The sequence below is a fragment of the Marinobacter algicola DG893 genome, assembly GCF_000170835.1.
Taxonomy (GTDB): domain Bacteria; phylum Pseudomonadota; class Gammaproteobacteria; order Pseudomonadales; family Oleiphilaceae; genus Marinobacter; species Marinobacter algicola.
The window spans coordinates 1-56789 of sequence record NZ_ABCP01000012.1; the positions used below are offsets into that span (position 1 = coordinate 1).

Genomic DNA, 56789 nt, shown 5'->3' on the forward strand with positions numbered 1-56789 from the left:
ACTGTTCAGCTGCCTTGGGGATAGCCGATAATTGGGGAGGTGTATTCACAGCGTGTTTCGGGAGAACCTGCCAGCCTGTTTAGCGGCCAGGCCAGGCTAGACTGGAAGGACAAAAAAAGGGGCCGGTACGTGACGGAACCGGCCCCTGGAAAGGTTTCAATGCAGGTCAGAAATCAATGCAGGGTTCCCGGTAAAGCCGGGGGCAGGCGTTGCCGTCTTCTCGGAACAGATGGCACTTGATGGCCTTGATACCCAGGGTGACTTTCGAGCCTTCCTGGACCGGGTCGCTGCCGTCAGTGCGCATGGTGATGACGCCATCCACGCCGTTCACGTCCATATGCACCAGAGTCTGGTAGCCCAGCCGCTCCACCACGGTCACTTCGCCGTCCAGGTACATATCCGCTTCGTCGTCGTTGCTCAGGTGCTCCGGGCGAATACCTACGGTAACGGATTCACCAGCGGCCAGCTCATGGCCGTTGATGGGCAGTTCGAGAGAGTGTTTGCCGGGCATGGTAACGGTCACGAACTGACTGCTGGCAGTCTCCACGGTGCAGTCGATGAAGTTCATCTTCGGGGAACCGATAAAGCCTGCCACGAACCTTGTTGCGGGGTAGTGGTAGAGTTCCATGGGCTTGCCGACCTGGGCGATGGCACCGTTGTCCAGGGCGACGATCTTGTCCGCCATGGTCATGGCTTCCACCTGGTCGTGGGTGACGTAAACCATGGTCGCGTCCAGGCGCTTGTGCAGCCGGGAGATCTCGATGCGCATCTGCACTCGCAGGGAAGCGTCGAGGTTGGATAGGGGCTCGTCGAACAGGAATACTGTGGGTTCCCGAACGATAGTGCGGCCAATCGCAACCCGCTGGCGCTGACCACCGGACAGATCCTTGGGTTTGCGTTCCAGCAGGTTGTTCAGTTGCAGCAGTTTGGCGGCGTCGTTAACGCGCCGGTCAATCTCGGCCTTGTCAGTCTTGGCGAGTTTGAGCCCGAATGCCATGTTCTCCGCCACATTCATGTGGGGGTATAGCGCATAGGACTGGAACACCATACCCACTTCCCGTTCCTTGGGGGGCAGGTTGTTGACCTTATCGTTACCGATATACAGGTCGCCGGAGGTGATGTCCTCCAGCCCGGCGATCATTCTCAGCAGGGTGGATTTGCCGCACCCGGAGGGACCGACAAACACCACGAATTCACCGTCGTCGATATCCAGGTTCACATTGCGGGTGACCTGGGTTTCGTCATAACTCTTGCAGATGTTTCTTAATGTGACGCTGGCCATAACGTATGTCTTCTTGTTTGTTCAGTGAAAGCGAATTCAGAGTGTTGCAATCTCCACACCCCAGGGCTGCAGTTCCAGCTCCCGGTCATTCCAGGAACCGCCGACGAAATCAGGCGTACCGCTGACTGACTGGCCCGCAGCCGGGGCTGCGATCCAAACCGGGTTATCTGTCAGGTTCAGGGCCACCAGAAGGGTGGTGCCTTCATAAGTCCGGGTGTAAACCAGAGTGTTTTCCGGGCTATCCAGAAAGTCGATGTCGCCCTTGAGCAGCACCGGTTGCTGAGCACGCCAGCCCAGGAATGTTCGATATGCCTGCAGGATCGAATTGTCCTGACCGTGCTGCACGGCGACCGCTGCGTTGTAGTGTTCATCATAAACCGGCAGCCACGGACGTGCATCGGAGAAGCCGCCGTTGTCCTCTTTGTTGTGCCATACCATTGGGGTGCGGCAACCGTCCCGGCCCTTGTATTCGGGCCAGAAGTTGATGCCGTAGGGGTCCACCAGGTCCTTGTACTCCAGCTCCGCCTCGGTCAGGCCGAGTTCCTCGCCCTGGTAGATGCACACGCTACCGCGAAGGGTGAGCAGCATCGCCATATAGGTTTTCAACTGCTGGGGCGAGCGCGCCTGCCAACGGGTGGCAACCCGTGAAACATCGTGGTTGCCGATGGCCCAGCAGGGCCAGCCGTCGGTCAGTTTTTTCTCGATGGAGTCGACGGTTTTGTGGAAGAAGTCGGCCCCATGCTGTTCCGTCAGCAGGTCAAAGGAATAGGCCATGTGCAGCTTGTCGCCGCCACTGGTGTATTCCGCCATGGTTTGCAGGGAGTTGTCGTCGCCGATTTCCCCAACGGTAGTCGTGCCGGGGTACTGATCAAGCAGGGCACGCAGGCGCTGCAGGAAGGCCAGATTTTCCGGGCGGGTCTTGTCGTATTTGTGGAACTGGTAAGCGTAAGGGTTTTCCTTGCGCACACCGATGGAGCCTTCGGCAACGGCGTTGCTGGGCGGGTTGTCTCGCAGTTCCGGATCGTGGAAGCAGAAGTTGATGGCGTCCAGGCGGAAGCCGTCAACGCCCCGGTCCAGCCAGAACTTTACATCTGACAAAACCTGTTCAACCACGTCCGGACAGTGGAAATTCAGGTCCGGTTGGCTGGTCAGGAAGTTGTGCAGGTAGTATTGCTTGCGGCGGCTGTCCCAGGCCCAGGCGGAGCCGCCAAAAACAGACAGCCAGTTGTTGGGTGGTGTGCCGTCGGCTTGCGGGTCTGCCCACACGTACCAGTCGGCTTTTGGGTTGTCACGGCTGGCGCGGCTTTCAGCAAACCAGCGATGCTGATCGGAAGAATGGCTCAACACCTGGTCGATCATGATCTTCAGGTCGCGTTTGTGGGCCTCGGCTATGAGTTCGTCGAAATCCTCGATGGTGCCGAATATCGGGTCCACGCCGCGATAGTCAGACACGTCGTAGCCAAAATCCTTCATCGGCGAGGTAAAGAAGGGCGACAGCCAGATGGCATCCACGTTCAGGCTGGCGATGTAATCGAGTTTCGCGGTTACCCCAGGCAGGTCACCAATGCCATCGCCATTGGAATCGTAGAAGCTGCGTGGATAAACTTGATAAATGACGGCGCCACGCCACCAGTCCGGGTTCTTCATCATCTTGCCTCGCTTAACACCCTGGCGGTGAAAGATTGTTATTGTGAGAGCGGAAAGCATCCGCTGGAATAGCTTTCATGCATAGTGCGACGATGGTCCCGGCCGTTCATCCTCCTGACGCACTTTTTGTTGGCGTAGCCGGGGGGATGAGGGGGGCGTAGAGGGGATGAGTCGTCATATTCTTCAGAGACTTCAAAGACAACGATCAAAACATGGATATCAAAACGAGGGCGGGCAGTGAGCAACGGACGGTTGAGTATGCGGGTGGTTGAACGGATGCTGGCGTGGGGTTTGGCTACGCTGGTGACCGTGGCCATGCCAGCCCGGGCCGAATGGGTGCGTGTGAGCGGCACGGCAATGACCACCGCCATCGAGATGGAGTTCTGGTCCGAGGATCCGGCCGTGGCCAGCGAGGCAGGAGATGCGGTGTTGGCTTTGTTTGATCGTATCGACCATCAGATGAGCCGTTACCGGGAAGATTCCGAACTGTCCCGGGTTAATCGCGAGGCGGCTGACGGTCCGGTGGAAGTGAGCGACAGTCTTTTTACGGTGCTCCAGCAGGCAAAGCGTATTTCAGAATTAAGTAACGGCGCCTTCGACATCAGTTTCGGGTCGATCGGCTACCTGTACGATTTTCGCGCCAGACAACAGCCCTCCGATGAAGAACTGGCGGAGGGATTGGCAAAGGTGGATTACAAGTCCGTGGTGCTGGACCCCAGCGCCAACACCGTCCGGTTCCTCGATGAAGGCATCAGGCTGGATCTGGGGGGCATTGCCAAGGGGTATGCGGTTGATCGCGGTATCGACATCCTTAAGTCCTTCGGCATTCGCCAGGCACGACTGAGCGCCGGCGGTGACCTGAGGCTGCTGGGTGACAAGCGCGGCAAGCCCTGGATAGTCGGTATCCGGGATCCCCGATCTGAATCACGCAACGCCATGGTTTTGCCACTGACCAACGTGGCTGTGTCGACGTCAGGCGATTACGAACGCTTCTTTTTTGACGCTAACCACGAGCGTGTCCATCACATCCTGTCGCCAGCGACCGGCAAACCGGCCAAAGGCGTTCAGAGCGTGACCATCCTCGGTGACGACAGCATCACAACCGACGGACTGTCCACGGCGGTCTTCGTGCTTGGGGCGGCCAAGGGCCTGGAGATGATAAATGAATTGGAGGGCATTGACGCCATCATCATTGATGAGCGGCGTCAGGTGCATTATTCGGACGGGCTGATGGCGCCTGAATCTGGCTCATGACACTAAGAGTATGTCGTGTCTGTTGTCAACTGATCGGCTCAATTCCGACCAGCCTGTTGCGACTGGCAGGGTTACCAAGACCATGACCAGCCATGACATTTTCAAACTCTCCTTCTTGGCCGTTCAGTGCCATGTAGTTCAATACGATTGTCTGAACTAGCTGGTTGACGTTATTGGCAGCGGGGCTTGAGGACGTTTCAACTGATCCATCTGACCGCATAAAACCTATCTGCTGATTGCGGGCAACTGGTCTACCAGTCGGATTGTAAACTAGGTAAAAAGAGGCAGCGGTTTGTTGGTTGTCACCTGTCCACTCGCCTTTGCCTCGGCCACCTTGGCTATCATCTATGCGTCCGTTACTTGATACGGAACCATCGCTGAAGACGTAGAGCATGAGCGGAGTCTCGGTACGGTGCGCATACTCAAGGCAGGCGCCCATACAGCGGCCAGCAAGATAATCTCTGGCCTCGCCGGTCGCACGTTCGCCCGTGTGGTAGTCGTAGCCCCCCAGCGTGATAGTACCCGCTCCGGCGTACTGATTCTGAACCAGTTTCATAACAGAGGCTGTCTTCCGAAACTCGCGACCCAGGCGATCATTGGCGAAAAATTCCGCGGTACTAAAGATGCCGCTATCTCCGACGATTTTTGTGTCCAGGGACGGGTCGACTGCTGCAGGATTGCCGTACTCCTCGATTAAGTGTGCGCTCTTGATATACCCGCAATCCACTTGGCTTTTGACCGCTGCATCATTAGCCAGCCCCGTGTTTACAGCGTTCAGGTTGAGTTTGTCCAGACTAATGTTGCGGATGGACTCAAGCACTGAAACGGCATCTGACTGGCTGAGGATCGACGTGAGATCGCCAACGTCCACAAGGCCTGTCGCATCGGATGGGCGATCAACTTTGGTGGGACGTGCTTTCGGGTTAATAAGGTTCATCGGTGCCATCGAGTTGCCGCCACTTTCGGAACTCTGTGAGCCCACCAGGGACAGCAGCTCACCGTCAGCACCCGCTTTCAGAATGCCGTACATTGGGTTGTGCGGATTGTTCCCGGTATCGTTCTCAGAGCGTGCAGCAATAATAGCGCCATTGATAAGCGCTCGGGCGCCGATCGAAGTGCTGTCCTGCATTCCGCGCAGAAAGCCGCTGTCTGAGTGAAAGGCCAGGCCGAATTCCTGATTGACGAACTGGGGCTGATTGGGAAGCATATCACCGGGCAAGCCCAGCTTGTTGTAACCGGCAGTACTAAGAAAATCGAGTTGCCCGCCCTGCTTGCCCATCAGTACATTCGATCCGGCGATGTTGGCTCCACCTGCCAGGTCAAAACAGATGAAAGGCACCTTGCCGCCACCGACCGTTCTGATACCGCATTCCGGTTTCCGGTTTTCCAGCTCTTCTGACAGTGCGTAGGCCGCCTGGGGAGTAAGCAGGTTAAACAGTGACGCTCCAGATAGGGTGGCAGCCCCGGCCATAAAACCTTGGGCAATAAACTCCCGCCGGGTTTTCGGCCTGGCGTGGTCTGGGTGAAGCAGGGGCTCTTCAAGCGACAGAGCACTTTTCCGCTGGTTTTTGATAAGCATGGTCAACGTCCTCTACTGAATCAGTGTCACGGCGCTGCCGAGAACAGCCGCACAGCTTGCTTTCACAATGGTTTCGGTTCGTCCTTCCTCGCAGTCGCCCGAGCAGCTGGACAGCTTTGTCATCAGAGTACCCAGTTCGTCTTCGATAGCGACATTGCTCGGCTGGGTATCGAGGTCCTCACCGACAAATCGGGAGAGGAGCGGGCCGGTCACCTGTGCCTGACCCGCGGCATCGAACGCAGTGGAGGCGTTTTCGAAAAAGTCGAACCCAGGGAAGAAGGCACTACGACGATCCTGATCGGAGACCAGAACGTCACAATATTGGATGGCCATCTGGGTGACTGCCATCTGCTGGGAGGACAAGAACCCCTGGATATTTTCAACCGTGGGCAACTGCTGTTTGACCTTGGTAAAGGTGCTCACCACGCCGGGCTCAGTCACTGGAATACTTGTTACCTTCGACATCGAGGCATTGATCTCGTCGAAGGTTTTTAGTCCGATGATAGAAAATTCCGTGCTACCTGTTGCCGGTGGCAGTGTTGGAATAGGGCCATCCTCCCTCGGGTCTCCGTAAACTCCGATTTCTTCAAAGGTCAGGAAGAACTGATCGTTTTCCGGGCCTTCCTCCAGCGCGAGAACGGTGCCCAGTCTCGACAGTGGCTGGCCGGAACCTGCTACGTAATCACTGGCATTCAGTGTGAGATCCAGGTTGGCGAACGACTGGCCTACCACCACTTCACGGCCGTTGATGCCAATTCTCATGCCCTTCAAGGGTATGCCCGATGGCGACTGGGTCTCGTCGAGACTGATGAAGAACGGGTTCGAGAACAGATAGCCGTAGTTGTCGAACTGGCTGACCTCAAAGACGATAAAACTTTCCGGCATATCTACCAGATGGGAGACGCTGAACAGCAGGAAAAACTTCTGGCCAACGCCCACGTCGTAGTTAGCGGCAACCTGCTCTGCGGTGAGGGCGCGGTTGTGGATGGCAAGCATCCTGATGGCGCCTTCCCAGGGAGATTCTCCATCCGTCTCATTGCCTAGCACCAGGGCGAAGCTATCGTCCCAATCCGTCAGCAGGCCGGCGGAATCCGGGTCGACATCACCGGAGGGCTCGCCATTCACAAAGATCTCGCGACCACCGTCCGGTGTAAAGTTCACCACCACGTGCTGCAGGGTCGCCTGCAACAGCATGGGATTGGCTTCGGTCAGCATTGGATCGTTCTGGTCGGTGGTGGTGCTCCGATGCAGGAACTCGTAGCTCTGCATGTCCTGGCCCAACGTGAAGTTCCGCGCTGTCGAGGAGCCGGAGTAGGTCACGATGCGGGAGTCTTCCTGGGTGATGTTGCCGGGCACAACCCACGCTTCGATGGCGTATTCGCCAGCGGCGGTCAGCAGGGTGTGCAGTTTGCGGCTGTCAGCGGTGGAGCTTGAGCCTTGCCAGCGCGGATCATGTCGCCTTCTTCAGTTTCAAAGGCCGGGCCGATATCAATACCCCAGCCGCCAACCCAGCCAACGTTGCCGCTGAGCGTCAGGTCCAGAGGTGGGGAAATACCGCTGGTATCAAAGGCCGTTGGGCCTTCGCCTGCTTTGAATTCGTAGAGTGCGATGACGTTGTCTTCGTAGCGGCCGCCGGCATTGGCCAGCAGACCGTCGTTGGCGAGGTTCAGTGCCTTGCTGGTCACCAGGTTGGAGGGGATTGGTTCCGGGTCCCCAAGGCGATCAATGAAGGCCTGGATTGCGGCCAGCATCTCTGTAGCAGAGTCGAGGCAGTCAGCATCCCAGCAGTTATGGCGGTCGTCTCTCAGCCGCTCTACGAGTCTTGAAGAAGCTTCATCGGTAAGTATCCATTCATCGGTGACCGGGTCTTTCCCATCGTTCAGATCAATGCGGCTTTTGGACTGATCGTACGCAATGTCGACGTCGGAGCTCGCGATGTACGGTGTCTGGCCGTTGCTGGTGTGGCAGTCGCTGCAGTATTGGGTCAATACTGGGTAAATGGTGTTTGCAAAGTCGTCGGCGTCCGACGGAAAGGTAAGTGTGTTGTTCACGTCCTGGATGTTTGGAGCGCGAAGTTCAACCGTTTTAACCGATCCTTCAGAGCCACCCGCCCAGTTGGATATATAGACCGTCAGCAGGTCGGTACAAGCGGTAACGGACGTAGTCCAACAGTTGTGGCCACCCGCGACCTTGGTGACCATCTCGGACTGGGATGGGTCTGACAGGTTAACGATGGTGTTGGCCTGGGCGTAGGCAATGTTGATGTCGCCTTCATGCACAAACTGTGGTGACTGGCCGCCGGCGTTGTGGCAGGCGCCGCACTTGTTCTGGCCTGAGAGCTCATCCCAGACGCTGCGCTTGAAATTCAGCACATCGTCCGTGGCGGGTGCCGGGCCACTATAGCTAACGGTATTGGAGCCGCCGCCGGTGTTCGGAAGGGCTTCGGTGGATTCGCCACTGTTACAGCCCGCAAGAAAGAGCAGGGCGGCAAAAACGGAGAACAGCGCAGCTGGGGCTCGGGTTCCTTGTCTGATTATGGTTTTCATAGTGTCCTACTCTCCCCGGCAATACGCGGCAGATTCCGCAAAGGCGGTTTTGAGGTCGTACCCGCTGCGGAAACTCGTAACGATTTCGCTGATCTTTGAGCGATCGCTATCGTTGGAAGGCTCTCGCAGGCAGACATTGCGGAATACTTTTTTCACCTGGCACTGGGCAAAGGCGTCGGAATTGGCAAACTCCCGCCCCAGGCTCTTGGCGCCATTGCCGGAGCCGGGTAGGGAACCATCCCAGCCCAGGCGCCGATTGGTGCCGGACCGCCAGTAGTTGTCCCAGCCATCGTCCGGCGTCACGTACCCCTGCTCAAACGTGGTTGAATTGATGTGGTACTTGGCAACAACACGGGTGCCCGTCTCCGAGTCCACGTCGCTGACAGAGTTGTAGATCAGCCTGCCCAGTTCGCCGTCAGGGTCGGTGTCCGCGTTGTACTGGTAGTCGTAGTAGGCAAAGGCCTGGGTCATAGGGTCCATGCCGGTGTGGCAGCCAACGCAGTTGCTGAGGAATACCCGGCTGTCGCCACCCGGGCTCCGCGACACATCCTGTCGGATGCGGTCCGGTGGCAGGGATACGTCTGCGACCTGCTCCAGGTCATTGCACATGTGGTTGAGCAGGGTGAAGCGGAACATAGCGCGGTTGGTGCCGGCGCTGAAGAAAGCCCTCGCGGCGGCCCGGGAAGTGATCACGCCGGCCGTGGCGCCTGTGGGCAGCTCGGAATTCAAGCTGGACTGCGTGGTTTGTTCCAGCACGTTGTCGTCACTGAGGGAATATCCGGAGCGCTCAAGGTCCTCATAGTTGTCGTTATTCGATGTTGAATACGCCGAGATACCGCTCAGACTCGAATTACCCACGTAAAGTATGTCGTCATATAAGACGCGTCTAAAATCATGATTATCCCGCACAATACCGATGACCGTTGCCGTGTAATCATTCAACGGCACGAACGGGGACATCGCCTCATTTGTCCATGGTGCAACGAAATTTTTGAGGGTAACATCGTAAAACGCTGGATCTTCCATGGCCGTATAGGCGGCGGAAACGGCGCCTGACGCGCCATTGTTGGTTATATTTGCCGCCATTTGGTCAAGCACTTCCGGCGAGGGAGGAACACCGGCGATGCGTTCATGGATGCGTTTTGCCTGGTCCCGCGGGCCAGCGCTTGCGATGGTAGCGTGCGTACCGACCAAAGCCAGCAGGACAGTGAGATAAAATGTCCTCTTTATAAGTTGCCGGGTCGTACATAAGACTGTCATGATCGATTCCCTCGATTTCGTTAGCATTCGCACATTAGTACCATTTTACAATTGTTCAAAGTCTAGGCGAGCTATTAACGGCGGTTTTGAGTGCTGCTCCACGTTATTACATAGCGTTACGTAAAAGGCTTGGAGCGCAGGCCCCGTCTCGACTTAGCGTATGTAAATGGATTTTCAGGCCAAACAGGGTTTGTTGGTGGTGACTAAACATTACGAAAATAAAATGTTCTCTTGCGTCAGTGGGTTACGTTGCTATTTCGCTGCCCTGGGCCGTGTATTCGCGCTTCTTCCTGTCGCGCTGGCCGCAGGGTGTCTCCAGAGCGGCGACAGTCAGTCCAGTGACCCTGTGGTTGTTGAAAATCCCGTTGTCTTTGTAAAACGCCCCTTGCTTTTCGATGAGGACAATGGCGCGCTCCTTGGTGACAACCTTGCAGAGCCGGCAGAATTTCGTCCCGGCGCTCGCCTGTTCCTGAAGGATCGCGCGTCTCCCGACGCTCCCTCGCGGGATATCACTTCATCCGCTTTCCCGGGGTCGCTTGGCTATGACGTCAAGGATCTCACCGTCTCCTACGATGGCACTCGCGCGCTCTTTGCCATGAGGGCGCCGGAGATTGAGGACGTGGATGAAGACGAACAGCCAACCTGGAACATCTGGGAATACGACGTAACCTCCGGCACTCTCCGGCGTGTTATCGAATCGGAAGTCACTGCTGAGGCGGGCCAGGACATCGCACCGGCCTACCTGCCTGATGGCCGCATTGTCTTTTCCTCCACCCGGCAAAGGATTTCCCGCGCAATCCTTCTGGATGAAGGGAAACCGCAATATCCCGCGCTTGACGAAGAGCGTGAGGTTCCCGCTTTTGTCCTGCACGTGATGGATGACGACGGGGAAAACATCGAGCAGATCACGTTCAACCAGAGTCACGATCTGGACCCATTGGTAACGGATGAAGGCACCATTGTGTTCAGCAGGTGGGACAACGCCGGCCAGACCCAGGGCAACGGGTTCAACCTCTACAAGGTCAACCCGGACGGCACCGGGCTCAGTTATCTTTATGGCCGCCACTCTCATGGCTCTGTCAGCGATGACGTCAACATTGAGTATCTGCGCCCGCAAGCGACGGATTCCGGGCAATTGCTGGCGCAGCTTCGGCCCACCGAAACCGACAATTTCGGAGCGGTTCCGGTTGAGATTGATGTCGGAAGTTATGTCGAGGCGGGTATACGCGTTGACGGCAATTCAGGCTCGGCGCAAACGCCTCTGGTCAGCGGATTGTCCCTGGGCAACGAGATCTCGTTGCGCGGAAACTACAGCTCCGTCTCGCCGTTTTTGGATGGCACCCGTCGCTACCTCGTTAGCTGGAGTCCATGCCGGCTGAGACTTGCCATTGGCAACGGCGACATCCTCAACTGCACGCAAGAGCGGATTGCCTCAGGTGCCTATCGGGCCGCCGCCCCGGTTTACGGGCTGTGGTTGCTGGATATGGCATCTGGTACCCAGCGACCCATTCAGCCACCTGAGGAAGGCCAGCAGTTTGATGAGGCGGTGTTGATGACGGAACGATCGCTGCCGACCTTCATTCCGGAGTCGCAGTTCACTGGGGATGCGGCGACTCTGGCAGAGGATGGTCTTGGCATACTGCAGATCCAGAGTGTCTACGACATTGATGGTGTTGATGTTTCTCCGGCGGGCATTCGACAGACAGCCGATCCGGCAATCGTTCCTCCGGACAACCTTCCCAGGCGCTTCCTCCGACTCGAAAAGCCGGTCTCGATTCCCGATGAAGAGGTCAGGGACTTCGACAACACGGCGTTCGGTCGCAGCCAAGCCCAGTCCATGCGTGAAATTCTTGGTTATGTACCGGTTGAACCGGACGGTTCGGTACGGGTGGCCGTGCCCGCCAACGTCGCATTTGCCATCAGCGTGGTGGACGATGAAGGACGACGGATTGGACCCCGCCACCAGAACTGGTTGAACGTCAGGCCCGGAGAAACCCTGGCGTGCAACGGTTGCCATAATCCGGGAAGTACGGTGCCCCATGGGCGCCCGGATGCAGGGCCGGCTCCGGTGTACGCGGGTGCGCCGACCACTGGCATTGAATTCCCGAATACCGATCCCGCACTCTTCGCAGACATGGGTGAAACCATGGCGGAAACCTGGGCCCGGATTAACGAGACCCGTCGCCTCGGGCCAGACGCTGTCTATGTCGACCAATGGACCGATCCCGGTGATGCCAGTCTCACACCGGGCACAGCCTTCTCGCTGAGTTATGCGGACCTTGAAACGCCCGCGCCGGTTACCCCCGAATGCTTTAATGACTGGCGTGGCGCCTGTCGAACCGTCATTAACTACGAGCAGCATATCCATCCGCTGTGGGGGCTTGAAAGAATCGTTGATGACGGCAACGGCAACGTCGAGGACTACACCTGTACCGGATGCCACTCGGATACTGATGCAGCCGATGCGACACAATTGCCGATTGCACAACTGGATCTGAGTGACGGCGCCTCCCCGGATGAGCCCGATCATTTCAAGTCCTACCGGGAGTTGCTGTTTAACGACAATGAGCAGGAGTTGGTTGGTGATCAGCTCGTTGATGTGCAGGTTGAGTCCGGGGAATTCCTGCGGGACGAAGATGGCGAGTTGATTTTGGACGATGACGATAATCCCATCCCCATTCTGGTGAACGTCAATGTGCCTCCCACCATTTCCGTCAATGGAGCCAGGGCCAGCGGTAACTTCTTCAACCGTTTCCGTGCTGGAGGGAGTCACGAAGACTTTCTAAGCCCTGCCGAGCTGCGCCTCCTGGCCGAATGGCTGGATGTTGGTGGCCAGTACTACAACAACCCCTTTGATGCTCCGGCGGACTGATAGGACCTGAACGATTAACCATGAGACTGGCCCTGATACTGCTGTTTTTAACCGCGCCCCTGTCCGCTACCGCCGACTGGCTGTGGGGCGGTGCCGACGAGCCCATGCCCCAGGTTCAGGTGGCGGAACCGTTTGTGGAGTGGCGCACCGGGCCGGCCGTGGGCTATCCGGTGTTCCATACCAGTGAAAAGGGTGAGTGGCTGACCTTGCGCATGCGCAAGACCTCCTGGCTGAAGGTCACCGACCGAAAGGGGCGAGAAGGCTGGGTGCACATAGACGATGTGCAGCTGACACTGGACGGCGAGGGTGAACAGGTCTCACTCACCAATCCACGTTTTGACGACTTCAGCAGCCGCAGCTGGGAAGCTGGGTTGATGATGGGCGAATTCGAGGGTGCGGCGGTGACCGCCATTTACGGTGGCTATCTTATGACCCGTAATCTGTCGGCAGAGCTCTGGGGCTCTCAGGTGTTGGGAAGTGCTTCGGAGATTCGCATGGTGAACGCCAACATCGTGCACCAGCCGTTTCCGCACTGGCGGATTTCACCGTTCTTCACGCTGGGTGTGGGGCATATTTTCATCGAGCCCAAAGCCACCCTGGCGGACCCCGGCGACCGGGACAACAGTATCGGGCACGCCGGCTTTGGTGTGCGCGCCTACGTCACGGACAACTATTTTATCCGTGCCGAGGTCAAGGACTACAAGATTTTTACCAATCGGGCAACCAACGAAGAAGCAACAGAATGGAAAATCGGATTAAGCATATTCTTCTGACCGTCCTGCCGTTTGCGGGCCTGCTGCTGGTGTCTACGGCTGTCAGCGCCCAGGAGGACGACCGGCCACTGATTGAGCCGGATGTGCGGCCCCAGAAGGTCGACGAGGCGTTGATCGACACCGAGAATTTCGAGATCGGTGCGTTTGCCGGCATCCTCAATATCGAGGATTTTGAGTCATCGTTCCTGTGGGGCGGCAAGCTGACCTACCACCTCAGCGAAACCTTCTTCTTTGAAGCCAATGTGGGGTTTGCGGAAGGCGGAGAAACCAGTTTCGAAAAGCTGGCCGGGGACGTTCAGGTGTTGTCGGACGAAGACCGGGACTACCGCTACTACAACATCAATATTGGCATGAATGTGCTGCCCGGTGAGGCCTTCCTGACTGAGAACTACGCCTTCAATACCAACTTCTACCTGATCGGCGGGGCCGGTGCCACGGACTTTGCCGGTGACACCCGTTTTACCGTCAACGTGGGCGCTGGTTACCAGGTATTGCTGACCGACAGCGTATCGATCCATCTGGGGGTTCGTGAACACTTCTACCGGATTGATGTGCTGGGTGAGGAAAAAACGTCCATGAACACCGAGGTCAGCGGTGGCCTCACTGTCTTTTTCTGATAACAGGAGTCAATGATGACAACACGGTTTTTGGGATTGGCCCTGACCCTGGCCACGCTGGTAGGCGTTTCATCCGTTCAGGCCGAGGAAATGAACATTCCGGCGCCGGACTTCACTCTTGAAAGCCGTCAGGGCGAGAACCTGCGGCTACAGGATTTTCGTGGCGAAGTGGTGATGCTCAACTTCTGGGCGTCCTGGTGCGGGCCCTGTCGTCAGGAAATGCCGTTGATGGACGACCTGTACGCTCAGTATAAGGATCTCGGTTTCACCATCCTGGCGGTCAACGTTGACGAGAACCGCGACGAAGCGCACCGCTTCCTGGACAAGGTGCCGGTCAGCTATCCGATCCTTTATGACCCGCAGAGCGATGTCAGCGAACAGTATGAAGTGCAGGCTATGCCGACCACGGTCATGATTGACCGCGATGGCAATGCCCGTTTTCTCCACCATGGCTACCAGCCCGGCTATGAAGACGAATACGAAACGCAGATCCGGCAACTGGTGCGGGAATAGCCTGAGGCAGGTGAGTGTATGAACCCTTTCAAAGCAGTGATGGCATCGGCAATCGTGATCCTCATGACGGCGGGGGCTACCGGGTGTAGCGACATCAAGCCCTGGGTGAAGCCCTATGAGCGCGACAAGCTCGCAGACCCGGTGATGAGCCTGAGCCGGCATGGAAAGGCTGACTCCTATATGCACCACGTTTACCAGGCTCGCGAATCCGCACGGGGGTCGGAAGGCGGCTCCGGAGGTGGTTGTGGCTGTAACTGATCGCGCCGGGTTTTTATCGGCCCTGGTAACGGGCCTGGTGGGCTGGCTGTTGTTCGGTCAACTCGTCACGGCTGCCACCCTGCCGCAGGATAACGTGGATATCCTTTACCACCGTTATGAAGGCGGCGGTATGGTTATTGATGGTCCTTCCGTGCTGGTGCGCAAGAGCGCAGGCCCACAGGTGTCTGTGTCAGGCCAGTATTACGTGGATATGGTGTCTGCGGCTTCGGTGGATGTCCTTGCCACGGCCAGTGAATACACCGAAGAGCGCACTGAATACACTCTCGGGGTGGACTATCTACATGAGGATGCGATCCTGAGCCTTGGTTACACCAATAGCTCGGAGAACGACTACGAGGCCAACACGGTATATTTCTCTACCAGCCAGGAATTCTTTGGTGGCATGTCGACCGTGACCCTCGGTTATGCTCGAGGTTGGGATGACGTCGGCGTGGCAGGCAATGATGCCTTCAATGAAGAGGCAGATCGCCAGAACTATCAACTGGGGCTTAGCCAGGTAGTCACCCGTAACAGTCTTCTGGGGCTGGACCTGGAAGTGGTGACCGATGAAGGCTTCCTACAGAATCCGTACCGACAGAATCGCTATATCGACCCCAATGATCCGACGGACTTCCTATACCAGCCCGAACGATACCCGGAAACCCGCACCAGTTTCTCCGTGGCCACCCGCGCCCTGTATTACCTGCCATACCGGGCATCGATTCGCGGTGAGTTCCGCTATTTCAGTGACAGCTGGGGCATTGACGCCCAAACCTTCGAGCTCGCTTACGTTCACGCCCTGAATCCTCGCTGGACGCTTGAGGGACGTGCCCGGTACTACGTCCAGGACGAGGCGGATTTCTACAGCGACCTCTACGCCTTCGAAAACTCCCAGACCCACCTGGCGCGCGACAAGGAAATGAGTGCGTTTTCCGGCACTACCCTCGGTGGCGGCGTGGTGTACGAGTGGAAACAGACTTCGTTGCCGGGCATTCAGCGCCTGCAGGCGAGTCTCCTGGTGGACTGGCTCGATTTCAGCTATGACAACTTCCGGGATGTCACTGCGTCCGGCGACTTCCTGCCGGGACAGGAGCCGCTTTATTCGTTCGATGCCTTTGTAACCCGGGCATCGCTGATTCTTGAATACTGACCGAGTCGGGACGATTCATCATGATGACCCTGAAGAACACATTTGCACTGCACGTTGCCAGCCTGGCATTAGCGCTCTGGCTGCCGACGGCAACCGCCCAGGACAATGGCGAATCCGGGACAGACGACGGCGCCGTGGCCCTGAGCGTTGAAGAGCTGAAGAAGCAGGTGATCCGTCTGAACCGGGACCTGTTCATTCTGGAAGAGGACCTGCTGTATCCCGCCAGTACCCAGTTTGCGGTGTTTCTCAGTCTCGACACCGGCGAATTCCTCAAGCTGGATTCGGTGAAGCTCAAGGTCAATGACGAAACCGTTGCAGCGTACCTGTATACCGAGCGCCAGGCCAAGGCCCTGCAGCGTGGCGGTATGCAGCGCCTGCACATCGGCAACCTCAAGACGGGCGAACACGAGGTGACGGTGTTTGTTGAGGGTATTGGCCCGGATAACCGAGCCTACAAGCAGGCCGCGACTTATCAACTGCAGAAGGATACGGATACCGCCGCCCTGGAAGTCCGTATCCGCGACCGCTCATCCGATTACCAGCCCGAAGTGGCCATTGTTGAGTGGGAGTAACGCGGCCTGTGATTGAGTGGCTGAACCGAATAACGGCAGGTACACCGGCTGGACTGGCTCTTACCGGTGCGCTTGCTGCGTTGCTTCACGGTCCGGTGGCTGTGGGTGATGAACTGCCGCAGCGCGCCAATGATCCTGCCTATGGTGTGGCCCTGTACGAGTATTACCAGGGCAATGCGTTTGAGGCGCTGACCCGCCTCAACGTGGCCGCAGCGGAAGGTGGCATCGATGGCCATGGCGACCATCCGGCCCTCGTGGAGGGCGGCCTGCTGCTGTCCTACGGCATGACTCAGGAAGCCGGTGCGCTGTTCCGGGCGTTACTGGACGAAGACGCAGCGGTGGCGCCGGGCACCCGTAACCAGGCCTGGTTCTATCTGGGCAAGGTGTTCTACCTGGAGCAGGATCCTGCCGCGGCACGAGATGCCCTTGAGCGGGTGGATGACGAGTTGTTGCAGGACGAAAGCGACGAGCTTTACCACGAGTGGCTGTACCTTAGGGGTCAACTGGCCTTGGCCGGAACGGCGCCGGCCAATGGGGAAAGCGTTGACGAACTGATCGATGCGCTGCCGGAGAGTTCTCCCTGGCGGGCCTACCTGCAATACAATCAGGCGGTTGGCCGGCTGGCAGAGGGCCAGACGGAAACCGCGATGGCCGATCTTGCCAGCCTTGATGACCTGGTTGACGAACTGATTAGGGAGCAGCCTGAAGTCGAGCCACCGTTGGCCAATGAAATGTCTGCGCTCCGCGAACGGGTAAAACTTTCAATGGGCCGGCTTCACCTCAGTAAGGGCGACTTTGCAGGCGCGATGGCCAGCCTTGAACAGATTGCCCTGGATGGCGTGTTTTCCGACGAGGCGCTGTTTGACTACGCGGTTGCCGCCTCCCGCGAGGGCAAAGCGGGTTTGGCGTTGCAAGCGTTGAATACTCTTCAGCAACGCCCCCTGTTTACACCCTGGCTGCAGCAGGTGCCCTATGCCCGTGGCTTCCTGTTCGAGCAGATGGGGCGCCAGCAGCAGGCGCTCCAGGCGTACCGTGAGGCTGCCAGCCATTACCAGTCTCTGAACACCCGCCTGTCGAATGAGCGGGAGCAGCTGACCGAAGCGCAATTGGTCGACGCCCTTCGCTTTGGGCGTGAGGGTGATAGCCCGGGACAGGCCGGGTCGATGGACCCGGCACTGGCGCGTCCCGAACCGGGAGCGCCAACCGTGCTGACCGATGCCTATGGACGCGTGAAGGTCAGGCCCGAGGATTACAGCCTGGCTGGTCTGTTAGCGACCGAGCGCTTTCAACTTTCCCTGCGTGATCTGCACGAACTCTATCGATTGCAGGATTCCCTTGGCCAGTGGCAGAAGCAATTGGAATCCTTCGATATCATGCTGGCAACCCGTGCCCAGCAGCGGGAACAACGTATTCGCGAGACCCGCGACGCACTAGAGGCGCTCAACGCAGATCAATGGCTGGCGCGGCAGGCTGAGTACCGCAGCGCTATCGAAGACGCATTGGCCAGGGAAGACCTGCGCTTTTTCATGACGCAGGAACAGCATGAACTGGCGGACCGACTGGCGCAGGTGGAGCAGACCCTGTCGCAACTACCGAATGATGAATCCACTCGCCAACAGCGAGAGACCTTCCAGCGGATGAAGGCGTACTTCAACTGGCGCCTTGCCGATGATTACGCGGTCAATCGTTGGGCTGCCGAAAAGCAGCTGCGGGAACTGGACCAGGCCATGGATGTGTTCGTTGATCAGCGCGCACTGATTGAACAGGAGATGGCATCGGGTGGCGAGAACCAGGCCCTGGCTGCCCGGGTAGCGGCCCGCCAGGCCGCGTTGCAACGATTGCAGGGCGAGGTGAACAAGGCGCTCTCGGCAGCACGCACGGAACTGCTCACCCTGGTGGATGCTGAACTTCTGCAACAGAGCCAGGAAGTGCAGGGGTACCTCAGGGCAACCCGTCATGCAGCGGCAAGATTGGCTGACACGCTGTTCCTTGGTCGCAATGGTGCGACGGTAAGCCCGGCTCCCGAAGCGGGAGGTGACCGTGACTGAGCCGGTCATCCGCAGGCGCCTGGATGCTCTGCTGCCAGTGCTTTTTGCAGGCCTTCTCGGAGGCTGCCAGTCGCTTTCAATGCCGGATGTATTCGGCGGGGATGACAGGCAGCCTCAACCCGGGACACTGGCCACTCTTCAATCCATCGAGCCCACGCCCGATAGCGTCGGGGATAGTGCTAGTGAGGTATCCCTGGACGAGGTGATGGACAGTTACCGCGCCTTGCTGCCTTTGCTGGAAGACCCCGCCAAACAGGTTGCCGTGCGTCACCGGCTGGCGGACCTGGAGTTCCAGCGGGCGGAAAACACGATGGTTGAAACCGCTATGGATGAGATGGCCGGGGCCATCGAGGCCTATGAACAGCTTTTAGCCGAGTACCCGGAGCGACCTGGTAATGATCAGGTGCTTTACCAGTTGGCCCGCGCCTACGATCTACGCGGCATGAGCGATGAGCACCTTGCCACAATGACGACGCTGGTGAACGAGCATCCGGATTCGAAATTCTGGGTCGAGGCCCAGTTCCGGCGCGGTGACCTGCTGTTCAGTAATCGCCGTTACGCCGAGGCTGAGCAGGCGTTCCGTACGGTGATCGACGCCGACCCGACCAGAAGGGACGATGCCTCGTTCCTGGTCAACGCTCATTACATGCTGGGTTGGAGTCAGTTCAAGCAGGGGGATTATCGGGAAGCCCTGTTCAGCTACATCAATGTGTTGGACCTGGTCATGCCGGAGCAGCAGGACGTGGAATCTGTCGGGCAGGAATATCGCACCATGATGGAAGATCTGTTCCGCGTGTTCGGGCTTTCGCTGTCTTACCTGGACGGCGCGGACACCCTGCAGGCCATCTTCCGTGAGACCGGCGAGAAACCCTATGAAATCCTCGTGTATGACCGCTACAGCGACCTGCTGCTGGAACGGGAGCAATACACAGACGCCATTGACGTGTTCGAGCGCTACATCGATGCGCGGCCACTGAGCCCATGGGCGCCTCGATACCACATGCGCATCATCGACACCCTGGCGCAAGCCGGCTTTACCGCCGACATACCGGATCGCAAGGCAGCGTTCGTTCGGGATTACGGCATTCACGGCGCCTACCTGCAACAGGCGGATGACGAAACAGCGCAATATATCGGGCAGCAACTGGAAGAACTGATTCCGGAGTTGGCCAACCGCCACTATGTGCTGGCGGGCGAAACGGAAGGCGTGGAATCGGACGACCACTATCGACAGGCGGCGGTGTACTACGAGGCCTTCGCAGATACCTTCCCAGCGCACCCTCGCACACCGGAGATGCTGTTCCTGCTGGGTGAAACCCACGTTGAGCTGGCCCAGTGGCCGGAAGCCATCGAGGCCTTCGAACGGGTTGCTTATGACTTCCCCTGGGAGGGCGAGCCGCCCGAACGCGCTGCGGAGGCCGGTTATGCCTCTGTTCTGGCATTCCGGGAGTACGCCAGGACCTGGCCTCGGGAACCCGCTGAAACCTATAATGACTACGCCGAGTTCCAGCAGTTGAATCGCCAACGGTTCGTCAATGCTTTCCCTGATGACCCGCGCTCGGAAGAAGTGCTCTACATCGCCATGCAGCATGAATTTGAGCGGGGCCGTTACGGGCAGGTGGTGGAAATGGCGGATCGCATGATCGCCCGCATTCCCGCCCCCGGGGCGGAGATAATGACCGAAACAGGGTTACTGAAAGCCCACAGCCTGTTTGAGCTGGGCCGCTACGCCGAGGCGGAAACCACCTATCAACAGACGCTGCGAGTCATGGCTGAGACCGATGAGCGTCGGCCGGATGTTATTGAAAGCCTGGCCGCCTCCGTTTTCCGGCAGGCGGAAGCGCTGGCGGATGCCGGCGATACCGCGGGCGCGGTCGGTGAATTCCTGCGTGTGGGTGAGGTTGCGCCAACCTCGGCACTGCGGGCAAACGCCGAATACGACGCTGCCACTCTGCTGATTGAGCTCAGTCACTGGCAGGATGCCATCGACGTAATGGTGGCGTTCCGGTCCCGCTATCCCGACCACGAACAGATCGACACCCTGCCGGCGCGTCTGGCATTAGCCTACCGCGAGACAGAACAATGGGAGAAAGCCGGGGATGAGTTGAACAATCTCATTGCCATGGCGACCACGGAAGAAGAGAAGCGCGAAACCCTGCTGATCGCGGCGGATCTGTACGAGCGTGCGGGCAATACCGGCAAGGCCATCGACACCTGGCGGCGATACGCCAATACCTATCCGGAACCACTGGACGTCTACATGGAAGCCGCCAACAGCCTGGCTGGACTGTACGACGAGATTGGCGACGACAGTAGCCGCCGTTTCTGGCTAAGGAAGCAAATGGATGCGGTGGACAACAATCCCGACGACGCAGACGACCGCATGCGTTACCTGGCGGCCGAGGCCTCGGCCATCCTCGCCCGGGAGGCGCTGGCGTATTACGACAGTATTCGTCTGACTCTGCCCCTGAATCAGAGCATGGCGGCTAAGACCGAAGCACTGGAAGAGGCCGTTATCGCCTATCAGAAAACTGCGAGTTACGGCGTGTCGTCCTTCTCCACCGAAGCCGGCTACCAGATTGCGCACATCTATGCGCGCCTCGGCCGCGACCTGATGGACTCCGAGCGCCCGGAAGGATTGTCGGAGCTGGAGTTGGCCCAGTATGAACTGTTGCTGGAAGAGCAGGCCTATCCGTTTGAGGACAACGCCATCGATATTCACGAACAGAACGCCAGCCGCGCCCGCAACGGCATTTTCGACGAATGGGTTCAGCGCAGTTACGAAGCCCTGAAAACCCTGCTTCCGGGCCGCTACAACAAACCTGAAATCACCGTAGAGGTTGTCGATGAGCTGGGCTAGGTCATTCCAGGCGTGGACAAGAGTGGGCCTGCTGCTGGCTGTCGTGCTGGTGGCCGGTTGTGCGTCCTCGCCCAAAACCGATCCGGCGGATGCGGCGGAGGCAGAGCGCCAGGCCCGTGAGGCCGAACTAACCCAGGATTTCAGCGAGGCAGTTGCCTTGCTCAGGGGAGGGGATAGCGGCAACGCGCGGGACCTGTTTGAACAGATCCATCAGGCCGACCCGGAGCGAACTGGCCCCCTGGCCAATCTCGGCATTATTGCCCTGCAAGAAGGCAATGCCGACGAGGCGGAAGCGTATTTCCGGCAGGTGCTTGAGCGCGACCCGGAACACAGCGCAGCGTTGACCCATCTCGGCGTCATGGCCCGGGAGCAGGGCGAGTTCGAGCAGGCTGAAACCCTGTACCGGCAAGCCCTGGAGGCTGACCCCGGCCACTTGCCGGCGATGCTGAACCTGGCCATCCTGCTGGATATCTACCTCGGCAGGCTGGAGGAGGCACTGCCTCTCTACGAACAGTATCAGTCGCTGGCGGAAGAACCGAATCCACGCCTCAAGGACTGGATCTTTGATGTCAGGAACCGCTTATGACCGCGAAAAAACACCTACTCAGCCTGTTGCTGTTGACCATCGCATTTCCCTGCGTTGCCCAGGATGGTGTTGTGACCATCGAAGGCACGCGCATTCGGGGCGATCAGGAAGTGCCGACGGTACTCTACCTGGTGCCCTGGCAGGCGCCGGCCGTGCAGTCGCTGGCCCGGCCGGATGAGCAGTTGATGCTCCAGCGCCCCATCGCGCCCCTGGAGCGCCAGGAATTCCAGCGTTTGGTGTCCTATCATCAGTATTTCCGCGCCTCCGTGGAGGATGGCAATACCTCCGGACGCCCCGATGCAACACCGGAGTGAGAACTGCGTCACACAATTTTTGTGCACATACGCATGTAAAAACAAACCGCTACAAAGACTTGCGCGAACTTACCCCTGCCGGGGCGGTTGCCGCATACACTAGCCTGCAAACACGGACTATGGAGTGCCCTGAAAATGATTGAAACTGCCGTTCGCTTCTTCCAGGAAGGTGGCTTTTTCATGTATCCGATCGCCATCGTGCTGATTATCGGACTCATCGTTGCCGCTGAACGTTACATCTACCTGTCTGCCCAGAAGATCACCAATCGTCGTGATTTCAACCGGTTGCACCACATGATTGGTGGTAAGGACCTGAAGGGCGCGCTGAACTACGCTACTGAGTCCGGCAGTGCCATGGCCTCCATGATCGGTTTCGGCCTCCAGCGCCTGGCCCGTCGCCAGTCCCGGGAAGAGATCGAGTACGCGATGGAAGAGGGGCTTCTGGAAGTCATGCCCCGACTCGAGAAGCGCACCCAGTACCTGTCCACCCTGGCCAACATTTCCACGCTGATGGGCCTGCTCGGCACCATTATCGGCCTGATCGCGGCCTTTACCGCGGTTGCCGCGGCAGACCCGTCTCAGAAAGCAAGCCTGCTGTCCCAGAGTATCTCCGTAGCGATGAACACCACCGCCTTTGGCCTGATGTCTGCGATCCCGCTGCTGTTGATCCACTCCGTGCTCCAGACCAAGACCAACGAAATCATCGACAGCTTCGAAATGGCTGGCATCAAGGTGCTGAACCTGATCACCGACGGAACAGGCGCAAGGCCGCAGGCACCGGCTGCTGCCCGCCCCGCAGAGCCTGCTTCCCGTGCGGCCAACCCCGCCGGATCAGTGGCGTAACGGTTCAATCAGGGAGCTAAAGCCATGAGGCGTAAGCATCGTCGGCTTCGCAGTGACGCGGACCTCGACATCACACCGTTCATGAACCTGATGATCGTGCTGGTGCCGGTCCTGCTACTGAATATGGTGTTTGCACACACCAGCGTGCTGGAACTGAATTTTCCCGACGTGGACAGCAGTTCCGTTGAAGAGCAGAAGGAACTTCAGCTACAGGTTGTCATCTTCGAAGACCAGCTTGTGGTGTCCGACAACCAGGGCGGCGTGATCAAGACCATCGCAAACCGCGAAGCGGCCCACGACTTCGAGATGCTCGGTAAGGTCATGAAGGAGCTTAAGGGCAGGCTCCCGGACAAACGCAACATCATCATTATGCCGTCCAGCGACACCTCTTATCAGACGCTGGTGTCGGTTATGGACAAGGTGCGCTCTTACGAAGCGGTTGTCGCAGGTGATGTTGTTGAGGCCGAGCTGTTCCCCGAGATCTCACTGGGCGACGCACCGAAGAGGGCTGAACAGTCATGAAAGAGTCTGCGAAAGCCAAACGCCTGAAGCGCCATCATCGGCGTGGTAAACAACAGAGCAAGCTGAACCTGGTGTCGTTGATGGACATCTTTACCATCCTGGTGTTCTTCCTGATGGTGAACTCATCCTCCGATGTGCAGGTGCTGAACCAGGACAACGCCATCAAGCTGCCGGACTCCAGCGCCCAGCAGCCTCCGGGTGATGTGCTCGCGCTGACGGTCACGGACAACGATATCCTGGTGAACGGCCGTGTGGTGATGAAACGGGAAGTGCTTCAGGCCTTCGGTGGCCAAGTTGAGCCCGCCCTGAAGGAAGAGCTGGACTACCAGGCCAGCCGCTCCAGTGCGCCGGCACCGGATGCAGGGCGCCCCATCACCATCCTTGCCGACCGTGAACTGCCCTATGAACTGCTGAAGAAAATCATGTCCACCTGCGTGGACGCGGGCTACGCCAGTATTTCACTGGCTGTAAACCAGAAAACAGAGCAGGGAGCCTAGCTGTGGCAGAGTATCGTCAGGGATTGCCCTGGAATCAGGAGGCCGGAGAACGCAAGCGCTTGTTTGCGGTTGCTACCCTCGTGGTCCCGCTGTTCCTTGTGGCGGCTGCGTACATCACCTGGGTAGAGTTACCGGAGCAGGACCGCAAAGAGCGTGAAGCCCTGCCGCCGCAATTGGCCAAGCTGATTGTTGAGAAACAGGAACCGCCACCACCCCCGGAACTGAAAACGCCAGAACCCGAGCCTGAGCCCGAAAAACCGGAACCGGAAGAGCAACCCGTTGCCGAGCCCGAACCCGTGCCCCAGCCGCCGGCGCCAGAGCCTGAGCCCGAACCGGAGCCAGAACCCCAGGTGGCGGAGAAGCCGGAGCCCACACAGCAGGACGTCGAAAAAGCCCGGGAAAAAGCAAAGAACACCGGTATCCTGGCCATGGGCGATGAGCTCTCCAAGCTGAGTGCCTTGGGCAAATCTGTCAAACTGGACACCCCGTCAACCGTCACAACGGCCGAACCAATCGCCCGCAAGACCGGCGATACCCTGGCACAGAAGGCCAACACCGGCCGCAGCTCCGGCGTCGATGAATCCGGCCTGACCCGCGAAACCCGCGAGGTTGCGCTGGCGGAACGGCAACGAGCACAGGTGGAGGAAGCGGAAGAAGTGGTCGCCCAGGCTAAAGCTGCTGAGCGCGAGCAACAGGCCGCTGCCAGCAAGCGCAGCCGCGAAGAGCTCCGCCGCACCATGGACGCCAACAAATCGGCCATCTACAGCATTTACAACCGCGAACTGCGCCGCAAACCCTCACTGCAGGGCAGCGTAACGCCGGAACTGGTGATTGAAGAGAGTGGGGCGGTCTCAAGCTGCTCGGTGGTTGAATCCACCCTGAACGAGCCAGCCCTTGAAAAGAAGATCTGCAACCGCCTTCGATTGGTGGATTTCGGCGCCCGCCCGGGTGTCGACAGGACGACTATCCGCTATCCGATCGAATTGCTATCTGGTTGAACGGACGTTATTGGCTACCGAGTCCCGGCCACCAGGCCGGGACTAACCTGCAATTAGCGATCAGCGGCGATCGGACGAGTGGTTGATGCCATCCGTGGTAGGAATATCGCCCAACTCAAAGGGGTTCACCCCCTCTATACACGCCACGTTCACCCCAAACTGATTCGGGTTTGAGCGCCGTCTATGGTGTGTATAAATCCCGCAGGTAGAGCAGAAGTAGTGTTCAGCGGTTTTGGTATTGAACTGATAGAGCGTTAAATTCTCTGCACCCTGCAAGATCCTGAAAGCAGCCAGTGGAACCGAGGTGACAACAGCACCACGACGCGCGCACATTGAGCAATTGCAGCGGCTCAAGTCCTCAAAACCGTTGGGAAGATCAACTTCGAATTGAACGCTGCCACAGTGGCAGGTGCCGCAGTTTAAGCCTCGTACGTCCATGTTGGGCGAACTCCTTATCTAAATCAAAGCGTTGAATTTCTGACAATCGAATCCCTGGACGAACTTGAGAGTGGTTTTGCTCAAGGTTACCACCCCCACCAACGCTCGACCTTGAGGATGCCACGCCAGATACTGCCAAGAATAGACGGAAACAGTTGCGGGAGTATCAACGCTGTCACGGCGAACACGATGATACAGGTGAAAAGATAGTTACTGCTGAGAAAACCACCCGAGTAAGCCAGTTGCTTGTTTACCCCGAGCCAGATGAATGCTGCTGTGGGCACGGAGAAAAATAGAGATGCAAAGAGGCCAATCAATCTTGTTTCAATTGGCCCACCTTGGCTGCGCTTCCTTGCCATTTTTTGTGACTACTCCTTGTGTATTATGCCCGACATCACCGATTGCAAACCGCAACATAGCGAAGGGTTTGGCAGCGGTGCATGGCTTGGCTATGTTTCGCTTTGTGGTAAGTCAAGCTGCCTCTCACTCCGCCAGACTCGTATGAGCACAACCTCTTTCGCCTGCCTGAGATAGACAACCCGAAATGGTGCGTGAATAAATTCGCGAATATGATCCAGGCTGAATTCAGGAACGACTCGGCCAGCATCGGGGTGGGTTTGAAGCATCCCACAGTGCTTCAGGATAGCAGCCACGATATCATCACCAATATGTGGCACATCCTGCTCTCTGTAATACGTCTGAATAGCCTGTAAGTCCTCAAGAGCGGACTGTGCGATGCGTAATTCCATTTACTTGATGCCCAACGCTGTCTTGGCGTCCTCCAGCGATACGGTGTTGCCTTCGCGAACATCCATAAGGCCTTGCGCCACAGCCTTCACAAACCGCAATTCCTCGGCGGTTCTCTCATAATCCTCGAGCCCCTGAACAACCGCTATGCCTCGGCCACGACTGGTAAGCAGGATCGGGCGATGCGTATCCTGCGCCCGGCCAACCACCTTTCCGGGATTGATTTTCAGGTCTGAAAGAGGAATAACATCTTCGGAAAATTTCACATGCATAGTGATTACCTAACCAACGAAATGGTACTATTAATAGCACCAGTTAATAGGTGCGGTCAAAAAACGTAACGAGGCTGTTGAAAAAACTGTTTCTGAGCTGTTCCCACCGCCTGATTCCCGTAAATTTTTTCGCGGCCGAATATCGCGATTCCAGTGTTCGCTGTCAGTTTCGGCCCTTAGCTCGCCTACGCTGCTTTCGAAAATCCGGCTAACCCTTGATTCAAATAGAGTTAGCCGGGAATTCGTTGTATTGCCAGAAATCATGGTCAGAACGATCATTTTTCTGGACTCCAATAAGCGGTATACCGGAATGCTTATTGCTCGTTCCGCCGCAAAACCAACGCTATCCCCACACTGACCACAGAGGAAGCGACCAGCGCACCAACGAACGGCGCCAGGGTAGGAATGCCACCGGGGAAACTGGCGGCGAGAAGGCCCGCCGTCAGGCTGCCACCGGTCACCCAGCCAGGAATAATAGCGCCTACCAAGCCAGCAAGGCCACCGAATACGGCTGCGGTGGTGGTCATGCGTTTCCAAAGCCCCATCAATACCGGTATTACCGCCGTCGCGCAGAGCAGGTCGGCGATCAGGAACAGTCTCAGTACCGAGACACCCTGGAGTGCCACAATCACCACAGGAATCATCAGGAGGACGGTTACCCATCGTGCGGAGGTGATGGAAAGGCCCTGTTTCTCGGTTACTGCCAGGGAGGCGAGGGCGTTCTGGAGTGTGTCCACGGACGAGGCGACTAACGTGAGGGCCAGCACCAGGGCGGGAATCGTCAGCCATGCGGGGGCACCGGACAGCAGCGCAAAGAACGGAATGGGGGGAGAGCCCAGATCCGCGCCGCTCATGGCGGCGGCGATGCCGAGGCCGCCGACGACGGCAACCACGATAATGGTGACCAGGCCGCCCAACAAGGCGCCGCTACGTAGCGCCGAGATATCGCGGGCGGACCACAGGCGCTGCCAGTAGCCCTGGTGGAACAGGTTGGCGGCGGTTACGGCGATCACCAGTGTCAGGGCTACGCCCAGGGCACTGCCTACTGGCGCGGAAGGGGCGTCAGCCATTTGCAGTTCCGGTAGCCGGTCCATTGCCACGAACCCGACAATGGCCAGTAGCCCGATCAGCAGGAACGCCTGCCACTGGTCCGTGACGATGCTGGCTCGCAGACCACCCCAGGTGGTGTAGATGAGTGTGGCAACGGCCACGCCAAGCACCGCAAGGTTTCCGTTCACGCCTGATAGCAAGGAGGTGATGGCGCCGATGGCGGTGAGTTCGGCGGTCAGGAAACACAGCATGTAGAGCACGGAGATCAGCGACACATAGCGGCGAACCGATGTGCCGTAGCAGGCCTGGGCGAATTCTCCAATGCTGCGTCCCTCGGGCAGGTAACGGCGAATGGCCGGGCCACAGAAAGCGAAAACGATAAAGGGCAGGGCAGCGCCGAGGGCGTAGCCGGCCAGTGCCACGGGGCCCATCAGGGCTCCGACTTCCGGAGGGGCGAAGAGTATCCAGCCGCCCATGCCCGACGCCAGGAAGGATAGCCCGAGTGCCCGGGCGCCCTGACTGTTGCGGGCTGTCACGAAATCATCCAGGCCGCCATCGGCCAGGCGCGCCCGCAGTCCCAGCCAGGTGAACAGAATGAGTGCAGCCGCCAGGGCAGCTACCGTGGTGTAGAGCATGGTGTGTTTCTCCGTTAATCATAAAGCCGGGAATAGTGACATATTCCACGCGGCGCTGCGATTGACTGTCTGTCTTATGCTTTACTGTAGTAAGTCATCATCCGGAATTGAACCGACGGGGGAGGCCCCACCCAATGAGTAATCGCAAATCGGAACTGGAAACCCTGCGCGCCGACCTTAAGGCACGCCTGTCAAAGTATGAGGCCCATCAGCATCGCCAGGGAGGCGCGCTGGAGAAAGACTTCGAAGAACAGGCCGTGCAGACCCAGAACGACGAAGTGGTCGATTCGCTGGAAACGGAAACCCGCAACGAGCTGGCCCAGATCGAACACGCCCTTGAACGCCTGGCTGAGGGGCTCGGGGGCGAATGTGAAGGGTGCGGCGAAGACATTGATCCACGGCGCCTGCAGGTATTGCCCTATACCACTGTCTGCGTGAAGTGCGCCGAAGATTGACCCGTAATTACTATCACTCTCCCTGAATCTTGCTGAGCAGGTCTTTGGCCAGTTCAATGGCTTCTGACCGATGGCTGATGTTCTGCTTCTGGTAGAGGCTGCGAATGTGCGTCTTCACCGTCGTGGATGCGACTTTCAGGTGTTCGGCAATCTGGTCATTCGACAGGCCGGCATGAATCAGGCTGAGTATCTGCCATTCCCGGCGGGTTAGCGGTGATGTGCGGATCAGTTCCGGCACATCCGGCCGGTCGATAATATCCTGGATGATGGCCTCATCCAGGGAAATCCGGATGGCGCGGCTGAAATCCCGTTGTTGTTGCGCCAACTGGATCAGGCGTTCCGCCCGCTGCAATTCCATGCCGTCAATGGCTTCGTCATTGATCAGTGCTTTCAGGATCACGATCAATACCTTGCCCATACGCAGGAAGCTGCCAACGGCCCCGGTGGTGCTTGCCAGTTGGAGCGCGGCGACCATGTGCTTCAGGGCGTTCTCTCGGTCTTCGGTGTCCCAGTAGAGTAGCGCCAGCGCGATATGGTTGCGGTTGAGGTCGGTTTTAAGTCCCACTTCTTCCGCTATGGCTTGCAGTCCTGTAAGCAGAGGCTGCGCCTTGCTGTACAGCCCCAGGCTCATGTAAGCCCGAGCCCGGTTGCGACCGTTGCACTGATTGAAGTGGTTGGTCGCCGTGGTGGGGTCGACGGGCGGTGCGATGGTCAGCCAGCGTTGTATGGCTTCCCGGTCCCGAACCGCATCCCAGTACGCGAGCATGGTGGCATGGGCATTGGCGACCCAGTCCAAATGATAGTCGCCGGAGGCAAGCATCTTCTGCATCTTGGCGATGTAGTCCGCACAGAGGCTTTGCCGGCCCCTGGCATGGGCCACCTTGGCCAGCGATGTATAGCTTTGCACGTACCAGCGCTCGCCCTGGGCTTCCAGGATCTCGATGCCCTGGAGCGCACACCGCTCAGCATTTTCCAGATGGTGCCATTCCCACATGATCTGGCTGCGGATGCGGAACAGGAATTCCAGTATCGGCAGGTGGTTGAGGTGATTTTCCTCGGCGTACTGGAAGCCCCGTTCCTGGATGTTGTAGGCCTTCTGCAACAAGCCCATGGCAACGCTGATTTCAGACTGCTGACACAGCGCCCAGATGACGTTCTGGTGGGCCTGGTGAGCCCGGGCAAGGTGTTCGGTTTCCTGCATGCGGGCGAGGGCTTCTTCCAGTTCCCCTTGCACAAACAGCGCTTCCCCAATCACCGAGGCCGCTGCAACCCGGGAAGTGGGAAGGTAGCGGGCTTCCTGGTCGATAGCCTCCCGGGCCAGTGCCAGGGCGCGCTCTCCATCCCCGTAATTCATGGCGACCTGGGCACGAATGGCACTGAACTCACCATGCACGGCGCGCTGTGTGTCCTCGGTCATGGATGCTTCCAGACGGGTTTCCGCAGCTGACAACCAGTTTTCAACTTCGTCAAATTTGTATTGGCCCTGGGCCACCCAGGCCCTAAGCAGGGTCAGTGTTGGATCCTGGGCAATCACATCCTGGGGCAGGGCGTCGAGGCATCGCTGCAGCAGGATAAACTGGCCTTCGGTGAAAAACTTGCGGCCGTGAATGGTCAATACGCGGGTGATACGGTCCGCGTCGTCGGCGGCGATGGCGTGGCGGGCGGCCTCTTCAGCGTGGTCCAGTTCCAGCCAGGCGTCACTGGCCCGCTGGTGCAGCTGTTGGCGGTTCTCTTCGGTGGTGCAGGTCAACAGGTGCTGGAGATAGACGGAAAACAGCGGATGGTAGCGGAACCACAGGGCGGAATTGTCCACGGGCGTGATAAACAGCCCCATGGAGAGAAGGCTGCTTAGCAGGGCCTGGCCGTTGCTGTCGTCCATAACCCGCATGACCATCCGCGCGTTGAAGCGGTCCAGTATGCTGGTTCGTAGCAGGAATGTTCGCTGCTGTTCCGTCAGCCCCTGCCCAACCAGTTCGTCGAAGTAGTCAAAGATGTGCTGGTTGCCGTACTCAAGCTGATCCACAAAATCGTTGAATTCGATGCTGGTCAGTGCGGACGCGGACAGAAGCTGGAGCGCCGATACCCATCCTTCAACCCGTCTCACCGCCCGCTCGATGCTTTCCCGCGAAATTTCAAACGGCAATCGGCTGTCGAAGTAGCTCTGTGCTTCGTCGGCACCGAAAGCCAGGTCCCGTGAGGTGATCTCGGTCATCCGTCCCTGCATCCTCAGTTGCGCAACGCCAATGGGTGGCACGGTCCGGGTGATCAGGACGAGCGTCAGGCAGGCAGGTTGATGTCGCAGCAGGAAGCGCAGTGCGTTGTGTATGACTTCGTTGTCAATCAGGTGGTAGTCGTCCAGCACCAGATACAGCGGATCCCCGTCCAGCCCTTCCAGTGGAAGCTCTGCCAGGAGGTCGGTGAGAAAACTCTCCAGATTGTCGTACCCCTTCTCCTGCAACTTCCTCAGCGTGGCCTTGCAACTGCCGGGAGCCGCAACCTCAAGTGCCTTGGCCAGATAGCCTGCAAACCGGGCCGGGTCGTTGTCGCCCACTTCCAGGCGATACCAGGCGCTGGTGGCCTCCAGTGCCTCAAGACGGTCCGCCACTGTGGTGGTTTTGCCATAGCCCGCGGGCGCATGCACCAGAAGCAGGCTTACCGGTTCCAGGCCGTGGAGAAGATCGTTGAATTTTTCCCGGTGTAAAAGGGCGGGTGGTGGTTGTGGGCTCTGGTTTTTGGCAGCGATGAACGTCAGTTGTCCCGGATTCAGTGTTGTTGTCATCAGGATCTTCAGTAATTGGTGTCAGACAGTGGCAAGGAATGTGATACCGGCTTTGTGGCTCTGCGTCAACTTCCCGTTGTCGCGATTTGAGGGGCATGAACCAGTTCTCAAAACCGGCAGGGAGGGCCCCTTCTGCAGCGGCAGATTTGAGGCACAGTTATCTTTCAGGCGTTAGCGATTTCGGTATCTTACCGTAACAAGATGTAACTCGGAAAACGTGATGTCTAATAATAACAGGGACTTCGTCTGACCATGCTGCTGGTACTCGCCGGATCCATCCTCTCTTTCACTATGGCCCAGGAGGCGGTCGTCGTGGAGCCTTATGAACAGGGCACCATTGTGATTGAGCAGGATTTTGACACCAGCCCCGTTGAGTTGCGGACGGACACCCGCGTTGAACCTCTCGTCGAGCAGAAGTTTCGCAACATTGTTCGTCAGGCCTACGACTACAGCTGCGGCAGCGCCGCGCTGACCACGGTTCTGAATTTTTACCTCGGTAGAAACCTTGGTGAGCGGCAAGTCATGGAGGGACTGCTCCACTACGGCGAAAGTGAACGAATCGTCCAGCGCCGCGCTTTTTCGATGCTTGATATGAAGCGCCTGGTCACCGCCCTTGGTTACCCCTCTGGCGGATTTCGCGCCACGATTGACGACCTGATTGATCTCGATCACCCGGCCATCGTGCCCATTCAGCACGCGGGTTTCAAACACTTCGTGGTGCTTCGGACCATTCGCGATGGTCGGGTTTATCTCGCTGATCCGGCGGTCGGCAACATCTCCTTCACACTCGCCCAGTTTGAAGAGAACTGGGACGACAACGTGCTCTTTATTGTATTCCCCGGCAGTGACAAGCCGCTGGACTACCTGGAATTGAAAGAAGAAGACCTCCGGTTCGTGGATGACCAGACGATGACGCTGTTGGCGTTACAGAAACTACCCGAATTCCATGAATCCACGGAACGCCGGATCAGAAACATGCTGGAGCGCCAGAAGAATAATCCGGACGGCAGCGTTGAGAATACCCGGAAGCAGCTGTTTTACCGGCGCCATTAACGTGCCGGGCGCAAAGCCGGCACACAGGAACCAATACAATTAGAAATAAGGGAGTCAGGATGAATCGTTGGTTAGTGCGAGGTTTTATCCTTTTTTCCGTGACTGGCCTTTTACCAACCATGGCATTGTCGCAGGAAGGAAACGTAGACGAGGCGAGGGAGGCGCTTGCCAGGCAGGAGGGTGATGAGGATTCATCCAAGCAGCTGGAAGAGGTGTTCCAGGCGGCCGAGACCAGCTATTCGCTGCAGAAGAAGGGCACTCACTCCCTGAACTACTCGTTCGATTATTCCTACACCGGTGACCAGCGTCTCGACCTGGCGATCACCGATGGTTCGGTCCGCAACCTCGACGTGGTGCCGTCCGCGACCCACAACTTCACTAATGCGTTTTCCTACGATTATGGCCTGTTGGATAACCTGACCGTCGGTACGCGGATCCCCCTGGTGGTTAAGTACGATACCCAGGACGAACTGAACATCTATGATTTTGGCGATATCTCTGCGACCGCTCGCTGGCAGCCCTTCGCCTATGTTCCGGGCAAGATGTCCACGACGGTTTTCGGCACTTTCACAACCAAGACGGGTGTCAGTCCCTACGAGATTGATATAGGTGAGCAACTGTCCACCGGCAGCGGTTACTATTCGGTTGCCGGCGGCGTAAGTTTCTCAAAAGTGTTGGACCCAGTGGTTGTGTTCGGGTCTACCAGCGCCACCTATAACCTTCCTGAGAGGGACCTCCAACAAGTCCGGGGCGCCAGGGTGTTGCAGGAACTTGAGCCCGGCTTCGGGCTTTCTGGCTCCGCCGGTTTTGCCTATTCGCTGTCCTACGACATTTCCCTCAGCGTTTCCGCCCAGTTGAGTTACAGCGACCAGACCATCCTGTCCTTCAGCGACGGCACTCAGGCCGTTGCTCAGGACCAGATGAGTGGCTTCCTCAGTATGTCGCTGGGCACCCGCGTGAGTGACACCACCATTGTGAACACCAGCCTTGGTATTGGCCTTACCGAAGACGCACCTGATTTCTCGCTGGGCGTGTCCCTGCCCATCCGGTTCTCAGGTCTCAAAGAGTGAGTTCAGCCTCTGACGTTCTACGGGAAGGGAAGATTTCATGGGAATAACCAGCCACAAAAGACAGATTGCCGCTGCCATGATGGCTGCCTCGGTGACCTGTGGTGTCGAGGCGCAGCTGGCGCAGAACCTGACCATCCATCCGAAGGCGCTGGCTCTGGGAAATGCGGTTACAGCCGATCCACCGGGCATTATGGCCATTCATTACAACCCGGCGGGGCTGACCAAGCTGGATGGGCGTCAGCTTGAAGTCAACCTGATGAGCGTTTATCTAGACATTGACGCTGATTTTCACGCACCGGATGGGTACGAGATTTTCGGCATTGATGGCCTGGAAACCGACCCTCTCACCGGTAAGCAGAAAGATCCGGTCGCCAACAAGCACAGCCATACCAACAATGTTGCCCTGTATCTTCCAGGGTTTGGCATATTGCGCGCGCCGCCAGGCCCTGCCATCGCGCCGTCTGCCGGTATCAGCATCAACCCGCCGGGGTCCAAACTGACCTTTGGCAATGCCTTCTACCTGCCGCTGGCCGCCGGTTTCTATCGTGACAAGGACGACCCGGGTCGTTATATGCCACAGGCAACCGCCCTGCAGCGGACAACCTATCTGTCGCCAACCGTTGGGTACAAGATTAACGACGAGTGGTCAGTGGGTGCCGGCATCCATCTGTCGCACATGGGGATTGCCGCGGACCAGTACATGCGTGCGCCCAACATGCTGCTGGGTGTCGCAGAGGTGCTCCAGGACGCGTTCAACTGTGAAAGCGGGGATGAACCCCTGCAGCCGTGGCTTGCCCTCTGTGGGGGAAACGTTGGGCCCTGGGATGATATTGGCGCGTTGAGCATCAACGTGCAGGAAACCCTGTCGCCCACCTACGCGCTGGGTGTGATGTGGGAGCCGACGGAATGGTTCACCTGGGGGGCGAGTTATACCTCAGAAGCCGACATGAACATGAAGGGTACTTTTGAGATCGAGTACACCGATGACTGGTCCGGATTCTGGCAGAGCGTCAACGGCTCGGTACTGGGTGCCATCACTTCCGCGATTCTCAGTCTGCCTTCCGGTGCGCCGAGGGAAGCGGGTAACGTGTCCATGGATCTGACGTATCCCCAGCATTTCCAGACCGGCATCAGTCTTGATGTTCATCCCAAGTTGACGGTTAACGTGGATGTAGGTTGGACGGACTACAAACAGTGGGACGCCTTTGTGTTCCGCTTTGACCGTAATCTGGAGTTCCTGAACGCCGCGCGGATACTGTCGCCACAGAATGCCACGCCGAACACCCTGAGATTGCCGCTCGGCTTCACTGATCAATGGAACTGGGGCTTCGGGCTGGAGTTTCACGCTTCTTCGCGGCTTGATTTGCGGGCCGGCATGGAAATTCGCGACTCTGTCATTCCGGACGACCAGCGCCAAATCATGGCGCCGTTCGGTGGCGCAAATCTCTACAGTGTTGGCATGGGTTACCAGTGGGACAAGGATACCGAGATCGACATGAACCTGAGCTATCTGCACTCAGTGGAAACAATTCCAGCCAACGGTAGCTGTAACTTAAACTGTGACAATATCACCAATATCATCTACAACCCTTATGCGGGGCTGGATGTGAAGACATCACTGCGGGTTGTGATGGCGGGTCTCAGTTTCCGTACCAAATTCTGACGCGAATGCGCTTGCGAACAGGGTGTTGTGCCCCGATGCCGAAAAGCCGTTTTATGGTTGTTGCCTGCCTGGCGCTGGTGCTGCATGGTTGCCAGTTGTCGGGCTCCGATTCGTCCGGAAGCCGCGAAGGCTATTTTACCTGGGTGGACGAGCAGGGGCGGGTACGGCATTCGCCGATACCGCAGAGTTCCGGTGACAGGGATGAGGGCGAGAGCACGGAAGCAGAGGGCGATGGTGCTTCCCGGGCCAGCGCTGTCGAACCAACACCGGCCGGCGACACCTCGTCTGGCGGATATCACGAAGAGTACAACCTCGAGAACTATCCTGATGGCCATCAGCTTGAAAAAGATGGCTATGTTCGTCCGGGCGAACCCAAGCCCTATTTCACCTGGCGGGACGCTCAGGGCAACCTTCGTGTCAGCTATTACCAGCCGGATACCCGCACCGCTGTCGAGAAGGGGCGTATCAAGCCGCCGATTCAACTGACGGAGGCCAGTATCCACCAGCCGGGGGAAACAATCGGGCCGCCGGGCCTGCCGGAAGATGCTGACCCTGAGGCCATGGCAGTCCTGGGAATCGATCCTCGAGAGGAAAGTTTCTTCCAGCAATGGGCAGGGCAATGCTGTCAGGCGCTGGAACGGTCGGAGCCAGAGCAATGGCAGGAAGGTCGTGAATTCGGAGTTTCAATGGGTGACAACGCCCCGCGCCATTCGTTCAGCACGGGTGACAGCCATTACCGCCTGGTCAGGCTGCCGCCGGCGGAGCAAACGACCGATTTCATCCTCCACCTCAGGTCGTTCAACCACGAAGGAATGTTTGTGCCCTCAGTGGCGTTTCTTGATGCCTCGTTCGCCCCGGTTCGAATCGTGACCGATCTGGTGGCCAGATATGTTCCTGAATCCTGGTATCAGTACGGCTACCTTCACGCTTACATTCCGGTGTTTCCGAGCCGGGGTGAGCGTTGGATGGTGATCTTCACCCGCGAGGCGGATCTGGCGGGGCAGACGGTTATTGAGGGCAAGTACGGGCCCAAGGCCATCCCTCACACCCGTACCGGTGAACTCAGTCTCTCCCGCGCTGGCGAGTGACGTTCAGTCTTCCGGCTGGCTCAGGTCCAGCCATTGCTGTGACAGCCAATAATAGCTGCCATCGGGGGCCGGATGGGTGCAGTTGTAGCGAAAGCGGCGACTGTTAAAGCTTTTCGGTGCCTTCAGAACGACTCTGTCCCCACCTGATACCTGGAAGTCTACGCGCCCCTGGCCGGAGGCAAAACAACTCAACCGGTCGACGCTGATGGTGTTAGGTACGGTAAACGAGAGGGTTGGCGGGTTCTCCGAGATAACGCCGTCCGGCAGCTGGCTGGCATCGACCGGCAGCGCCTTGCTGCGTAATTTGTCCTCGAGGCTGTTCAGTTGTCCGTACGCGTTCGCCACCGGAAACCGGGGCAGACGTGTGGCGGCGGAAGTCTCCCCGATGGCGCCGGATTGCTGTCCAAAGCCGAGCCAGCCGCGTGCCTCAATCTTGCGTAATAATGCGTCGTCAAACTCACCGTAGGGATAGGCAAACATAGGCACGTTGGTCCCCAGTTTTTCGGAGAGTGTTTCCTGGGCCCCATCCAGGCTGCGATCGACACGTGCTTCCCAGTCGCTATCGGATTCACCAGGGCGTTTTGCCAGGTGGCCGTGGTCTTTGCTGTGGTTGGCGATGGTCACGCCGTCGCGGTCTTTGACTTCCCGCAACTGATCCCAGGTCATATAGCCATGGCTACCCACCGCCTCGGTATTGACGAATATGGTGTACTCATACCCCCGCTCTTGCAGGGCTGGCGCCGCCTGTGAATAGACGGACTCGTAAGCATCATCAAAGGTAATGGCAACTTGGGATTTGTTGCTCAAGTCACCCGCCAGTGCTGCTCGGGTTCCCGATTCGAGCGGAACGACCTCCAGCCCAAGGTCTTCAATCATATCCATTTGTCCCTGGAACAGGGACACTGACGTACTGGTGGAGGATGGCGTCGAGTCACTGACATGATGGTACTGAAGCACTACCAGATCGGCATTGACCGTCAGGGCGAATCCCGCAAGGGGCATAAGCAAAAGGGATCGGATCGTCGTTCGTGTTGCCATTGGGGTGTCCTTGAAATCGTGATATCCGCTGCAATCAGGTCCGAAAATGTGCCTTCAGCACGGCGAAGGCCTGGTTCAGGTCCTGGATGGCTTCGGTTTCGCCACCCCGGTCCGGATGTGCGTGCATGACTGCCCGGCGAAAGCGTTGTTTTACGTCGTCAAAGCCTGGCGGAATGGATTCAAAACCCAGGACCGCCGCTGCTTCACGTGCCTCCGTGGCTGCGGGCCGGTAGCCACTGCGCCCGGCCCAAAAGTCATCCATCATCCGGTTGATGGCGTCTTCCGGCAGCTCGTACTTGGATAGGTCCAGATAAAATTTTCGCAACTCATCCATGCGGTCGGGCATACCTGCGCCTGCCACTACAGCACTTTTCCGGAGTTGAATCACCAGTGGCGAAATGGCCAGTGCTTCTCCGCTGGCGGCGAGCTGATCTCTTAGCCGGTAAAGCACATGGAACAGCAGGAAATGAACCGGATAGAGCTTGTCCGGCTCACCGAAGTTGACCTCACCAATCAGCTCCCAGGGCGGCTTTTGCAGGGTTTTGATAAGGCCCAGCTCGTTGATTCCGGCTGGGTGCCGACGAAGGATATGCTCAGTGGCAACCAGCAGGTGCTGAATCTGAAAATTCAGCGTCTCATCGGGTGCGTCAGCATCCAGCGCCTTGGCGCCCTGTGTTGCGGTATCGGGTTGATTCATGCCCCAATGGTAGGCGACAGGGCGCCGTTACGGAAGAGGCATGTCCCCCTCCAACCCTTTCAGGAACAGGTTGGTTGCGAACCGGGTGGCGTTCCTGGCTTCGGCCTCGGCGTCGGCGGGCCGATCGTGGGCGCGGTACGCCAGGCGCAGGCTGAGCTCGTAGCCCACACCGAAAAAGGCGGCGCACAGGTACTCTTCGTCCATCTCCGGCAACAGGCCGCGCTCAACGGCGGTTCTGACGTCGTCCTCAAGGGAGAGCATGGCAAGCCCGAGAATGTCCGAGCCGAACAGTTCACGGATAGCACGGTCGTTACGATGCGCCAGCTCGTAAACCAATGGGTCGCTGGCGGTGGCCCGGAACAGCGCCAGGTACGCGAAATAGACGAAGTCTTCGGCAGAATTTGCGGACTTTCGGCACTCGGTAAGGTTGTGATTGAGGCCGCTCAGGAAATCTGTCAGCAGAGCTGCAAAAATGTCCTGTTTGCTGGAAAAGTAATTGTAGAAGGTGCCTGCCGCCAGGCCGGTGCGGCGTACGATATCGCGGATGGTGGAGTTGTCGTACCCCCGCTCCCGGAAGCACTCCCGTGCCGCGTCAAGAATGGCGCTGCGGTTGCGAATACGGTTGAATTCCCGTTTACCGGTGGCTTCCGGTTTTGTGTCTAACATATCCATGTCTGTATCCTGTCCCTGGAACTTTTGCACGCGTATAATCCGACGCTCACTGACCTTATGAACGACGTTTTCCTATGCCCGAAGCAATAACTGCCAACTCCGAAACCGCCCAGGCTCCTGAAGCGGAGCGCAAACAGAAACTGGAACTGAACAAGCTGCAGAAGCGCCTGCGCCGGGAAATGGGGCAGGCGATTGCTGATTTCTCGATGATCGAAGCTGGTGACAAAGTCATGTGCTGCCTGTCTGGCGGCAAGGACTCCTACGCCATGCTCGATATCCTGTTGAATCTCCAGAAAAGCGCGCCGGTGCGCTTTGAGCTGATTGCTGTGAACCTGGATCAGAAACAGCCCGGCTTCCCGGAGGAAGTGCTGCCTGAGTACCTTTCGGCTCTTGGGATTGAGTATCACATCATCGAGAAGGACACCTACAGTATTGTTAAGGAAAAAGTGCCGGAAGGGAAGACCACCTGCGGACTTTGTTCCCGTCTACGTCGCGGAATTCTTTATAATTTTGCGGAAGAGCACGGCGTTACCAAGATTGCTTTGGGGCACCATCGGGATGACCTGCTGGAAACGTTGTTCCTGAACATGTTCTATGGCGGCAAGCTGAAATCCATGCCGCCGGTGCTACACAGTGACGACGGCCGGAACACGGTGATTCGCCCGTTGGCATACAGCCGGGAGAAAGACATTGCCCGTTATGCGCGCTTGCGCGAGTTCCCGATCATTCCCTGCAATCTCTGCGGCTCCCAGGAAAACCTGCAGCGTCAGGTAATCAAGGACATGTTTCAGGGCTGGGACAAGCAGCACCCGGGGCGCCTGGAAACCATGTTTCGGGCCATGTGCAACGTTGAGCCGTCACACCTCGCCGATACCTCTCTGTACAACTTCCGCGAGGGTCACCGCCATTCTGAACCGGGCCAAAGTGCCGGGACTGTCGAGCCGCAAACACCTGATTTCGGACGGTTGGATGTGCTCAATATCTGACCGGTTCGAGCTGGCAGTCCGGCCCTTGCCTATCAGTGACCTGTATGCAGAAGGGCGGTGACAGGAAGGGTCCAGATACCAAAACCGATCAGCAGTAGCCCGGCGATCTGCCGAAAGTGTTGGTGTTCCCGCAGTTTTCGTATCCAGGTGGCGGCGTAACCGGTGGCCAGCATGGACGGCAGGGTACCGAGGCCGAAGAACAACATGGTGGCGGCCGCGCTACCCACCGAGGGTTGCAGGGCGGCCCAGCCCAGGGTGCTGTAGACCAGCCCGCAGGGCAGCCAGCCCCAGAGCGCGCCCAGGATGAGCGATTGGTGGAAGTGATGCACCGGGAGCACCCGAGCGGTGAGCGGTGATAGCCGTTTCCAGACCGGGGCGCCGATGCGTTCCACGTAGCGAATGCCTTGCCACCACTGCCCCATGGACAGCCCCATCAGGATCAGAAGAATTCCTGCCATTGTTCGAAGTATCGGGCCAAGTTGCGCCCAATAGGCCGAGGCGCTGGTGCTCAGCAGCGCGATCAGGGCGGCAATCGCCGCATAGCTGCCAATCCGCCCGCCATTGAAGGCGAGCAGCATGCCGGTCTGGCGAACACGAAAGCCCCGGCCAACGGGCAGTGCCATGGACAGGGACGCGCTGATCCCTCCGCACATACTCAGGCAATGGGTGCTGCCGAGCAGACCAATCAGGAAGGCACTGGAGTAACTCAGGTAAAGTTCTTCGCCCATCAGGATTTGTGGCTATCGCCCGGCTCCTCGGCAGAGTTGGCATCCTGCTTGGGCTGTTTGGCGTCGTCCGGGATCATGTCTTTGTCATCGTCATAGAGGATGCGATGGGCTGGTCCATCAAGGTCATCGTACTGGCCATTCTTGACGGCCCACGAGAACAGCAGGATGCCTAGTGCCACCAGGATCAGCATGACCGGAACCAGGATCATTACGATTTGCACAGGGCTACCTCAGACGTATTGGGTGATTCAGTGTTCACGGTATCAGGACGTTGCTTCGGCGCCAACCGCCGGGTTGTGAAACGCCGGGTTGCCTCGCTGCCTGCCAAGCCGCATGGCATTGAGTACCACCACCAGTGAGCTGAGTGACATGCCGATGGCCGCCAGCCAGGGTGGAACCAAGCCTGCTGCTGCCAGGGGCAGGGCGCAGACGTTGTAGGCCAGTGCCCAGGCCATGTTCTGGCGGATGACGCGGCGTGTGTCCTGGCCGGCTTTCAGAGCTTCGGGCAGTTGCGTCAATTGCCCGCTCAACAGTACTGCATCGGCCTTGAGTTGGGTCAGATCGGCAGCGCTCCCCATGGCCACGGATACACCAGCACCGGCCATGGAAGGCAGATCATTGAGACCATCACCCACCATCATGATGTGGTGGCCCTGGTCGCGGAGGTTCTCCAGCACACGGAGTTTGTCTTCCGGTGAAGCCTGGCCAATGGCCTCATCAATACCGAGCCTGCCCGCTATCTGCTCAACGTGTCCTGAGCGGTCACCGCTGAGAAGGATGGTGCGCAGTCCTGCGTTTTGCAGGGCCTGGACGGCCTCTCGTGCATCCGACCTGGGCTCGTCGTCCAGTGTGAACCGGGCCAGCCAGTCACGGTCCGTGGCCAGCCAAATCTCTATACCATTGGAGGCGTTGGATGCGGGCGCCGGGCTACCCACCCTCTGTTCCACAAAATCCCGGTGTCCGATATAGAGGGGAGCACCGTTTACCTGTCCCGACAGACCACCACCCAAGTGGTTTTGTACGTGCCTGGCGGCGTTACCGGGTATCTGGTGGAATACCCTGGCGATAGGGTGTTCCGAATGCTTCTCCAGGCTGGCAGCCAGTTGCCGGCACTGGCCCGCATCAAGGGCAGCAAAGGTGCGGGTATTCACCAGGCTGAGCTCGCCTCGGGTCAGGGTCCCGGTTTTGTCGAAAATCACCGTATCGATGGTGTTCAGGGATTCCAGGGTGTGTCCGCGTGTCGGAAGGAAGCCCAGCTTGCGGAGCCTCATGGTTGCCGACGTTATTGCCGTTGGAGTGGCAAGTGAGAGGGCGCAGGGGCAGGTTACTACCAATACCGAGAGCGTAATGTCGAAGGCATTATCGGCGCCGGCCAGCCACCAGCCAATCCAGATCAGCGGGGCCAGGATCAGCACGCGGCTGACAAACACACCGGCAATTCGATCAGCCGCCAGCGCAACGGGCGGTTTCTCAGCCTGCACCCGATCCAGTACCCGTAAAATGCCGGACAGCCTGGTTTGTGCGCCGGCACGGCGAACCTCAATGTCCAAAGGGCTGGCGCCGTTGATGCTGCCAGCATGGACGGGGTCACCCTCACTGCGGGTTTCTGGCAGATATTCACCGGTTAACGCCGCTTCGTTAAGGGTGGAGTGGCCGCTAACGATGACGCCGTCTGCGGGCAATGTCTCGCCGGGCCGGATGCGAAGGATATCGCCTGCAACGAGGTCGTGGGTGGCAACGATATCACTGTCGTTCCCTCGGATGCGGTTGGCGACCATGGGCTGGAAGCCGGCCAGTGCATTGCCGGTCAGCCCGGCGCGGTAACGGGCCTGCATTTCGATGTAGCGGCCAAGCTGCAGGAAAAAGGTGAACATGCAGACAGACTCGAAATAGACTTCCTCGCCGCCAAACACCGTCACCCAGGCGCTGGCAACATAGGCCAGGCCAATGGCCGTGGCCACCGGCACGTCCATGGTCAGGTGGCGGCTGCGAAGATCCCTGAACGCGTTAGTGAAGAAAGGGCGAGCGCTATAAAACACAACGGGGGTGGCGACCAGAAGACTGAACCAGCGGAAAAAACTGACAAACTCTGGCGACAGGTCATTCACCAGCTCGAAATATAGAGGAAAAGCCAGCATCATACTCTGGAACGAGGCTATCCCAGCGACGGCAAGGCGGATCAGTGCGGAGCGATGTTCGGCTTTCAGGGCTTTTTCGGCCTCATCGGCCTGATAGGGGCGGGCACGGTAGCCCAGTTCATGGACCGCAATCAGTAACTGGCTGAGTTTTGAGTGCTCCGGGTTCCAGACGAGCCGCGCGCGCTGGGTGCTGTGATTGACGGAAAACGACACCACGCCCGGTTGCCTGGCCATGTGGTTTTCCAGTAACCAGATGCAAGCAGCGCAGGTAATGCCGCTTACCAGCAATGTGGCTTCCTGGCCGGCGGTAACAGGAGATACAAACGACTTCTGAACCAGAGGATGGTCCACTTCGAGAATACGATTACGTTCGGAATCGCTGAGCGCCTTCGGCGTGACGGCCGGCTCGGTGCGGAACTGGTAGAACCCGGTGAGACCTTCGGCGCGAATAGTCTCACAGACCGCTTTGCACCCAACGCAGCAGAAGTGGCGCAGCGCCCCTTCGAGTTCCAGGGTGATGGGTGGCGTTCCAATGGCCGGCTCACCACAATGATAACAATCCAAGGGGGTCACCCGCGGTCTTCTGTGACCGCACCGAGGCTCAGGGAACGTTGCGACGGCAGGCTGGACTCACCCTTCAGTCGCCATTGGTTGTCCGGGCCACGCAGGTCAAAATACCAGCGGCCTTCAATCGGCTGATTTAGGGTGGCGCTGTACAGTCCTTCACCGATTGCCCGGAACTGAATGGTGCGGTCGTACTCCGACATGGTCGGGTGGTACAGGCTCAGTATCAGGTAAGGGTAGTCTGCAGGACCGTTGGCAGTATCCATGGAGAGGGTGATTTCCCGTTCGCCAAACGTCATGTCGGCCTTCAGGCCCAGGTCTTCAGCTTTCTGGTCGCGGGCGATCGCCATGTTGATCCCGCGACCCTCCTTGGAATAGTCATCGGTAACCATGGAGTTATCGGTATTTATCGCGACGGTGATGGCAATGGAGCACCAGATAATAGCGGCGCCGGGGAATATCAGCAGGAACCACAGCCAGGGTTGCCGGTACCAGGGAACGACGGGTGCGTTTTCATTCATAGTGCTGTCTCTCAAGGCTGGTCCCTCTGGTGGGTGTCAGGGAATCAGCGATTTGGACCGACAAACCGGCTTTCGGTTTCAAGAACGAGCGATTTGTCGGATTGTGATTCAAGCGTGAAGACAATGGCATTGTTGCTTTCCGAGATGTTCTCAGGTGCGACATCCACCACCGTCGGCAGTGCCCGGTTTTCACTGCTCGCCACAGTCAGGGTGTTCTCGGTCAGCAGCCGGATGCCTTCCAGGCCTGAAACCGAGATCGTAAAGGTTTGCGGCACTTCCGACATGTTGTCGACTTTCAGCGTGTAGGTGTTCTCTACCCGGCCTTCACCGTTAAAGCTGAAGAGGGCGCCCCGATCCCTCAGAACATCAAGTTGTGCCGGAACCCGGGTGGCAATGGTGAATATAATCGCACCAACCATCAGCGCCAATACCAATCCGTAACCGAAGGTGCGCGGCCTCATCAACTTCGAGGTTTTACCCTCCAGTTCGTTCTCAGTGGTGTAGCGAATCAGGCCGCGGGGATACTCCATCTTGTCCATGACTTCGTCGCAGGCATCAATGCACAACGCGCAGCCAATACACTCGTACTGCAGTCCGTCGCGAATGTCGATGCCGGTGGGACAAACCTGAACGCACTGACCACAATCGATGCAGTCACCGAGGCCCAGTTCCGAAGGTTCAATGCCTTTTTTGCGCCCGCCGCGGGGCTCTCCCCGGTTGGGATCATAGGACACCACGCGGGTATCAGGGTCGAACATAACGGACTGGAAGCGGGCGTAAGGGCACATATACAGACATACCTGCTCGCGCAGCCAGCCGGCGTTCAGATAGGTGGCGGCTGTAAAGAAGGCCACCCAGAAATAGGCCCAACCGTTGGCCTGTAATGTGAACAGGTCGGTGATGAGCTCACGGATGGGGTAGAAGTAACCAACAAAGGTCAGGCCGGTGGCCAGCGCAATCAGCAGCCAGGCGGAGTGCTTCGCGGATTTTTTGGCGATTTTCTCGACGGAACGGGGCGCCTTGTCCAGTTTCATCCGCTTGTTGCGGCTGCCCTCTATACGCTCCTCCACCCACATGAAGATAAACGTCCAAACGGTCTGGGGGCATGTATAACCACACCACACGCGGCCAAACAGCGTGGTGATAAAAAACAGACCAAAAGCGGCGATGATCAGCATACCCGACAGCAGGATAAAATCCTGGGGATAGAACGTGGTTCCATAAAGATGGAATTCCCGTGCCGGGAGATCGAAATGAATCAGTGGCTGACCATCCACGGTAAACCAGACGAACAGGAAGTACATGCCCATCAGGGCTGTCAGGCTGACATTCCGGATACGCTGAAAGAAGCCCTTCTTGACCCCTTTGACGTAGATCTTTTTGCGGCTGGCGTATAGCTCGACAGTTCCGGTGTTTTTATTGTTGTCGGAGGTGTCAGAGGACGGGTCAATCTGTTTGACCGGAATCTCACTGCTCATCGTTACCTCCCGATGATGTGGCGCCCTGATTCACAGTGGACTGTGGGGCAGTCGATCTTCTCAAGCCTTGGTCCGCAGGTTGCAGGCCAAGGGTTGAGCAGACCGGGCCGGGACAGAATCCCGGCCGGGTACTCAGTTGGACAGGCTATAGACGTACGCAGCCAAGATCTGGATCTGGTCGTCGGAGAGCCGACCGCCCTGTGCGGGCATCTGGTTCGCACGACCGTTCACCACGGTTTCCTTGATCCACTCGTAGGTGGAGCCGTACAGCCAGGTATTGTCAGTGAGGTTCGGAGCACCCATGGCCTGGTTACCCTTGCCGTTCTCACCGTGACAAGCCGAACAGGCCTGTGCAAACACCTGCTCGCCCTTGGCTGCCGCTTCCTCGTCCTTTGCCCGGTCGCTAAAGCTGAGCACGTAGTTGACTACCTGATCAATCTGATCAGAGGTCATGCCCGGCATCATGCCCTTGGCAGGCATGTTTCCGTTACGGCCTTGGTGGAGGGTGGTCAGGATGGTGTCCGGATCGCCGCCATACAGCCAATCGTCATCCGTCAGGTTAGGAAAGCCGAGGGAGCCGCGCCCGGCCGAGCCATGGCACACGGCGCAGTTGTTGGCGAACAAACGCTGGCCCATCTTCATGGCATCGTCGTTCTCAGCCAACTCGGCCACCGGTGTGTCACCGAACTTGGCGTAAAGCTCGCCGTAACGGGCATCCGCCTGTTGCATTTCGGCCTGCCACTGGTTCTCGGCAGTCCATCCCAGCAACCCTTTGTAGTTACCCAGGCCTGGGTACAGGGCGAGATAGCCCAGCGCGAAAACACAGGTCGCGATAAAAAGGTAGTACCACCACTTGGGCAGCGGGTTGTCGTATTCTTCAATGCCATCGAACGAATGACCAACGGTTTTGTTGGTTTCAGTATCGGTGGTCTGGCCCTTGCGGGTGGCATACAGAAGCCACCAACAGCCAAACACGGTACCGAGCACGATCACGCTGATCCAGATGCTCCAGAAGGTACTCATTGCTTTTTCTCCGTCTGTTCCTGTTCAAGAGTACGCTTTTCCACGTCGTCATCCTCGAAGGGCAGGTGGGAAGCCTCTTCGTTGGGCTTCTTCCGGTGGGCGCTGTAGGCCCACCAGATGATGCCAAGAAACATGGCCATAATGACCAGTGAGTGAATGCCGCGTAACTCGTTAATATCCATGGGGATCACCGTTTATCTGAAATCACGGTACCAAGCTGTTGCAGGTACGCCACCAGGGCTTCGATTTCGAATTTGCCCCTGACTTCGTCGGCGGCACCGGCAACCTGCTCATCGGTATAGGGCACGCCCAGAGTCTGGAGCGTTTCCAGCTTGGACTCGGTGCTGGTGTGATCGATGCGATTCTCGAACAGCCACGGGAAGGCGGGCATGTTGGATTCAGGCACAACGCTGCGGGGATCGTACAGGTGCTGACGCTGCCAGGCGTCGGAGTAGCGACCACCGACACGGGCAAGGTCAGGACCTGTACGCTTGGAGCCCCACAGGAACGGACGGTCGTAGACAAACTCGCCCGCGACGGAGTAATGGCCGTAACGCTCGGTTTCTGCGCGGAACGGACGGATCTGCTGGGTGTGGCAGACGTGGCAGCCTTCACGGATGTAAATGTCCCGGCCTTCCAGTTCCAGTGCCGACAGGGGCTCCAGGCCCTCGACCGGCTCGTTGGTCTCATCCAGGAAGAACAGTGGAACCACCTCTGCCAGGAACCCGCCGCTGATGGTGAAGATGATCAGCACGATCATCAGCCCCAGGTTCTTTTCAACTATTTCGTGTTTCATTGATTCTGTCTCCCGTTACGCCGCTTGCGCTGCTGTGTTGTCCTGAGCAACGGCTTCTTTCTGACGCACGGTCATGTAAACGTTGTATGCCATTACCAGCATACCGGTCAGGAAAATCACACCGCCAAGGAATCGCACGAAGTAGCCTGATTCGGACGCTTCAAGGGCTTCGACAAAGCTGTAGGTCAGGGTTCCGTCTTCGTTGACGGCGCGCCACATAAGCCCCTGCATGATGCCGTTCACCCACATGGCAACGATGTAAAGTACTGTGCCCACGGTGGCCAGCCAGAAGTGGACGTTGATCAGGCTGACGCTGTACATGGCCTGAAGGCCCCACAGCTTGGGAATCAGGTGATAGATGGCGCCGATACTGATCATGGCAACCCAGCCCAGAGCGCCGGAGTGAACGTGGCCAATGGTCCAGTCGGTGTTGTGCGACAGCGCATTCACCGTCTTGATGGCCATCATCGGGCCTTCAAACGTGGACATGCCATAGAATGACAGCGACACCACGAGGAAGCGCAGGATCGGGTCGGTACGGAGTTTGTGCCAGGCCCCCGACAGCGTCATCATGCCGTTGATCATGCCACCCCAGGAGGGTGCAAGCAGGATCAGTGACATCACCATACCCGCGGTTTGGGCCCAGTCCGGTAGCGCCGAGTAGTGCAGATGGTGGCCACCCGCCCATACGTAGGTGGCAATCAGTGCCCAGAAGTGAACAATGGAGAGGCGATAGGAGTAGATCGGGCGGTTGGCCTGTTTGGGAACAAAGTAATACATCATCCCCAGGAAGCCAGCAGTCAAGAAGAAACCGACCGCGTTATGGCCCCACCACCACTGCATCATCGCGTCTGTTACGCCCGCGTAGGCGGAGTAGGATTTAAACGCTCCCGCCGGTAAGGCCAGGTTGTTACCGATGTGCAGAATGGCTACGGTCAGGATAAATCCGCCGTAGAACCAGTTGGCCACATAGATGTGGGCAGTGGCGCGCCGCATGATGGTGCCAAAGAAAACCAATGCGTAAGACACCCAGACAATGGCGATAAGGATATCAATTGGCCACTCGAGTTCTGCGTATTCCTTGGAAGACGTGAGGCCCATTGGCAGGGTGATGATCGCCGCGACCATCACGGCTTGCCAGCCCCAGAAGGTGAACGCCGCGAGTCCATCGGAGATCAGTCGCGCCTGACAGGTACGCTGAACAACGTAATAGGAGGTGGCAAACAGTGCTGAACCACCAAACCCGAAGATGACGAGGTTTGTGTGGAGCGGCCGTAAACGACCGAAGTGAGTCCAGGAGAAATCCAGGTTCATCGAGGGCCAAACAAGCTGGGATGCGATCAGCACACCCATGCCCATGCCAACAATGCCCCAGACCAACGTCATGATGGCAAACTGTCTCACCACCTTGTAGTTGTATGTCAGGTTAGCATTTACTGTGCTCATAGCCTTACCAATGGGTTTAGAGTGGGGAAAATATGCGGGCGCAAGTATGGAGAAACGATTAGCTGTTTGCAATGACGTAGATCAACTCTGGAACTCTGTCAACTGTGTCTAAATCAGTAACATGGCGAATCTACAAGGGTAATCACGAATGCTCCAAAAGCGGTTTTTGATGTTCGGTTGATGCATTGCTTCCCGGAACACTAATGATAGTCATAATTCGGAGGTTTGGTGAATTCTGTAACCGTATTCAAAACCAGGGCGCAAGGTAGTGTGGCCGCGCCGGTGCTTGTCCTTGCACATGGCGCAGGTGCACCTGCCGATTCTCCGTTCATGGAGCTCCTGGCGGCAGCGCTGTCAGCGCAGGGCGTGACGACCGTCCGGTTTGAGTTCCCGTATATGGAGAAGCGACGGCAGGATGGCAAAAAGCGGCCACCAGACCGCCAGCCAACCCTGCTTGGACACTTCCGCGCGGTCATAGCAGAAGCCTGCGCCGGCGTCGACGGCCAGGCCGGCGTGTTTGTCGGAGGCAAGTCCATGGGGGGGCGAATGGCCAGCATTCTGGCGGCGGAGCCCGGTATTGACGACTCGGTCCGTGGTGCCGTGTGTTTTGGCTATCCCTTTCACCCTCCTGGCAAGAATGACCGGTGGCGGACGGATCATTTCCAGTCGCTGTGCCGGCCAATACAGATCATTCAGGGGACACGGGATCCTTTCGGCAGACAGGCAGAGGTTGCGGCGCGTGACCTGGATGCGCTGGATAACGTAAATCTGGCCTGGCTGGAAGGCGGAGACCACGATTATCGGCCGCTGGCGCGACAAAGTGAGAGCCGGGAAGACCTGATCCATCAGGCGGCGGCAACAGCTGCGAGGTTTATGACCAGGGAGGTGTGAGTCAGGAACTCTCGGCTGTTGCCTGCTCGGTCCGGTTTCGACCGCGTGCTTTGGCGCGATAGAGTGCCTCATCGGCACGCCGGAACAGGTCTCGCTCATCATCCTCCTGCAATAACGTTGCGGTACCGGCACTCATAGTCAGCGTGACCGGTGTGCCATCGTCCGCAGGCACACGTATCGCGGCGATATCCTCAAGAATTCCGTTACAGACGCCCAGGGCGCCTTCCGCGTCAGTGCCGGGCAGCAGGATGGCAAACTCCTCTCCGCCAAATCGGATCGCAACATCACGTGGTCGTTTGACATGGCGCCTGAGGATACCGGCAATGTGCTGCAGACAACGATCACCAAACTCGTGTCCCCAGGAGTCGTTGACAGCCTTGAAGTGGTCAGCATCGAGCAAGGCAATGGTCAGGGGTTGACCAGTGCGTCTGGCTTCTGCGCAGAGTTCGGGCAGCAGATTGTCCATATGGCGCCGATTATAGAGCCCGGTCAGAGCGTCATTGAGGCTGAGGTTCGCCAACTGCCGGTTTGCCTTTTCCAGCTCCCTCATGGTGCTACGCAGCTGAGCGGTGCGTTCATGCACCTTGAGCTCAAGCTCCGTTCTGGCGTTATGTTCAACATCCAGCAGCTTTTCATTCAATAGTCGCCAGCGCTGGACCATGGCGTAATTGAGCAGGATGACCTGCGCTCCCACGGCGGCCTGCATAAAGATTTCCCGGGCCAGGAAATCGGCCAGATAGCCAAAGGCAGCCATCGAATAGATCAGGGCGCCTGCGAGCATGCCGGACCATGCCATCACGTACCACTTGGCGGGAGAGTAACCCTGGCGCCAGCGAACGATGCCCATGACAAACAGGCAGGCGATGATCACCAATGCAATCCCGGTGTTGAGAACGATGGATTTGTTGTAGGGCAACAGGAACGCCATGATGAACAGCCCCGTGCTGGTCAGGGCCAGCCCCGTCAGCACCTTGTCAGCAATGGTGTTGGTGGGGATTTCGAGAAATGAACGCCCGAAAAGGGTCATGGCCAGCGAGCTGATCGACATCAACATGGGAATCGATGTATTGGCGAAACCGGTGCTGTCGGGCCAGAAATACTGGTTGGCGAAACCGCCCATGGCAAACAGGAACAGCCCCAAAGATGCCATGTAAAAGGCATTGTAGAAGTAGTAGCCAGTACCGGAACTGAAAAAGAGCAGCAGGTTGAATACCGCGAAAACCAGCAACGCCCCATAGAAGATGCCGTGTATGAGGGTGAGATGGTTGCTTTCCGCGATTGTGGTTTCCGGCGTTTCCAGTGACAGCGGGACATTCAACGCCCCGCTACTCTGAATTCTCATGGTGATGGTTTGGGTTTCGCCAGCGCCGAGCGTGACGGGGAGCAGGAAATACCGGTAATCTATGCCTCGCGAGAGGAACGGGTGCTGGTCCCCTGTGGTCATGGCGGGTCCAACGATTTTACCGGAGCGCCAGAATGTCACTTCATCCAGCAGTGGGTAATTGAGCTTCAGGTACCAGAGCTTCTGGGTGTTGCCAGAGTTCTGAACATTGAGGCGAACCCAGTAAACCGACTTGGTGTGGCTGAATACCAGATCGTGCCCCTTGGCGGATGTCCACTGAATATCCGCCGGCAGTTCATCGGGAGATTCGGCCCGATGTTCGGGCGTTCCCGGTGTTGCACTCAGGAAGCAGACATGGCTCATCAGCGCTTCCCGCTGCGCCGGGTTGTTGGCGTCCAGTGCCGGACAATGCGGTGTCGTTCCCGCAAGGGCTGCCAGTGACAGGTCAGTGACCAGTAGTAGTCCTATCAGTGGGAGCAGATAGCGCAGGTACAGCGGCATTGAGGTATTCCTGCCAGCGGAAAGCCCAATAGTGTAGACAAATGAGGGCTGTGTATATGTTAAACAGATTCAAATTTGGGATTTCTGACGAGAAGCCCTGTCCAGGTGCCTAATGGAACAACTGATTGCAATTTGTCGTCCCGGGTTCGAGACGGAAGCGGGGCGGGAGTTAACCGACTCCGCAGCCGGGGGCGGGGTCTATGGTTACTTCGAGCCCTCTGTAAACCAGGGATTTCTGACCTTTCACTGCCCGGGGCCTGGGCAGGTGGAAACACTGCTCCAGCGGCTGTCCATCGACCAACTGGTGTTTGTCAGGGACTGGTTTGTGGTTTTAGCGGACGCAGCCCTACCCACATCTGACCGGGTCGGGGCTGTCATTGACGCATTGCGATCCGTTGAAGGGGCGATTCCTGTCTGTGCCCGCGTTGAAATTCGCCTTCCCGAAAACAACGCTGACGCAGATCTTGGTAATTTCGCACGCAAATGGGTCTCCCCGTTGTCGAAAGCGCTCAGGGGCGCCGGGTTACTGGGCAAGGATTCGAAAGCTGAGTCGCCGGCCCGGCTTGAAGTGTTACTGACGGGATTCGAGCGCGCCATTATCGGGTTCAGTCTGGCTCGCAATCGTGCGCGCTACGTCGGTGGCATTCCAAGGCTTCGACTGCCCGCGTCCGCCCCCAGCCGGTCGGCGCTGAAACTGGAAGAAGCGTGGAAGGTATTCCTGCCTCCGGGCCAGGAACTGGACTACCTGGGAAGTGGCAAGCAGGCTGTGGACCTGGGTGCAGCTCCCGGCGGCTGGACCTGGCAACTGGTCAGGCAGGGTATGATGGTGACTGCCGTTGATAACGGACCCATGAATCCTGAGTTGATGGCTTCCGGGCACGTGGAGCATGTTGAGGCAGATGGTTATCAATGGCGGCCCCGGCGCGGTGTGGACTGGATGGTGTGCGATATTGTCGACCACCCACGTCGAACATCGGAGATGGTGGTGCATTGGCTGTCCGCCAAGCTCTGCCGTTATACCGTTTTCAACCTGAAACTACCGATGAAAAAACGGTATGACGAGTGGTTGGCATGCAGGGACATCCTGGAGGATGGCCTCGCACGGACGGAAATGAACTTCCTGCTGAGGGCCCGTCACCTCTACCATGATCGTGAGGAGATCACCTGTTTCATAGAGCGCAGGGACTAATCACCTGTGAATAGCGTGCTTTAGCTATGCTGCCACACGGTGATAATCTCGTCCCGGTCCATCATTGGAATCAGCTCCGCCATCAGTTCCCGGCGTTCCTCCGAGAGGAACCAGCGCTGCCAGTCAGCTTCGGAGCGCCAGTTCGAGAGGGTGAGGCGATGGTTGGAGTCGTTGGTATCGACCAGCGTTTCACCCGAAACGAAGCCGGGAGCGCCTACAGCGTTCTGAAGGACCTTGCGGGATCTGTCCTCGTAGGCGGATTCGAGTGTTTCAGCAATATGACGTTCAATCAGCACTCGGATCATTGTTTACCTCGTTTTGTTTTTTGACAGCTATAAACAATAATTTAGCACGTATTTTCCAAAATTCAGGTTGAATCGCAGGAGGAAGAACATTGGAGCAACCGGAACACGATGCAGAGCTGGACGCCCGGGGGCTGTTTTGCCCGGAACCCGTCATGCTACTGCACAACAGGATCGTGGATATCAGTGTAGGCGGTGTCTTGAAGGTGGTTGCCACGGATCCGTCAACAACCCGTGACATACCAAGGTTCTGCCAGTTCCTGAATCACGAGTTGATGTACAGCGCCGAGGACGACCAGGAATTCGTTTATTTCATCCGCCGAGGAGAGTGACCGTAGGCTGTCAGGAGCCGCCGGACATGCCCAGTGTGTTCAGATGGCCGAGGAACTGTTCGCGGTCCATTTCGCCCAATATCCGGGCGGTTTCCAGTTCAGCCCCATCGTTGCCATAAAACAGAATGGCTGGCGGGCCGAACAGGCCCAGCTCTTCAAGCAGTGCCTGCTGGGCCGGCGTGTTGTCCGTCATATCCAATTGCAGCAGTGTGTAGGGTGAAAGCGCCTGGATAACAGCGTCATGACTGAAGACGTTTCGCTCCATGACCTTGCAGGAGATGCACCAGTCGGCGTAGAAGTCCAGCATGACCGGGGTGCCGTCCCGCTTCGCCTGGGCCAGTTGATTGCGAATATCGGCGGGCGATTCCAACCGGAGGAACTGGGCGTGGTCCATCTGGGGCGCAGAGCCCCCAGCAACCGCCGGGTTGGCTGCCGTGAACGGTGCTAATGGCTTCATTGGATCATTGGCGCCAGACACCGCGCCGGCCAAGAGTGCAATACCGTAGGCAAACATCACCAGGCCAAGGCCTTTGCGGGTTCGCTCCCAGCCAGCCTTTGCGGCATCGAAGGCTCCGAGCTGCACGCCCGTCACGGCAATCAGTAACCCCCAGAGTGTCAGTGCCAGCCAGGCTGGTACCAGCCGTTCCACCAACCAGATCGCAACAGCCAGCAGCATGACGCCGTAGAAGGCTTTAACCACGTTCATCCACGGACCGGTGGAAGGCAACAGTTTACGGCCACCCACCGCCACGAGCATCAGGGGAATGCCCATGCCGAGCCCAAGGGCGAACAGGGCCACGCCTCCGATGACGGCATCCTGGGTGGTACTGATGTAGAGCAGGCTGCCCGCAAGCGGTGCCGACACGCAGGGCGACACGATCAGGGCTGATAGCGCACCGATACCGAAGATGCTGACGACCCGGCTTCCGGTCAGACGATGGCTGGCATCGTTGAGCGGCTCCCGGATAAATCGGGGGAGCTGTATTTCAAACAGGTTGAACATGGACAGGGCAAATACCACGAACAGCGCCGCGAAAACGCTCAACACCCACGGCGACTGTAGATGCGCCTGAAGGTTGAAGCTGGCACCCAGTAACCCGGTAATCACACCCGCTGCGGCATAGGTCAGTGCCATACCCAGGACATAACTGCCGGACAGTAACAGCGCGTGGGCGGTGGTACTGGTGTTGCGCCCGGACACCAGTGAGGAAATGATCGGCACCATGGGCAGGACGCAAGGTGTAAAGGTCAGCCCCAGCCCCAGCAGCAGAAACAGGGCCGCGATAACCAGGACAGACTGGTTGGCCAAAAAACCGGCCAGGCCGGTCGCTGTGGATGTATCTGTGGGTGCATTTGCTGAAGATGATCGGGCACTGCCTGATGACCCCGAAGCGCCGGCAGGAACAGAGGCATCGTTGCTTCCGGTGCTGGCGTAGTACAGCGCGTCACGGGTTTGCGGCGGGTAGCACAGGCCGGCCTTGGCACAGCCCTGGTAGGTTACCTGGAGCTCCGCCTCGCGGACGCCTTCAGGGAGATTGACCGGGACGCGTGCCTGGACAGGGTCGTAGAAGACCGTGACCTTGCCGAAGAACTCATCCTCCGTATCGGTGCCGGTGTAGGAGAAATCGGGTTCACCCAGGGTGACGCCGTCGGTTTTGCTGCTGACCTGGATGCGACCTTTATAGAGGTAGTGTTCAGGAGTGACATCCCAGGACAGCACAATAGCGCCGGCATCAACGGTGTAACTGAACGGCAGGGCTTCGTCCACCGGCAGGAAATCGTTACTGCCGCCGAACAGCGAATTGCCTGCCCCGGACGCGAACAGTGATACGGCGGCCAGCGCCAGAAACACGAAAAAGCGGCTCAGCACCCGATAGAGAGTACTACTGCGTGAGGCTGTGTTGTTGCCGGTCATAGTCAATCGATTACCGTAGCTGGTTCCGGAAATATCTGCGCGGTCTCAGTGTCTGTTGAAACCTTACATCTCAAGGTTGCAATGGACTCATTTGTCAGGCAAAAGTTCCCTCTGGTATTGAACGGTCTAAAGTCGCACAATAGCCGTCCCATGAAACACGATCCTGATGATCTTATCATGCTGTTCAGTGACCTGTTCCGGGAGGACTACCGGACCGTTCTGGTCAAGGGCAGCGATGAGCCTGAATACCTGCCCGCAACGGCGTCTGGCAGTTACGCACAGATTATCTTTGCTCACGGTTATTATGCCAGTGCTCTGCACGAAATCAGTCATTGGTGTATCGCCGGTGAGCACCGGCGCACACTTCGGGACTTTGGCTACTGGTACTGTCCCGATGGCCGCAACGAGGCGCAGCAGCAAGCCTTTGAGAAGGCTGAAATCAAGCCGCAGGCCCTGGAGTGGCTGTTCTCTGCCGCATCGGGCACACGTTTCCACATCAGCGTCGACAATCTCTCCGGTTGCGGGGCATGGGATGAGAACGCCTTTCGCAGCAATGTGCGGGCGCAGGCAGATTATTACCTTGAGCACGGCATGCCGGCCCGCGCGGGCCTGTTTTTCGAAACGCTCAAGACATTTTACGGAACCGCGGCTGATTTTAACGAAGTCTGGAAGAAAGAGACCAGGCGCCTGATGCCCGACGATTCCGACACAGACACTGAGGTAGATTGAAGCAACATGACATCTGACGCACCCGAAGCCGGCAAAACCTTTTTCAAGGATCTTAACCTTGACCAGCGAGTGCTCGATGCCATCACCGATATCGGTTTTGAGCATTGTACGCCTATCCAGGCAGAGACTCTTCCGTTCACCCTTGCGTGCCAGGACCTGATCGGCCAGGCGCAGACCGGCACCGGCAAAACCGCCGCGTTCCTGATTACCGCCATCCAGAGCATGCTGGAAACGCCGATTCCGAAAGAGGACCGGTTTGCCTCGGAACCCCGGGTTCTGGCCCTGGCGCCAACCCGTGAACTGGCCATGCAGATCGCCAAGGACGCGGAGCAGCTTTGCGGGTACACGGGCCATAATGTGGTCACCGTGGTGGGCGGTATGAACTACGATAAGCAGCGCGATCAGCTCCAGAACGAGATCGTTGACATACTGGTGGCAACCCCGGGCCGGCTGATTGATTTCCTGGGCTCTCAGGATGTGTTTCTCGACCAGCTCGACATCCTGATCCTGGATGAAGCGGACCGTATGCTCGACATGGGCTTTATTCCCGATGTGAAGCGCATTATCCGCAAATGCACGCCAAAGGAAGAGCGTCAGACCTTGTTGTTCAGCGCTACCTTTAATCAGGATGTTCTCAACCTCGCCTCAATGTGGACTAAAAGCGCGGAATTCGTCGAGATCGAACCGGAGCAAAAGACCGCCGAGCGAGTGAAGCAGACCGTCTATCTGGTGGGCGAGGATGAAAAACTGCCGGTGCTGGTGAACTATCTTCAGCGCCCCGAGGTGGAGAAGGCCATCGTCTTTGCGAACCGTCGTGACCAGTGCCGTGACCTCGATGAAGACCTTCGCAACCAGGGCGTAAAGGTCGCGCTGATGTCCGGGGAAATCGCCCAGAACAAGCGGCTCAAGACATTGGAACAGTTCAAGAATGGCAGTATTCAGGTACTGGTCGCCACGGATGTTGCCGGTCGCGGTATCCACGTCGACGGAGTAACCCACGTATTCAACTATAATCTTCCTGACAACGCTGAAGATTACGTTCACCGAATCGGGCGCACCGGTCGGGCGGGAAAGCACGGTGTCTCTGTCAGCTTTGCCAGTGAGGACGATGCCTTTTCACTGCCGGCCATCGAGTCCTACATCAGCCAGAAACTGACCACGGCGGTGCCGGATGAAGCGCTGATGACCGAACTCGAGAAGCCACCCATCACTCGCAAACGTGGTGGCCGGCGTCCCCAGGGCAACCGCAGCCAGGGCGGA

General features: G+C 57.9%; 54 protein-coding genes (1 of these 54 running past the window's edge). 27 read left to right on the plus strand and 27 right to left on the minus strand.

The features are described 5' to 3' along the window. Positions 1–166: 166 nt before the first annotated feature. Positions 167–1282: a maltose/maltodextrin ABC transporter ATP-binding protein MalK gene (gene malK, locus MDG893_RS09975; RefSeq protein WP_007153651.1), complete on the minus strand. Its 1116-nt coding sequence runs from the start codon at positions 1280–1282 to the stop codon at positions 167–169. 36 nt (positions 1283–1318) lie between these two features. Further along, positions 1319–2932: an alpha-glucosidase gene (locus tag MDG893_RS09980; RefSeq protein WP_007153652.1), complete on the minus strand. Its 1614-nt coding sequence runs from the start codon at positions 2930–2932 to the stop codon at positions 1319–1321. 255 nt (positions 2933–3187) lie between these two features. On the opposite strand from MDG893_RS09980, the gene MDG893_RS09985 reads away from it, so the two are divergent. Beyond that, positions 3188–4183 carry an FAD:protein FMN transferase gene (locus MDG893_RS09985; protein WP_007153653.1) on the plus strand — a complete coding sequence of 332 codons (996 nt, stop codon included), beginning with the start codon at positions 3188–3190 and terminating at the stop codon, positions 4181–4183. Positions 4184–4208: 25 nt separating this feature from the next. Here the strand turns inward: MDG893_RS09985 and MDG893_RS09990 are convergent, their stop codons facing one another. From MDG893_RS09990 to MDG893_RS10000, 4 genes are read right to left on the minus strand one after another with little or no spacing between them, the layout of a single operon-like run. After that, the gene (locus MDG893_RS09990) at positions 4209–5762 is read right to left on the minus strand and encodes a hypothetical protein (RefSeq protein WP_007153654.1); all 1554 of its coding nucleotides are present in this window, start codon (positions 5760–5762) and stop codon (positions 4209–4211) included. Positions 5763–5774: 12 nt separating this feature from the next. Then, positions 5775–7118, minus strand: a complete 1344-nt coding sequence (locus MDG893_RS21200) for a LamG-like jellyroll fold domain-containing protein (RefSeq protein WP_007153655.1) — start codon at positions 7116–7118, stop codon at positions 5775–5777. A gap of 35 nt (positions 7119–7153) precedes the next feature. Further along, positions 7154–8308, minus strand: a complete 1155-nt coding sequence (locus MDG893_RS21205; protein ID WP_007153656.1) for a hypothetical protein — start codon at positions 8306–8308, stop codon at positions 7154–7156. Positions 8309–8314: 6 nt separating this feature from the next. Next, positions 8315–9568, minus strand: a complete 1254-nt coding sequence (locus tag MDG893_RS10000; RefSeq protein ID WP_244264416.1) for a hypothetical protein — start codon at positions 9566–9568, stop codon at positions 8315–8317. A gap of 223 nt (positions 9569–9791) precedes the next feature. Here MDG893_RS10000 and MDG893_RS10005 point away from each other — a divergent pair, with 223 nt between their 5' ends. The 15 genes from MDG893_RS10005 (at position 9792) to MDG893_RS10075 (ending at position 24991) form a co-directional block, all read left to right on the plus strand. Beyond that, positions 9792–12440 (plus strand): HzsA-related protein, encoded by a 2649-nt coding sequence (locus MDG893_RS10005; protein WP_167319392.1) that lies wholly within the window; start codon positions 9792–9794, stop codon positions 12438–12440. A gap of 20 nt (positions 12441–12460) precedes the next feature. After that, positions 12461–13213 carry an SH3 domain-containing protein gene (locus MDG893_RS10010; protein ID WP_007153659.1) on the plus strand — a complete coding sequence of 251 codons (753 nt, stop codon included), beginning with the start codon at positions 12461–12463 and terminating at the stop codon, positions 13211–13213. Then, positions 13183–13830, plus strand: coding sequence for an outer membrane beta-barrel domain-containing protein (locus MDG893_RS10015; protein WP_040474499.1), 648 nt, complete (start codon positions 13183–13185; stop codon positions 13828–13830). The genes MDG893_RS10010 and MDG893_RS10015 overlap by 31 nt, the downstream gene beginning before the upstream one ends. Positions 13831–13845: 15 nt before the next feature. Continuing rightward, positions 13846–14343, plus strand: a complete 498-nt coding sequence (locus MDG893_RS10020; protein WP_007153661.1) for a TlpA family protein disulfide reductase — start codon at positions 13846–13848, stop codon at positions 14341–14343. An 18-nt stretch (positions 14344–14361) separates the two neighbouring features. Continuing rightward, positions 14362–14601, plus strand: coding sequence for a DUF4266 domain-containing protein (locus MDG893_RS10025; RefSeq protein ID WP_007153662.1), 240 nt, complete (start codon positions 14362–14364; stop codon positions 14599–14601). Continuing rightward, entirely contained in the window at positions 14588–15751 is a 1164-nt protein-coding gene (locus MDG893_RS10030) for a DUF3570 domain-containing protein (RefSeq protein ID WP_007153663.1), read from the plus strand. Before MDG893_RS10025 ends, MDG893_RS10030 begins: the two co-directional genes overlap by 14 nt. Before the next feature lie 20 nt (positions 15752–15771). After that, positions 15772–16323, plus strand: a complete 552-nt coding sequence (locus MDG893_RS10035) for a hypothetical protein (RefSeq protein WP_007153664.1) — start codon at positions 15772–15774, stop codon at positions 16321–16323. A gap of 8 nt (positions 16324–16331) precedes the next feature. After that, entirely contained in the window at positions 16332–18371 is a 2040-nt protein-coding gene (locus MDG893_RS10040) for a tetratricopeptide repeat protein (protein ID WP_007153665.1), read from the plus strand. Further along, positions 18364–21231 carry a tetratricopeptide repeat protein gene (locus MDG893_RS10045; RefSeq protein ID WP_007153666.1) on the plus strand — a complete coding sequence of 956 codons (2868 nt, stop codon included), beginning with the start codon at positions 18364–18366 and terminating at the stop codon, positions 21229–21231. The genes MDG893_RS10040 and MDG893_RS10045 overlap by 8 nt, the downstream gene beginning before the upstream one ends. Further along, positions 21218–21817 (plus strand): tetratricopeptide repeat protein, encoded by a 600-nt coding sequence (locus MDG893_RS10050; RefSeq protein WP_157132809.1) that lies wholly within the window; start codon positions 21218–21220, stop codon positions 21815–21817. The genes MDG893_RS10045 and MDG893_RS10050 overlap by 14 nt, the downstream gene beginning before the upstream one ends. Further along, positions 21814–22131: a hypothetical protein gene (locus MDG893_RS10055; RefSeq protein WP_007153668.1), complete on the plus strand. Its 318-nt coding sequence runs from the start codon at positions 21814–21816 to the stop codon at positions 22129–22131. The genes MDG893_RS10050 and MDG893_RS10055 overlap by 4 nt, the downstream gene beginning before the upstream one ends. Before the next feature lie 135 nt (positions 22132–22266). After that, a complete protein-coding gene (locus MDG893_RS10060; protein ID WP_007153669.1) occupies positions 22267–22974 on the plus strand; it encodes a MotA/TolQ/ExbB proton channel family protein in 708 nt (235 codons plus the stop codon). A 24-nt stretch (positions 22975–22998) separates the two neighbouring features. Beyond that, the gene (locus MDG893_RS10065; RefSeq protein WP_007153670.1) at positions 22999–23496 is read left to right on the plus strand and encodes an ExbD/TolR family protein; all 498 of its coding nucleotides are present in this window, start codon (positions 22999–23001) and stop codon (positions 23494–23496) included. Continuing rightward, entirely contained in the window at positions 23493–23993 is a 501-nt protein-coding gene (locus tag MDG893_RS10070; RefSeq protein WP_007153671.1) for an ExbD/TolR family protein, read from the plus strand. Before MDG893_RS10065 ends, MDG893_RS10070 begins: the two co-directional genes overlap by 4 nt. A gap of 2 nt (positions 23994–23995) precedes the next feature. Then, a complete protein-coding gene (locus MDG893_RS10075) occupies positions 23996–24991 on the plus strand; it encodes an AgmX/PglI C-terminal domain-containing protein (protein ID WP_007153672.1) in 996 nt (331 codons plus the stop codon). Between the two features lie 60 nt (positions 24992–25051). Here the strand turns inward: MDG893_RS10075 and MDG893_RS20705 are convergent, their stop codons facing one another. The 5 genes from MDG893_RS20705 to MDG893_RS10095 all read right to left on the minus strand — a co-directional run bounded on the left by MDG893_RS20705 (position 25052) and on the right by MDG893_RS10095 (position 28133). Further along, positions 25052–25429 (minus strand): GFA family protein, encoded by a 378-nt coding sequence (locus MDG893_RS20705; RefSeq protein WP_007153673.1) that lies wholly within the window; start codon positions 25427–25429, stop codon positions 25052–25054. Positions 25430–25515: 86 nt separating this feature from the next. Then, positions 25516–25788 carry a hypothetical protein gene (locus MDG893_RS10080; protein WP_007153674.1) on the minus strand — a complete coding sequence of 91 codons (273 nt, stop codon included), beginning with the start codon at positions 25786–25788 and terminating at the stop codon, positions 25516–25518. A gap of 90 nt (positions 25789–25878) precedes the next feature. Beyond that, positions 25879–26178 carry a type II toxin-antitoxin system RelE/ParE family toxin gene (locus MDG893_RS10085; protein WP_007153675.1) on the minus strand — a complete coding sequence of 100 codons (300 nt, stop codon included), beginning with the start codon at positions 26176–26178 and terminating at the stop codon, positions 25879–25881. Beyond that, positions 26179–26448 carry a type II toxin-antitoxin system Phd/YefM family antitoxin gene (locus tag MDG893_RS10090; protein ID WP_007153676.1) on the minus strand — a complete coding sequence of 90 codons (270 nt, stop codon included), beginning with the start codon at positions 26446–26448 and terminating at the stop codon, positions 26179–26181. It lies immediately after the preceding gene. A gap of 314 nt (positions 26449–26762) precedes the next feature. Further along, positions 26763–28133 (minus strand): sodium:solute symporter family transporter, encoded by a 1371-nt coding sequence (locus MDG893_RS10095; protein WP_007153677.1) that lies wholly within the window; start codon positions 28131–28133, stop codon positions 26763–26765. 134 nt (positions 28134–28267) lie between these two features. Here MDG893_RS10095 and MDG893_RS10100 point away from each other — a divergent pair, with 134 nt between their 5' ends. After that, positions 28268–28588, plus strand: coding sequence for a TraR/DksA family transcriptional regulator (locus tag MDG893_RS10100; protein WP_007153678.1), 321 nt, complete (start codon positions 28268–28270; stop codon positions 28586–28588). Between the two features lie 13 nt (positions 28589–28601). Here MDG893_RS10100 and malT read toward each other — a convergent pair whose 3' ends face one another. After that, a complete protein-coding gene (malT, locus tag MDG893_RS10105) occupies positions 28602–31367 on the minus strand; it encodes an HTH-type transcriptional regulator MalT (RefSeq protein ID WP_007153679.1) in 2766 nt (921 codons plus the stop codon). 252 nt (positions 31368–31619) lie between these two features. Here malT and MDG893_RS10110 point away from each other — a divergent pair, with 252 nt between their 5' ends. From MDG893_RS10110 to MDG893_RS10125, 4 genes are read left to right on the plus strand one after another with little or no spacing between them, the layout of a single operon-like run. Beyond that, entirely contained in the window at positions 31620–32420 is an 801-nt protein-coding gene (locus tag MDG893_RS10110) for a C39 family peptidase (protein WP_007153680.1), read from the plus strand. A 59-nt stretch (positions 32421–32479) separates the two neighbouring features. Then, positions 32480–33490: a hypothetical protein gene (locus tag MDG893_RS10115; protein ID WP_007153681.1), complete on the plus strand. Its 1011-nt coding sequence runs from the start codon at positions 32480–32482 to the stop codon at positions 33488–33490. Positions 33491–33527: 37 nt separating this feature from the next. Beyond that, positions 33528–35153 (plus strand): OmpP1/FadL family transporter, encoded by a 1626-nt coding sequence (locus MDG893_RS10120; protein WP_007153682.1) that lies wholly within the window; start codon positions 33528–33530, stop codon positions 35151–35153. Between the two features lie 35 nt (positions 35154–35188). Beyond that, positions 35189–36241 carry a MalM family protein gene (locus tag MDG893_RS10125; protein WP_007153683.1) on the plus strand — a complete coding sequence of 351 codons (1053 nt, stop codon included), beginning with the start codon at positions 35189–35191 and terminating at the stop codon, positions 36239–36241. A 3-nt stretch (positions 36242–36244) separates the two neighbouring features. Here MDG893_RS10125 and MDG893_RS10130 read toward each other — a convergent pair whose 3' ends face one another. Genes MDG893_RS10130 through MDG893_RS10140 form a run of 3 tightly spaced genes read right to left on the minus strand, consistent with a single transcriptional unit; the run spans position 36245 to position 38648 of the window. Continuing rightward, on the minus strand, positions 36245–37279 hold the full coding sequence (locus MDG893_RS10130) for a polysaccharide deacetylase family protein (RefSeq protein ID WP_040474495.1): 1035 nt from the start codon (positions 37277–37279) through the stop codon (positions 36245–36247). 34 nt (positions 37280–37313) lie between these two features. Next, entirely contained in the window at positions 37314–37976 is a 663-nt protein-coding gene (locus tag MDG893_RS10135; protein WP_007153685.1) for a DNA-J related domain-containing protein, read from the minus strand. A gap of 27 nt (positions 37977–38003) precedes the next feature. Next, on the minus strand, positions 38004–38648 hold the full coding sequence (locus MDG893_RS10140; RefSeq protein WP_007153686.1) for a TetR/AcrR family transcriptional regulator: 645 nt from the start codon (positions 38646–38648) through the stop codon (positions 38004–38006). A gap of 74 nt (positions 38649–38722) precedes the next feature. On the opposite strand from MDG893_RS10140, the gene ttcA reads away from it, so the two are divergent. After that, positions 38723–39634: a tRNA 2-thiocytidine(32) synthetase TtcA gene (gene ttcA / locus MDG893_RS10145; RefSeq protein WP_007153687.1), complete on the plus strand. Its 912-nt coding sequence runs from the start codon at positions 38723–38725 to the stop codon at positions 39632–39634. A 32-nt stretch (positions 39635–39666) separates the two neighbouring features. On the opposite strand, the gene MDG893_RS10150 is transcribed toward ttcA, so the two are convergent. The 9 genes from MDG893_RS10150 to ccoN all read right to left on the minus strand — a co-directional run bounded on the left by MDG893_RS10150 (position 39667) and on the right by ccoN (position 48328). Further along, positions 39667–40362 carry a sulfite exporter TauE/SafE family protein gene (locus MDG893_RS10150; protein ID WP_007153688.1) on the minus strand — a complete coding sequence of 232 codons (696 nt, stop codon included), beginning with the start codon at positions 40360–40362 and terminating at the stop codon, positions 39667–39669. Continuing rightward, positions 40362–40571: a cbb3-type cytochrome oxidase assembly protein CcoS gene (gene ccoS, locus MDG893_RS10155; protein WP_007153689.1), complete on the minus strand. Its 210-nt coding sequence runs from the start codon at positions 40569–40571 to the stop codon at positions 40362–40364. Before ccoS ends, MDG893_RS10150 begins: the two co-directional genes overlap by 1 nt. 54 nt (positions 40572–40625) lie before the next feature. After that, positions 40626–43073, minus strand: coding sequence for a heavy metal translocating P-type ATPase (locus tag MDG893_RS10160; protein ID WP_007153690.1), 2448 nt, complete (start codon positions 43071–43073; stop codon positions 40626–40628). Beyond that, positions 43070–43585, minus strand: a complete 516-nt coding sequence (locus MDG893_RS10165; RefSeq protein WP_007153691.1) for a FixH family protein — start codon at positions 43583–43585, stop codon at positions 43070–43072. The genes MDG893_RS10160 and MDG893_RS10165 overlap by 4 nt, the downstream gene beginning before the upstream one ends. A gap of 44 nt (positions 43586–43629) precedes the next feature. Beyond that, positions 43630–45063, minus strand: coding sequence for a cytochrome c oxidase accessory protein CcoG (ccoG, locus tag MDG893_RS10170; protein ID WP_007153692.1), 1434 nt, complete (start codon positions 45061–45063; stop codon positions 43630–43632). 132 nt (positions 45064–45195) lie between these two features. Then, positions 45196–46086, minus strand: a complete 891-nt coding sequence (gene ccoP, locus MDG893_RS10175) for a cytochrome-c oxidase, cbb3-type subunit III (protein ID WP_007153693.1) — start codon at positions 46084–46086, stop codon at positions 45196–45198. Beyond that, the gene (locus MDG893_RS10180; protein WP_007153694.1) at positions 46083–46268 is read right to left on the minus strand and encodes a CcoQ/FixQ family Cbb3-type cytochrome c oxidase assembly chaperone; all 186 of its coding nucleotides are present in this window, start codon (positions 46266–46268) and stop codon (positions 46083–46085) included. The genes ccoP and MDG893_RS10180 overlap by 4 nt, the downstream gene beginning before the upstream one ends. 5 nt (positions 46269–46273) lie before the next feature. Continuing rightward, positions 46274–46882 carry a cytochrome-c oxidase, cbb3-type subunit II gene (ccoO, locus tag MDG893_RS10185; RefSeq protein WP_007153695.1) on the minus strand — a complete coding sequence of 203 codons (609 nt, stop codon included), beginning with the start codon at positions 46880–46882 and terminating at the stop codon, positions 46274–46276. A 15-nt stretch (positions 46883–46897) separates the two neighbouring features. After that, positions 46898–48328, minus strand: coding sequence for a cytochrome-c oxidase, cbb3-type subunit I (ccoN, locus tag MDG893_RS10190; protein ID WP_007153696.1), 1431 nt, complete (start codon positions 48326–48328; stop codon positions 46898–46900). A gap of 228 nt (positions 48329–48556) precedes the next feature. On the opposite strand from ccoN, the gene MDG893_RS10195 reads away from it, so the two are divergent. After that, the gene (locus MDG893_RS10195) at positions 48557–49219 is read left to right on the plus strand and encodes an alpha/beta family hydrolase (protein ID WP_050776493.1); all 663 of its coding nucleotides are present in this window, start codon (positions 48557–48559) and stop codon (positions 49217–49219) included. Between the two features lies 1 nt (position 49220). On the opposite strand, the gene MDG893_RS10200 is transcribed toward MDG893_RS10195, so the two are convergent. Further along, on the minus strand, positions 49221–51062 hold the full coding sequence (locus tag MDG893_RS10200) for a sensor domain-containing diguanylate cyclase (RefSeq protein WP_007153698.1): 1842 nt from the start codon (positions 51060–51062) through the stop codon (positions 49221–49223). Between the two features lie 112 nt (positions 51063–51174). Between MDG893_RS10200 and rlmM the strand changes: the two genes are divergently transcribed. Continuing rightward, on the plus strand, positions 51175–52251 hold the full coding sequence (rlmM, locus tag MDG893_RS10205) for a 23S rRNA (cytidine(2498)-2'-O)-methyltransferase RlmM (protein ID WP_007153699.1): 1077 nt from the start codon (positions 51175–51177) through the stop codon (positions 52249–52251). 20 nt (positions 52252–52271) lie between these two features. On the opposite strand, the gene MDG893_RS10210 is transcribed toward rlmM, so the two are convergent. Beyond that, a complete protein-coding gene (locus tag MDG893_RS10210; RefSeq protein ID WP_007153700.1) occupies positions 52272–52556 on the minus strand; it encodes an antibiotic biosynthesis monooxygenase family protein in 285 nt (94 codons plus the stop codon). A gap of 89 nt (positions 52557–52645) precedes the next feature. On the opposite strand from MDG893_RS10210, the gene tusA reads away from it, so the two are divergent. Continuing rightward, entirely contained in the window at positions 52646–52885 is a 240-nt protein-coding gene (gene tusA / locus MDG893_RS10215; RefSeq protein ID WP_007153701.1) for a sulfurtransferase TusA, read from the plus strand. A gap of 10 nt (positions 52886–52895) precedes the next feature. Here the strand turns inward: tusA and dsbD are convergent, their stop codons facing one another. Then, a complete protein-coding gene (gene dsbD, locus MDG893_RS10220) occupies positions 52896–54800 on the minus strand; it encodes a protein-disulfide reductase DsbD (RefSeq protein ID WP_007153702.1) in 1905 nt (634 codons plus the stop codon). 150 nt (positions 54801–54950) lie between these two features. On the opposite strand from dsbD, the gene MDG893_RS10225 reads away from it, so the two are divergent. Next, a complete protein-coding gene (locus MDG893_RS10225; protein ID WP_007153703.1) occupies positions 54951–55529 on the plus strand; it encodes an elongation factor P hydroxylase in 579 nt (192 codons plus the stop codon). Positions 55530–55535: 6 nt separating this feature from the next. Continuing rightward, positions 55536–56789 carry the 5' portion of a DEAD/DEAH box helicase gene (locus MDG893_RS10230; RefSeq protein WP_007153704.1) on the plus strand. It continues 33 nt past the right edge of the window, so the window shows 1254 of its 1287 coding nt (coding positions 1–1254); its start codon is at positions 55536–55538; the stop codon falls past the right edge of the window.

Excerpts from the sequence above, each read along its gene's own strand:
- MDG893_RS10020 (WP_007153661.1), top strand. The coding sequence starts at position 13,846 with ATGACAACACGGTTTTTGGGATTGGCCCTGACCCTGGCCACGCTGGTA.
- MDG893_RS10125 (WP_007153683.1), top strand. The coding sequence starts at position 35,189 with ATGCCGAAAAGCCGTTTTATGGTTGTTGCCTGCCTGGCGCTGGTGCTG.
- MDG893_RS10225 (WP_007153703.1), top strand. The coding sequence starts at position 54,951 with ATGAAACACGATCCTGATGATCTTATCATGCTGTTCAGTGACCTGTTC.
- MDG893_RS10095 (WP_007153677.1), bottom strand. The coding sequence starts at position 28,133 with ATGCTCTACACCACGGTAGCTGCCCTGGCGGCTGCACTCATTCTGTTC.
- MDG893_RS10100 (WP_007153678.1), top strand. The coding sequence starts at position 28,268 with ATGAGTAATCGCAAATCGGAACTGGAAACCCTGCGCGCCGACCTTAAG.
- MDG893_RS10130 (WP_040474495.1), bottom strand. The coding sequence starts at position 37,279 with ATGGCAACACGAACGACGATCCGATCCCTTTTGCTTATGCCCCTTGCG.
- ccoO (WP_007153695.1), bottom strand. The coding sequence starts at position 46,882 with ATGAAACACGAAATAGTTGAAAAGAACCTGGGGCTGATGATCGTGCTG.
- MDG893_RS09990 (WP_007153654.1), bottom strand. The coding sequence starts at position 5,762 with ATGCTTATCAAAAACCAGCGGAAAAGTGCTCTGTCGCTTGAAGAGCCC.
- MDG893_RS10210 (WP_007153700.1), bottom strand. The coding sequence starts at position 52,556 with ATGATCCGAGTGCTGATTGAACGTCATATTGCTGAAACACTCGAATCC.
- ccoN (WP_007153696.1), bottom strand. The coding sequence starts at position 48,328 with ATGAGCACAGTAAATGCTAACCTGACATACAACTACAAGGTGGTGAGA.
- MDG893_RS10110 (WP_007153680.1), top strand. The coding sequence starts at position 31,620 with ATGCTGCTGGTACTCGCCGGATCCATCCTCTCTTTCACTATGGCCCAG.
- MDG893_RS09985 (WP_007153653.1), top strand. The coding sequence starts at position 3,188 with ATGCGGGTGGTTGAACGGATGCTGGCGTGGGGTTTGGCTACGCTGGTG.
- malT (WP_007153679.1), bottom strand. The coding sequence starts at position 31,367 with ATGACAACAACACTGAATCCGGGACAACTGACGTTCATCGCTGCCAAA.
- MDG893_RS10070 (WP_007153671.1), top strand. The coding sequence starts at position 23,493 with ATGAAAGAGTCTGCGAAAGCCAAACGCCTGAAGCGCCATCATCGGCGT.
- MDG893_RS21205 (WP_007153656.1), bottom strand. The coding sequence starts at position 8,308 with ATGAAAACCATAATCAGACAAGGAACCCGAGCCCCAGCTGCGCTGTTC.
- MDG893_RS10180 (WP_007153694.1), bottom strand. The coding sequence starts at position 46,268 with ATGGATATTAACGAGTTACGCGGCATTCACTCACTGGTCATTATGGCC.
- MDG893_RS10085 (WP_007153675.1), bottom strand. The coding sequence starts at position 26,178 with ATGGAATTACGCATCGCACAGTCCGCTCTTGAGGACTTACAGGCTATT.
- MDG893_RS10115 (WP_007153681.1), top strand. The coding sequence starts at position 32,480 with ATGAATCGTTGGTTAGTGCGAGGTTTTATCCTTTTTTCCGTGACTGGC.
- MDG893_RS10090 (WP_007153676.1), bottom strand. The coding sequence starts at position 26,448 with ATGCATGTGAAATTTTCCGAAGATGTTATTCCTCTTTCAGACCTGAAA.
- MDG893_RS10050 (WP_157132809.1), top strand. The coding sequence starts at position 21,218 with ATGAGCTGGGCTAGGTCATTCCAGGCGTGGACAAGAGTGGGCCTGCTG.
- MDG893_RS10065 (WP_007153670.1), top strand. The coding sequence starts at position 22,999 with ATGAGGCGTAAGCATCGTCGGCTTCGCAGTGACGCGGACCTCGACATC.
- MDG893_RS10165 (WP_007153691.1), bottom strand. The coding sequence starts at position 43,585 with ATGAATGAAAACGCACCCGTCGTTCCCTGGTACCGGCAACCCTGGCTG.
- dsbD (WP_007153702.1), bottom strand. The coding sequence starts at position 54,800 with ATGACCGGCAACAACACAGCCTCACGCAGTAGTACTCTCTATCGGGTG.
- MDG893_RS10010 (WP_007153659.1), top strand. The coding sequence starts at position 12,461 with ATGAGACTGGCCCTGATACTGCTGTTTTTAACCGCGCCCCTGTCCGCT.
- malK (WP_007153651.1), bottom strand. The coding sequence starts at position 1,282 with ATGGCCAGCGTCACATTAAGAAACATCTGCAAGAGTTATGACGAAACC.
- MDG893_RS10015 (WP_040474499.1), top strand. The coding sequence starts at position 13,183 with ATGGAAAATCGGATTAAGCATATTCTTCTGACCGTCCTGCCGTTTGCG.
- MDG893_RS10150 (WP_007153688.1), bottom strand. The coding sequence starts at position 40,362 with ATGGGCGAAGAACTTTACCTGAGTTACTCCAGTGCCTTCCTGATTGGT.
- ccoP (WP_007153693.1), bottom strand. The coding sequence starts at position 46,086 with ATGAGTACCTTCTGGAGCATCTGGATCAGCGTGATCGTGCTCGGTACC.
- MDG893_RS09980 (WP_007153652.1), bottom strand. The coding sequence starts at position 2,932 with ATGATGAAGAACCCGGACTGGTGGCGTGGCGCCGTCATTTATCAAGTT.
- ttcA (WP_007153687.1), top strand. The coding sequence starts at position 38,723 with ATGCCCGAAGCAATAACTGCCAACTCCGAAACCGCCCAGGCTCCTGAA.
- MDG893_RS10055 (WP_007153668.1), top strand. The coding sequence starts at position 21,814 with ATGACCGCGAAAAAACACCTACTCAGCCTGTTGCTGTTGACCATCGCA.
- MDG893_RS10060 (WP_007153669.1), top strand. The coding sequence starts at position 22,267 with ATGATTGAAACTGCCGTTCGCTTCTTCCAGGAAGGTGGCTTTTTCATG.
- ccoS (WP_007153689.1), bottom strand. The coding sequence starts at position 40,571 with ATGATCCTGGTTCCGGTCATGCTGATCCTGGTGGCACTAGGCATCCTG.
- MDG893_RS10005 (WP_167319392.1), top strand. The coding sequence starts at position 9,792 with ATGTTCTCTTGCGTCAGTGGGTTACGTTGCTATTTCGCTGCCCTGGGC.
- MDG893_RS10135 (WP_007153685.1), bottom strand. The coding sequence starts at position 37,976 with ATGAATCAACCCGATACCGCAACACAGGGCGCCAAGGCGCTGGATGCT.
- MDG893_RS10000 (WP_244264416.1), bottom strand. The coding sequence starts at position 9,568 with ATGACAGTCTTATGTACGACCCGGCAACTTATAAAGAGGACATTTTAT.
- MDG893_RS10120 (WP_007153682.1), top strand. The coding sequence starts at position 33,528 with ATGGGAATAACCAGCCACAAAAGACAGATTGCCGCTGCCATGATGGCT.
- rlmM (WP_007153699.1), top strand. The coding sequence starts at position 51,175 with ATGGAACAACTGATTGCAATTTGTCGTCCCGGGTTCGAGACGGAAGCG.
- MDG893_RS10200 (WP_007153698.1), bottom strand. The coding sequence starts at position 51,062 with ATGCCGCTGTACCTGCGCTATCTGCTCCCACTGATAGGACTACTACTG.
- ccoG (WP_007153692.1), bottom strand. The coding sequence starts at position 45,063 with ATGAGCAGTGAGATTCCGGTCAAACAGATTGACCCGTCCTCTGACACC.
- MDG893_RS10080 (WP_007153674.1), bottom strand. The coding sequence starts at position 25,788 with ATGGCAAGGAAGCGCAGCCAAGGTGGGCCAATTGAAACAAGATTGATT.
- MDG893_RS20705 (WP_007153673.1), bottom strand. The coding sequence starts at position 25,429 with ATGGACGTACGAGGCTTAAACTGCGGCACCTGCCACTGTGGCAGCGTT.
- MDG893_RS10035 (WP_007153664.1), top strand. The coding sequence starts at position 15,772 with ATGATGACCCTGAAGAACACATTTGCACTGCACGTTGCCAGCCTGGCA.
- MDG893_RS10140 (WP_007153686.1), bottom strand. The coding sequence starts at position 38,648 with ATGGATATGTTAGACACAAAACCGGAAGCCACCGGTAAACGGGAATTC.
- MDG893_RS10025 (WP_007153662.1), top strand. The coding sequence starts at position 14,362 with ATGAACCCTTTCAAAGCAGTGATGGCATCGGCAATCGTGATCCTCATG.